Source organism: Psychrobacter sp. NZS113 (assembly GCF_015864825.1).
GTDB lineage: Bacteria > Pseudomonadota > Gammaproteobacteria > Pseudomonadales > Moraxellaceae > Psychrobacter.
The window spans coordinates 576,714-634,384 of record NZ_JADYWL010000001.1; the positions used below are offsets into that span (position 1 = coordinate 576,714).

At 42.4% G+C, this 57,671-nt stretch carries 42 protein-coding genes, 1 tRNA gene and 1 other RNA gene (1 of these 44 only partly in view); 29 read left to right on the top strand and 15 right to left on the bottom strand.

Annotated elements, in window-relative coordinates:
• Positions 1-49 precede the first annotated feature (49 nt).
• The 4 genes from I6E61_RS02440 (at position 50) to ligA (ending at position 8,859) form a co-directional block, all read left to right on the top strand.
• A complete protein-coding gene (locus tag I6E61_RS02440) occupies positions 50-991 on the top strand; it encodes a hypothetical protein (protein ID WP_197129166.1) in 942 nt (313 codons plus the stop codon).
• 66 nt (positions 992-1,057) lie between these two features.
• Complete coding sequence (locus tag I6E61_RS02445; protein ID WP_197129169.1) at positions 1,058-5,059, top strand: AAA family ATPase; 4,002 nt, start codon at positions 1,058-1,060, stop codon at positions 5,057-5,059.
• Between the two features lie 296 nt (positions 5,060-5,355).
• On the top strand, positions 5,356-6,396 hold the full coding sequence (locus I6E61_RS02450; RefSeq protein ID WP_197129172.1) for a cell division protein ZipA C-terminal FtsZ-binding domain-containing protein: 1,041 nt from the start codon (positions 5,356-5,358) through the stop codon (positions 6,394-6,396).
• A gap of 396 nt (positions 6,397-6,792) precedes the next feature.
• On the top strand, positions 6,793-8,859 hold the full coding sequence (gene ligA, locus I6E61_RS02455) for an NAD-dependent DNA ligase LigA (protein WP_197129175.1): 2,067 nt from the start codon (positions 6,793-6,795) through the stop codon (positions 8,857-8,859).
• Between the two features lie 411 nt (positions 8,860-9,270).
• Here ligA and I6E61_RS02460 read toward each other — a convergent pair whose 3' ends face one another.
• The 6 genes from I6E61_RS02460 to I6E61_RS02485 all read right to left on the bottom strand — a co-directional run bounded on the left by I6E61_RS02460 (position 9,271) and on the right by I6E61_RS02485 (position 15,079).
• The gene (locus tag I6E61_RS02460) at positions 9,271-9,762 is read right to left on the bottom strand and encodes a hypothetical protein (protein WP_197129178.1); all 492 of its coding nucleotides are present in this window, start codon (positions 9,760-9,762) and stop codon (positions 9,271-9,273) included.
• A 116-nt stretch (positions 9,763-9,878) separates the two neighbouring features.
• A complete protein-coding gene (locus tag I6E61_RS14385) occupies positions 9,879-9,989 on the bottom strand; it encodes a DUF2283 domain-containing protein (protein ID WP_197129181.1) in 111 nt (36 codons plus the stop codon).
• A 139-nt stretch (positions 9,990-10,128) separates the two neighbouring features.
• Positions 10,129-10,665: a hypothetical protein gene (locus I6E61_RS02470; RefSeq protein WP_197129184.1), complete on the bottom strand. Its 537-nt coding sequence runs from the start codon at positions 10,663-10,665 to the stop codon at positions 10,129-10,131.
• 246 nt (positions 10,666-10,911) lie between these two features.
• Positions 10,912-11,340 (bottom strand): hypothetical protein, encoded by a 429-nt coding sequence (locus tag I6E61_RS02475; protein ID WP_197129187.1) that lies wholly within the window; start codon positions 11,338-11,340, stop codon positions 10,912-10,914.
• 315 nt (positions 11,341-11,655) lie between these two features.
• Positions 11,656-14,151 (bottom strand): YgiQ family radical SAM protein, encoded by a 2,496-nt coding sequence (locus tag I6E61_RS02480; protein ID WP_197129190.1) that lies wholly within the window; start codon positions 14,149-14,151, stop codon positions 11,656-11,658.
• Between the two features lie 253 nt (positions 14,152-14,404).
• Positions 14,405-15,079: a hypothetical protein gene (locus I6E61_RS02485; RefSeq protein WP_197129487.1), complete on the bottom strand. Its 675-nt coding sequence runs from the start codon at positions 15,077-15,079 to the stop codon at positions 14,405-14,407.
• A 627-nt stretch (positions 15,080-15,706) separates the two neighbouring features.
• Between I6E61_RS02485 and I6E61_RS02490 the strand changes: the two genes are divergently transcribed.
• Positions 15,707-17,014, top strand: coding sequence for an ammonium transporter (locus tag I6E61_RS02490; RefSeq protein WP_197129193.1), 1,308 nt, complete (start codon positions 15,707-15,709; stop codon positions 17,012-17,014).
• Between the two features lie 10 nt (positions 17,015-17,024).
• Positions 17,025-17,648: a hypothetical protein gene (locus I6E61_RS02495; RefSeq protein ID WP_197129197.1), complete on the top strand. Its 624-nt coding sequence runs from the start codon at positions 17,025-17,027 to the stop codon at positions 17,646-17,648.
• A gap of 134 nt (positions 17,649-17,782) precedes the next feature.
• On the opposite strand, the gene I6E61_RS02500 is transcribed toward I6E61_RS02495, so the two are convergent.
• A complete protein-coding gene (locus I6E61_RS02500) occupies positions 17,783-18,250 on the bottom strand; it encodes an Lrp/AsnC family transcriptional regulator (protein ID WP_197129201.1) in 468 nt (155 codons plus the stop codon).
• Positions 18,251-18,521: 271 nt separating this feature from the next.
• On the opposite strand from I6E61_RS02500, the gene I6E61_RS02505 reads away from it, so the two are divergent.
• Complete coding sequence (locus I6E61_RS02505; protein ID WP_197129204.1) at positions 18,522-19,544, top strand: EamA family transporter; 1,023 nt, start codon at positions 18,522-18,524, stop codon at positions 19,542-19,544.
• A gap of 220 nt (positions 19,545-19,764) precedes the next feature.
• On the opposite strand, the gene smpB is transcribed toward I6E61_RS02505, so the two are convergent.
• Positions 19,765-20,241: an SsrA-binding protein SmpB gene (gene smpB / locus I6E61_RS02510; RefSeq protein ID WP_197099834.1), complete on the bottom strand. Its 477-nt coding sequence runs from the start codon at positions 20,239-20,241 to the stop codon at positions 19,765-19,767.
• A gap of 244 nt (positions 20,242-20,485) precedes the next feature.
• Here smpB and coaD point away from each other — a divergent pair, with 244 nt between their 5' ends.
• From coaD to I6E61_RS02600, 18 genes are all read left to right on the top strand, one after another.
• Positions 20,486-21,010, top strand: coding sequence for a pantetheine-phosphate adenylyltransferase (gene coaD / locus I6E61_RS02515; protein ID WP_110921753.1), 525 nt, complete (start codon positions 20,486-20,488; stop codon positions 21,008-21,010).
• A 60-nt stretch (positions 21,011-21,070) separates the two neighbouring features.
• Positions 21,071-21,319, top strand: a complete 249-nt coding sequence (locus I6E61_RS02520; protein ID WP_021814308.1) for a YfhL family 4Fe-4S dicluster ferredoxin — start codon at positions 21,071-21,073, stop codon at positions 21,317-21,319.
• A 55-nt stretch (positions 21,320-21,374) separates the two neighbouring features.
• Positions 21,375-22,703: an adenosylmethionine--8-amino-7-oxononanoate transaminase gene (bioA, locus tag I6E61_RS02525; RefSeq protein ID WP_197129208.1), complete on the top strand. Its 1,329-nt coding sequence runs from the start codon at positions 21,375-21,377 to the stop codon at positions 22,701-22,703.
• A gap of 48 nt (positions 22,704-22,751) precedes the next feature.
• Positions 22,752-23,522: a dethiobiotin synthase gene (gene bioD, locus I6E61_RS02530; protein WP_197129211.1), complete on the top strand. Its 771-nt coding sequence runs from the start codon at positions 22,752-22,754 to the stop codon at positions 23,520-23,522.
• 74 nt (positions 23,523-23,596) lie between these two features.
• Positions 23,597-23,979: RNase P RNA component class A (gene rnpB / locus I6E61_RS02535), an RNA gene on the top strand.
• Positions 23,980-24,122: 143 nt separating this feature from the next.
• Positions 24,123-24,199 (top strand) — tRNA-Met (locus tag I6E61_RS02540).
• Between the two features lie 239 nt (positions 24,200-24,438).
• Positions 24,439-25,251 (top strand): ABC transporter permease, encoded by an 813-nt coding sequence (locus I6E61_RS02545; protein WP_197129215.1) that lies wholly within the window; start codon positions 24,439-24,441, stop codon positions 25,249-25,251.
• Between the two features lie 40 nt (positions 25,252-25,291).
• On the top strand, positions 25,292-25,963 hold the full coding sequence (locus I6E61_RS02550; RefSeq protein WP_197129218.1) for an ABC transporter ATP-binding protein: 672 nt from the start codon (positions 25,292-25,294) through the stop codon (positions 25,961-25,963).
• Positions 25,941-27,047, top strand: a complete 1,107-nt coding sequence (locus I6E61_RS02555; protein ID WP_227685630.1) for a capsule biosynthesis protein — start codon at positions 25,941-25,943, stop codon at positions 27,045-27,047. Before I6E61_RS02550 ends, I6E61_RS02555 begins: the two co-directional genes overlap by 23 nt.
• 70 nt (positions 27,048-27,117) lie before the next feature.
• Entirely contained in the window at positions 27,118-28,857 is a 1,740-nt protein-coding gene (locus I6E61_RS02560) for a polysaccharide biosynthesis/export family protein (RefSeq protein ID WP_197129224.1), read from the top strand.
• A gap of 100 nt (positions 28,858-28,957) precedes the next feature.
• Positions 28,958-31,489, top strand: a complete 2,532-nt coding sequence (locus I6E61_RS02565; RefSeq protein ID WP_227685631.1) for a capsular polysaccharide biosynthesis protein — start codon at positions 28,958-28,960, stop codon at positions 31,487-31,489.
• A 145-nt stretch (positions 31,490-31,634) separates the two neighbouring features.
• Positions 31,635-32,879: a capsule biosynthesis protein gene (locus I6E61_RS02570; protein ID WP_197129227.1), complete on the top strand. Its 1,245-nt coding sequence runs from the start codon at positions 31,635-31,637 to the stop codon at positions 32,877-32,879.
• 357 nt (positions 32,880-33,236) lie between these two features.
• On the top strand, positions 33,237-35,033 hold the full coding sequence (gene lepA, locus I6E61_RS02575) for a translation elongation factor 4 (protein ID WP_194195917.1): 1,797 nt from the start codon (positions 33,237-33,239) through the stop codon (positions 35,031-35,033).
• Between the two features lie 101 nt (positions 35,034-35,134).
• The gene (lepB, locus tag I6E61_RS02580) at positions 35,135-36,037 is read left to right on the top strand and encodes a signal peptidase I (RefSeq protein ID WP_197129230.1); all 903 of its coding nucleotides are present in this window, start codon (positions 35,135-35,137) and stop codon (positions 36,035-36,037) included.
• A gap of 131 nt (positions 36,038-36,168) precedes the next feature.
• Positions 36,169-36,561 carry a DUF4845 domain-containing protein gene (locus I6E61_RS02585; RefSeq protein WP_227685632.1) on the top strand — a complete coding sequence of 131 codons (393 nt, stop codon included), beginning with the start codon at positions 36,169-36,171 and terminating at the stop codon, positions 36,559-36,561.
• 101 nt (positions 36,562-36,662) lie between these two features.
• A complete protein-coding gene (gene rnc / locus I6E61_RS02590) occupies positions 36,663-37,460 on the top strand; it encodes a ribonuclease III (RefSeq protein WP_197129233.1) in 798 nt (265 codons plus the stop codon).
• Between the two features lie 362 nt (positions 37,461-37,822).
• Positions 37,823-38,788: a GTPase Era gene (era, locus tag I6E61_RS02595; RefSeq protein WP_227685650.1), complete on the top strand. Its 966-nt coding sequence runs from the start codon at positions 37,823-37,825 to the stop codon at positions 38,786-38,788.
• 56 nt (positions 38,789-38,844) lie between these two features.
• The gene (locus I6E61_RS02600; protein ID WP_197129240.1) at positions 38,845-39,621 is read left to right on the top strand and encodes a DNA repair protein RecO; all 777 of its coding nucleotides are present in this window, start codon (positions 38,845-38,847) and stop codon (positions 39,619-39,621) included.
• 268 nt (positions 39,622-39,889) lie between these two features.
• Here I6E61_RS02600 and I6E61_RS02605 read toward each other — a convergent pair whose 3' ends face one another.
• Entirely contained in the window at positions 39,890-40,483 is a 594-nt protein-coding gene (locus tag I6E61_RS02605; RefSeq protein ID WP_197129243.1) for a GspH/FimT family pseudopilin, read from the bottom strand.
• 703 nt (positions 40,484-41,186) lie between these two features.
• Here I6E61_RS02605 and I6E61_RS02610 point away from each other — a divergent pair.
• The 3 genes from I6E61_RS02610 to mscL all read left to right on the top strand — a co-directional run bounded on the left by I6E61_RS02610 (position 41,187) and on the right by mscL (position 45,392).
• Complete coding sequence (locus I6E61_RS02610) at positions 41,187-42,452, top strand: OmpA family protein (protein WP_197129246.1); 1,266 nt, start codon at positions 41,187-41,189, stop codon at positions 42,450-42,452.
• Positions 42,453-42,808: 356 nt separating this feature from the next.
• Positions 42,809-44,659 carry a translational GTPase TypA gene (gene typA / locus I6E61_RS02615; protein WP_197129249.1) on the top strand — a complete coding sequence of 617 codons (1,851 nt, stop codon included), beginning with the start codon at positions 42,809-42,811 and terminating at the stop codon, positions 44,657-44,659.
• Between the two features lie 280 nt (positions 44,660-44,939).
• Complete coding sequence (gene mscL, locus I6E61_RS02620; protein ID WP_197129252.1) at positions 44,940-45,392, top strand: large conductance mechanosensitive channel protein MscL; 453 nt, start codon at positions 44,940-44,942, stop codon at positions 45,390-45,392.
• A 123-nt stretch (positions 45,393-45,515) separates the two neighbouring features.
• Here the strand turns inward: mscL and I6E61_RS02625 are convergent, their stop codons facing one another.
• From I6E61_RS02625 to cysM, 6 genes are all read right to left on the bottom strand, one after another.
• On the bottom strand, positions 45,516-45,956 hold the full coding sequence (locus tag I6E61_RS02625; protein WP_197129255.1) for a hypothetical protein: 441 nt from the start codon (positions 45,954-45,956) through the stop codon (positions 45,516-45,518).
• A 279-nt stretch (positions 45,957-46,235) separates the two neighbouring features.
• Positions 46,236-47,174, bottom strand: a complete 939-nt coding sequence (mutM, locus tag I6E61_RS02630; protein WP_197129258.1) for a bifunctional DNA-formamidopyrimidine glycosylase/DNA-(apurinic or apyrimidinic site) lyase — start codon at positions 47,172-47,174, stop codon at positions 46,236-46,238.
• A gap of 54 nt (positions 47,175-47,228) precedes the next feature.
• Positions 47,229-49,781, bottom strand: a complete 2,553-nt coding sequence (locus I6E61_RS02635) for a bifunctional (p)ppGpp synthetase/guanosine-3',5'-bis(diphosphate) 3'-pyrophosphohydrolase (protein ID WP_197129260.1) — start codon at positions 49,779-49,781, stop codon at positions 47,229-47,231.
• 299 nt (positions 49,782-50,080) lie between these two features.
• Complete coding sequence (gene rlmD, locus I6E61_RS02640) at positions 50,081-51,622, bottom strand: 23S rRNA (uracil(1939)-C(5))-methyltransferase RlmD (protein ID WP_197129277.1); 1,542 nt, start codon at positions 51,620-51,622, stop codon at positions 50,081-50,083.
• Positions 51,623-51,695: 73 nt separating this feature from the next.
• The gene (locus I6E61_RS02645) at positions 51,696-52,520 is read right to left on the bottom strand and encodes a 3'-5' exonuclease (protein ID WP_197129279.1); all 825 of its coding nucleotides are present in this window, start codon (positions 52,518-52,520) and stop codon (positions 51,696-51,698) included.
• Between the two features lie 107 nt (positions 52,521-52,627).
• On the bottom strand, positions 52,628-53,596 hold the full coding sequence (gene cysM, locus I6E61_RS02650; protein WP_197129495.1) for a cysteine synthase CysM: 969 nt from the start codon (positions 53,594-53,596) through the stop codon (positions 52,628-52,630).
• Positions 53,597-54,124: 528 nt separating this feature from the next.
• On the opposite strand from cysM, the gene I6E61_RS02655 reads away from it, so the two are divergent.
• A protein-coding gene (locus I6E61_RS02655; protein WP_197129281.1) for a hybrid sensor histidine kinase/response regulator crosses the window boundary here: on the top strand, positions 54,125-57,671 show its 5' portion. Its footprint extends 8 nt past the window's final position; 3,547 of the gene's 3,555 nt are visible here — the first part of the coding sequence; its start codon is at positions 54,125-54,127; its stop codon lies beyond the right edge, outside the window.

Here is a 57,671-nt window from a genome sequence, read left to right on the forward strand (position 1 = left end):
TGATGGCTCCTTATAAAAATACTATGCAAACCATGAGACATAATTAAGTATGAAAGCTGCAGAAAAATACCGCCGTGTTTTCGGCTCGATGAGTCATCTAAAAGAGCAGCTATCATGGACGAGCGGCCTCTCTAATATGGTAGAGTTTTTGGCATGGGAGCCGCAGCGTATTCTTGGGGTTAGTAAAAAGCAATATGTGCGCCAAATCATTGAGTGGGCTACCCATCCTGAGCTTGCAGGCAAAAATGTAGAGGAGATTGAGCAGTCAATCATTAAAAAGCTCAATCAAAAAATGACTGAGTCTGAGCAGCTAGAGACCTATTCAATGCAAACGATGGGTATTTGTAATGTTAGAGAGGCCGTTCGCCGAGTAAAATTCTTTTCTGAAGATTATCTGAATAAAGAGTTTGATATATTTTTGAGCTTGTGCAGTGATGTTTATCTCGATTTATTTTATCAGCAGTTTATTAGCTTTGAGCCCAATAGATCATGGTCGACACATGGTAACAGCGGCATGTTTGAAAACAGTACAGAGCTAAAAGCGATGTATATGGATAACTTAGCCTATAACCATCAAGCGAACGTGCTGGTAGCAAATGAGTTAAAGCTCGCTGGTCGGAAAAACCCAGACCAAATCCTAAAGTACTGCTTGATGTATGAGCATTTATTAGAGAAAGGCTTTATTGAGCAGGGTACAAAGTTTTTGCTACTGTTTATCGGTGGTGACGCGCTAAAGCAAAACAAGCAAACGCTCGTAGACCGAGAGCTGGCGTTATGTCATAAAAGACCGAGGAAGTATCAGCATCTACTAAGAACAGAGCTGTTAGAAATAGTCGAGCATTTAGAAGTAGCAAGTATCACATGGTCAGATCTTATCGAGTTTAACAATCGCTATTTAGCAGAAAATGACACCTGCCAAGTGGAACAAAAACTGCTGCAGGGGTTTCACCAGAGCCTTGAATCAAAATCGTTTATGCAGTTAGCTGTTTAACCCTAAAAACCCACCACAATTTCAGGTAGAATAGCCGCCTGTTTTTGCTAAGTTTACTGATTCTTCATGCGTCTAAAATCCCTAAAGCTGGCAGGCTTCAAATCCTTTGCCAATCCAACGACTTTTACCTTTCGCCATGGTATCACCGCCATTGTCGGACCGAACGGCTGTGGCAAATCCAACGTGATTGATGCCATTCGCTGGGTGCTGGGTGAGACCTCTGCCAAGCAGCTGCGTGGCGGCGCGATGAGCGATGTCATTTTTGCTGGTACGCAGGATAAAGCTGCCAAAAGTGTTGCTAGTGTCGAGCTGACGTTTGAGCATACGCAAGATGAGCATACCGGCATTCGCCATGAGTTTAATCTGTATCAAGAGCTGTCTGTTCGTCGTCAGGTCAATAAGGATGGGCGCTCAGATTACTTTATTAATGGCACACGATGTCGTCGCCGTGATGTGGTCGATGTGTTTTTGGGTACGGGACTTGGTGCGCGTAGTTATGCGGTGATTGAGCAAGGTATGATTGGGCGTATTGTCGAATCTAGCCCCATGCAGCTGCGTGAGTTTATTGAAGAAGCGGCAGGGGTGTCTCGTTATCAAGCGCGCCGCGAAGAAACGCAAAAGAAGCTAGAGAAAACACAAGAGAACCTAGCACGTCTGCATGATATGCAAAGCGAGCTGGTCAGCCAACAAAAACGCTTGTCGAAGCAAGCTGCCAGTGCACAGCGCTACGAAGAACTGGCGTTGACGCTTGCTGATATCAAGCAGCAACTGGCCATTCAGCAGCTGTACCAAGCCAAGCATACGCAGCAGCAGCAGAAAATCGCCCATGAGCGTAGCACTGCCGAAGTTGCTACATTGCAAGCCGACTATGAGACGCTAAAAGCCCAACAAGATAAGCTCGCCACGCACATTAACCAAGAGCAATGGCTTAAGGATGATGCTCAAAGCGCTCATTATCAGCAGCAGCTCGGCTATCAACAAGCTGAGCACGCGCTGAGCGATGCCAAATCACAATTGACTGTGATTGAGCAACAACTCGCAAGCTTGGATCAGCAGCGCGCGCAAGCAGTGGATGAGATTGATCGATTAAAAGCCGAGCAAGCCGAGCAGCAGAATATATTAGAGTCGTTACGCCCACAGCTCACTGAGTTGACGGGTAGACGTGACGCGCATAAACGTAATGAGCAACCGTTACAGCGTGCATGGCATGACGCGCAAAACCAGTTATCACGCTTGCAAGATAATGCGCGCATGCTTGAACAACAGCAAGCCATCAATAGCCAAGCTCAAAAACGCCATCAGCAGAACCATGACAAATGGCAGCGCCGCCAGCAAAACTGGCAAAATCTATGGCAGCAATTACAGCAGTCATTATCAACATCTAGCAATAATAAGGGCTTTGATAAGGGCTCTGATAAGCGCTCTGATGAGCAAGCGCCAACGGATGGACAAAACCTACAGCAGACGTTAGAGACGCAAGTTGCAGAGCTAAACAAACAATTGCAGCAGATAGAGCGCCAACAAGACAGCGTAGATGAGCGTCTGTCGGAACTACAACCGCAAGCGCATGATTTACAGCAGCGCTTGAATACGCAGCAGCGCGAGTTGAGTGAGTATGAGAAGCGTCACGCGGTATTGGCCAGTGAATATGATACCCTGCATCAGATATTGCATCCAAAACCTACACCGCAAAATCAACAGCAAGCCTCTGTCTCTACAGCGGATAATCTAGAAGATGGCTTGGAAAGTAATGTCGTTAATCGTTATAACGAGTTGGCTATTACCACCTTGCGCGAGCAGATTGAGCTGAGTGAAAAAGGACAGCAGCACGCGGCATTACTCGATAGTGTCTTGGCATTATGGCTAGATAGTCATGTACTGTTCTCTAACCAATCTAATCAGCAAAACGTTGATGATGTGAGCAGTGATATTGAGAAAGCGAACAGCTTATGGCAAGTACTTGAGCATGACCTATCGGATATCGTTACTTATCAAATAGCACAAAATGAGCAGGCTAATACGGAAGGAAAACCTTCAATAGAGAGTGGTCATAGCTTGTGGTTACCTGCCAAGAATGAGGGAGCTACCAAGCCATTTTCCAGTAGTTTGCCAGACAGTTTAATTGATAGAGTAATGCCATTATCACAGCTGATTAAGCAGCCAGTATTGGCGCTTTGGCAGCAGTGCTATGTATATATTGCGCAATCAGAAGCAACCAGTCAGCAGACGCTTGAAGACTTTGCTAGTATTTTAAAAGCATTACCATCGTCAGCCATTCTGCTAACAACTGACGGTTGGCTTATCAGTCGTCAGGGTACGATTAATCTGAGTAAGTTTACAGGTGAGCAAGATAGTCAAGGTGAGAGCAATAGCCAGTTTTTAACACAGCGTTTGCAGCAGCGTAGCCGCTTGCAAGCATTAGAAGACTTGCTAGATGAGTTTGAAACCAAAATACAAGCTACGCAAAAGACCATTGCAAAGAATCAACGCGACTATGATGCGTTAACGGTCAATCTAGAAGAAACGCGTGCACAAGCAGATCAGCTCACCCGTGATAAACATAAATATCAGCAGCAGCTAACGACTCAGCGTGCCAATGCTGAGCGCTTACAAGCGGATAGCCAGCGTCTTATGGCGGACAAATCTGCCCTTGAGCAAGAGCAACAAGAGTTAGAGCAAGAGGGACAAGCGCTCACTCATGAGCAGCAAGATATTCAAAGCCAGATAGTAGCGCTAACGCCGCAAATATCTGATGCCCGTGCGACCAGTCAGCAACTACAGGCTGAGCGCAGTGAGCTAAATCGCACGCGCCAAGCAGATGATGATGCATGGCAAGCATTGCAGCTGCGTATTCAACAGAGCGAGATGCGTTTGGAACATAGTGTCAGTAGCCTTGCACGAGCGACTGCGCAATATGACCAATCGCTACAGAGCGAGCAGCAGCTAAAAGCGAGTCATCAGAAGCAGCAGGATAAGCTACCAGATTTGCAAGCGGCATTACAGACGGCGCAAACAGCACGAGATAAGCAGCAGGTGCTATTGACCGAGCGTGATACGGCATTGGCTGCGCTTAAGCAAAACTATGCTCAGCAGCAGACGGCGTTAGATAGTGTGCAGAATACGCTACAAGTTCAGCAGGGTAAGCTTGCTAATCATGCTACTGAGTTGGCACTAAGCATGGCGCGTTTGGACGATGCGAGCACTCATACGCATAATGCTTTAGAAGCGTACTATAAGGTGAGCCATAAATATAAATCGGAGTCGCATTCAACACAGCACCCGCAGCATCAGCAACAAGTGATGAGCGTCTCAAACTTGCTCGCTGATTTTATCGCGCATGATCGCCGTGTGCGTCCAGATAAAATCGCAGAGTTGGAGGCTGAACGCGCCACCCTTGAGCAGCAGCTTAGCAAAATCGGCCCAGTTAATCTCGCTGCAGTGGCAGAGTTGGCTGAGGTCAATGAGCGCCTAGAGCCATTGGCGCAGCAGACAGCAGATATTGCAGCCAGTATGCAGACGTTGACGGCAGCGATTGAGTCTATTGATGAGACCACCAAGACTTTGTTTATGCAGACGCTAGATGCGGTCAATACCGAGCTTGCCAATTTATTTGCCAAAGTCTTCGGTGGTGGGCAAGCCAGTTTGACGTTGAACACAGAAGATATGCCAGCCAACATCCCTACTGACAAACACAAGTCAGAACAGTGGCGGGCAGGGCTTACCTTAATGGCACAACCAAAAGGTAAGCGTAATAGTCGCCTAGCTGTGCTGTCAGGCGGTGAAAAAACCCTCACCGCGTTGAGCTTGATTTTTGCGATATTTAAGCAGCATCCCGCACCATTCTGTGTACTCGATGAGGTCGATGCGCCGCTTGATGATGCCAACGTCGAACGCTTTACCAGTTTGATTCATGAGCTGGCAGATGATTTACAGTTTATTTTTATCAGTCATAACAAACTGACAATGCAGATTGCTGACGAGCTAAAAGGCATTACTATGCCAAGCGCAGGTGTTTCTACGCTAGTCAGTGTGTCGTTAGATGAAGCTGAGCGCTATATTACCGAGTAGCTCAAATAACTGATATAGTCGAATCTATATAAATCCGCTACATCGTTATCCTCGCTAAGCATACTAATGTGTAACTTGCACTCGGTTTCCTTGTATCGAAATTATTTAAATTCAACTATAACTGGCAGGGCACTGCTAGTGGTATAGTTGAAGTTGAGGTGGTAACGTTACGCAAGTATGTCGGGCTGACGGTAAACGATGACTATATGGTGACGAGCTTAATTAGCCATGCTAGACTATTGCCATTTGTCGCCTCTTGTGTATTCCCTTTTGTCATATATTAGGATGTATTTCTCATGACCGCTATTCAGTTTATATTGATCGCCATTGCCGCATTTATCATGCTTGCAGGGCTGTTTATGGTCATTCGTAGTTTTAAGCGCCGCAACAGCGCTGAAGCCATGGCGGTCAACTATGATAAAAACGGTATTCCCATCATACCGCGACATGAGCGTAACCTCGTGGATCAGCCAGATTTTGATGACACCGTCGCAGGCGAGACCAGTATTGCGCCTGATCGCAGCTATCTCAATGCAGTCGTTGAAGAAGAGACACTGACTCAACCGCATGCCCATTTCGATGTGAATGTCGATGCACAGCAGACGGCTGGACATAACGATATCATCAGTGAGTTAAATGACGACCACAGAGACATGGTTGAAGATGATAGCTATGCACGCTGGCAGGATGAGCAGCAGCGTAGCGAAAATACTGAATTTTCAGCAGCATCTGAGCAGATAAATGCCGAGCAAGAGCCTGATGCATTTTCCAGCTTGATGTCGGCGACAGACAGTCTGATGCCATCAATTGATACGGTAGAAGAACCGAGTTTTGATAACAATAGCCCGATTCTCGACCAGCATTTATCAGAGCCTGTTGACGAAGCGCAAAATGGTCCATTGATTAATGCTAAAGACAACATCAACATCACCATCTTGCCGCACCAATATCGTGATCGTCCAACCGCGATTATCCGTGGTCGTGATTTATTGAAATTGATTGATAAATACGGCCTACGCTATGGCGCGATGAATATGTTCCATCGTTATGAGAAAAAAGACGGCACTGGCATGCTGTGGTTCAGTATGATGGGCATCACCGATAGTGGTATCGCACCTTTTGATCCGCATAGTGTGGCGACCAATACGTATCATGGCGTGGTGGTATTCTTATCTTTACCGCATCCGCAAGCGCTGCGTAGCTTCGATAGTATGATGAGCATTGCCTATATGATGGCCAGTGATTTGGACGCGATTATGCTAGATGAAGAGAACGAACCAATCACCTCTGAATACAAGCAGCAGCTACGTAATCAAGTCCGCGACTATGAAGGTTAGAAGCTTGAAGGCTAAAGGTTACGTAAAGTAAGAGCTGGTTAATATTAGAAGTCATATAAAAGGCAAATAGCGATTGACGTTATTTGCCTTTTTTAATGCGCGTTCATTTCTGCAAAATGCTAGAGTCGGTTCAAGATATAGTTGATTCCAAATATTTTCGATACAAGGAAGCCGAGTGCAAGCTATACATTAGTATGGTTAGTGAGGATGACGATGTAGCGGATTTATATGGATTTGACTATAATTTAGATACAAGGAAGGTGAGTGAAAGTACTACACATAGTAGACTGAGCGAGCCTGACACAGTATCTGATTTATATGGGATTGACTATACCGAGTCTCTCACAAACTTGTTATCATATTGGCATCTTGAATTGCAAAGAAAAGACGCTGACTATGACTGATTCTATCGTACCGACCACTGCTCAAACTAAAACTACTCAAAATGTCACTGCGCAAATCGTTGCCCAAATGCGCACACTTATCGATGCCATTAAAACACACAACTATGCCTATTATGTACTCGATAATCCTATCTTAGAAGACAGCGAATACGATCAATTGCGTCGCTCCTTGGTCGCGTTAGAAGAGTCACATCCAGAGCTGATACAGCCGGACAGTCCCATCAATCAAGTCGGTGATATGCCGCTATCTGCCTTTACTCAAGTGACCCATGATATCCCTATGCTGTCACTGGGCAACGTCTTTGACTATGACGAATTGCATACGTTTATGCGCCGCGTCAACGACCGTCTAAATGACGCGCAAAAAAATCCTGAGTATGAGATGGAGCTAAAGCTCGATGGATTGGCCGTGTCGCTAAAATATGAGCATGGCAAGTTTGTACAAGCGGTCACGCGCGGTGATGGGCAAACGGGCGAGGATATTACCCAAAATACCAAGACTATTCGCAACTTGCCACTTTGGCTCGCGGATGCTGCTGACATCGAGTTGCTAGAAGTACGCGGTGAAGTACTGATGCCCAAGGCAGGTTTTGATCGTCTCAATCGCTTAGCAGAAGAGAGCGAAAATAAAACCTTTGCCAATCCACGTAACGCCGCTGCGGGTAGTCTGCGTCAGCTCGATCCCAGTGTGGCAGCCAGTCGTCCATTGGCATTCTATGCTTACTCAATTAATCAGGGATTGCCTGAAACCATCGAAACCCAATCAGCAGGCTTGGCATGGCTAAAAACTATTGGCTTTACTGTCAGTGCGGTAGAGGTGGTCGCAAACCCACGCGCGGCACAGACTTACTATGAGTCAGTGATAGAAGGGCGTAGCGCTCTGCCATTTGAAATCGATGGCATGGTGATAAAGGTAAATAACCTGTCATTGCAGCAGCAGCTAGGATTTCTATCGCGTGAACCGCGCTGGGCCACCGCTTATAAATTTCCTGCCGAGACCGTAATGACGCGTCTAAACGATATCGAATGGCAAGTCGGTCGTACGGGTCAAATCACACCAGTTGGTAAGCTCGAACCCGTCAAAGTCGGCGGTGTCACCGTTAGTAATGTCACTCTACATAACTTTGGTGAGATTCAGCGATTGGATGTGCGTGCAGGCGACATGGTCAGCGTTCATCGTGCTGGGGATGTCATCCCCAAAGTCACTCGCGTTTGGCATGACCAGCGCTCAGCAGATTCTACACCAGTGACACTGCCTTCTACTTGTCCTGTCTGCGACTCTTCTGTAGTGCTGCCTGAAGACGAAGCATTGGCACGCTGCACTGGTGGCCTATTTTGCCCCGCGCAGCAGCAAGAAGCGCTCATTCACTTTGTCTCGCGTCGCGCAATGGATATCGATGGGCTTGGTGCGAGTTGGCTGATTAGTTTCTTTGAGCATGGCTTGGTCAAGACGGTGGCAGACATTTATCAATTGCATAATCATACAGACGAGCTCGTCACGCTAGAAAAATTGGGTGAAAAATCGGTACAGAATATCATCAGTGCTATCGAAGCTAGTAAGCACACGACATTGGCTCGCTTCATTTATGCACTCGGTATTCGCGGTGTGGGTGAGGGCACGGCGCAAAACTTTGCACAGCAATTTGGCGACCTCGATAGCCTGATGGCAGCCAGTATCGAAACCCTGATTAAAACCCCTGATGTAGGCACTATCACTGCCGAGCTTGCTTACGAGTTTTTCCGTGCACCGCATAATATTGAAGTGATTAATTCATTGCTTGAAGCAGGTGTGTATTGGGATAAGGTCGAGCAAAAAGCTGCTGGAGACTTGCCACTTGATGGGCAGACGTGGGTGATTACGGGTGCGCTTGAAAAAATGGCACGTGATGAGGCCAAGGCCAAACTGCAAGCGCTGGGGGCAAAAGTATCGGGAAGCATCTCAGCAAAAACGACTGCGCTACTAGCAGGGGATAAGGCTGGCTCGAAGCTCACCAAAGCTGAAAAACTGGGGGTTAAAGTGGTGAGTGAGGAAGAGTTTTTGGCATTGGTTGAGGGCTGAATGTTGGCGATAGGGTGCGCCCAGCGCACCATTTGAAAGCTTAATTTGGTGAAGAACAAAAGTCAAAAGCATGGCCTCAGCATCACTTGCTTTAACAGTGGGCAACTATGCGGATCATGAGTTGTATATCTTTAATGATGCACTCGGCGCTCGTCCCTCGCGTACAGTTTTCGTCTTCAGCTTTAGCAAAGAGTTACGGTTGCTTCACTCATTCGCGCAAGAATAAGCATTTGGCACATTTTTGAGCTAAGGTAGGGTGCGCTCAGCGCACTTTTAAGAAACGGATGTCCGAGCTTAAAGTATTGTGTGATGAGTAATCGAACGTTAGATAATTTATGTAGATAATTACATTTGAGCCACTTTTTCATATTCATGCATTGGTGCGCTGGGCGCACCCTACCACTTTATTAATTAATTTAAATCTTGTATTTTGTCACCACAATTTTCATCTGTATTCAATGTGTCTTTATCATAGTAGAAGAAAATATTATCAATTCTTTTAAATATGCTACTTATATCAATCTCTGGATTCAAGTATACATGTAAAAAAAAGGCATCCATTGCACTTTTAATATACGACATTGATAAAACATCTATCAACCATATGCTACACATTCCTCTACACTGACACCTATAAACAAACTCTTTGTCAGAATCAGATATGAAACTAAAATTATAGCTACTTACTTCTTTAAGCTTTTCATAATCACCGTTTAATCTATAGAAATTATAGTTAGAATCGTATTCATAAATTTCAATTTTAGCAGCCAGTGAATCGAAATATTTATCTTTTGAAAAATAGTCTCCAAAGGATTTAATACTAGAGATAAAATTAGTCTCTATATCAAAGTACTCGTCCATGTGTTCAATACTATTACTTTCTATAAAATCTTCAATATCCATCCAGTTGCTTTTAGTGTTATTAGATTCGTAATCATGAATAGTAATAAGAAAGTTGTTATTCATTATTTATTTATCTTTTTGAATTAATATCATAACTGTTAATTATGTATTAATCCTCATATTAGTATTTCAATACCAATGACAAAGCCATCACTATCAAAATCTAAATTGATATCTAGCTCTTTTTTGAGATCTAGAATATTGGAAATGCGTACCGTTTTTGACACCTTTTTGTGTGTGCTATCTTCTATTTCATCTTAGCTTGGTAGATAAATGTAGAAGTTTTTATCCAAATTCATTGTTATGTTCATAAGAATCCCTTGTCTAGTTATCTTAGGGTGCGCTAGGCGCACCCTACAAATTAAATTACTCCACTATCTCACCATGCGCCTTCACATCACCTTTCTTACCATCTGGCACAATCACGATAGGTAGCACCAGCCCTTTCGCAAAATCATCAGAAAACACATAATCATAGCTACTGGCAGCGATGTCGGGCGTGGTATGAATGATAAGTGTCATGTCTTTACTATCGGTTAGCTCATGCGAGACATAGGTCTCACTCAGCTGATCCAAGGCTTTTGATAGTGCCTCATTACTTGCCATGCTCACCGTCAGATTATGCTGCGCCGTGGCATTATCCACTTTGAAGTAATCCGCATAGTCCTGCACATTTTGGCTATCGAGCGCAAACGGATACTGATAATTGCTGATATCAGCAGGCGCTTCACCGCTCGCGACTAGAGACCAGTCGACAGTGTTTTCAGCTACTTCTGAACTTTCTGCGGTCGTGACGGCAGCTTCAGAGGTTTGGTCAGTCGTCTCAGTATTGTTGCCACAACCTGTTAACGCCCACATACTGGCCGTCGTAATTATCAATGTACTCATTAAGCGCTTAACCATCGACGTATCCTCTTGATTGATCATCATCGTATTGTATATATGCGCTATTTTGACAGCTTTTGTTATGGTTCTCTAGAGAAATGCAGTAAACAAACGATTGTTATACCAACATCCATAAGACAGGCAGGTTATATAAATAGCCAGGTTATATAAATAGCCAGGTTGTATAAAAATGCGCACAAAAAAACAGCCACCTTATGATGACTGTTTAATGTGTACTATCGCTTTCTACTTATGATTATTTTACTAGATTTGGCAGCTGACGTTATACTCTGTACCATCTGCCCATTTGATAGCGAAGATACCTTTGTCTTCTTTCATGTGCCATGCATAGACCGCGTCTGGGCTTGAATCATTGACATAACTTGCGACATGATCTTGCGCATCACCATTTAGGATAACTGGCTGTGATGCCCATTTTACTTTAGGTAACGTCACGTTTAGCATGACTTGTTTCTTATTAATAGATTGTTTTGCCGTGATGATACTGTCATCAGTACAAGTATAAGGCGCTGGTGCCATACGATCGTAAGCAGCACTAGGCATGGTCTCTGATGCCGGTGTGTCTGACTCAGGCACGTCTGATGTATTTGGAGTAGTCGGAGCAGTAGTTGCACAAGCGCTTAATAGGGCGAGGGCAGGTAGAGCTGCGATAATTTTAGTAAGGGTATTCATGGTCTTCTCCAAAGATATAGACGGTATCATGTAATTATATTTAAGTATTCGTTAAGCTTATAGCCATATAGTACCCAAAACAAACCCAGGGAAATGTTAGAAATTGTTTGTTACATGTTTGCTTTGTCACACAATCGCTGACTAATGTAATGTCTCATTTTGAGTGTGTCGGAAGACAATTAAAGCAATAGATGATACGGGTTAAAAATGATCTCACACACATAAAAAAGCGTCTATCGATATATGAATCGATAGACGCTTTTTTGTTTTACTTAACATGCTCTGAATTGAGCATGCATTTCTATATCATGAACGCTATTTGGTTTTGCGCGGTGGCAGACCCGTATGCTGGGTTTGAAAGTTACCCTTGCTGACACGCTTTTTGGTATTTTTGCTGGCTGTGTTTTTACCCGCTGCACCCTGAGCTGATGAACCATTGCTAGAGGCGTTACTATTTGACGAGTTAGTGCTGCGCTTGACCGAATCATTACCAAGTCGACTGTTCTTTTTACGCGCTGATTGATAGCTGTCTTGCGCGGCATCGCGGCCTTCTAAACTGGCGTTAAATGGTGGAATCAAGCAACCACGATTTTTACCAATCAAGTCACTACGTCCCATGTCTTGTAGTGCTTTACGCAACATTACCCAGTTTTTTGGATCGTGATAGCGCAAGAACGCTTTATGCAGTTTACGCTGCTTGCCAGATTTGACGATATCCATGTCACCTTCATCACGACTGATCTTATGTAGCGGATCTTTATGCGTGTGATACATGGTGGTCGCCGTCGCCATCGGGCTAGGATAAAATGCCTGTACTTGGTCAGCACGGTAGCCATGACTTTTGAGCCAAATAGCAAGATTCATCATGTCTTCATCTTTGGTGCCTGGATGAGCCGCGATGAAATAAGGAATCAGATATTGCTCTTTGCCTGCTTCTTGGCTGTACTGTTCAAACATGGCTTTGAATTTATCGTAGCTGCCCATGCCAGGCTTCATCATCTTCGATAGCACGCCTTCTTCAGAATGCTCTGGCGCAATTTTTAGATAACCACCGACGTGATGACTGACCAATTCTTTGACGTATTCAGGGTCTTTAACAGCCAAGTCATAACGTAAACCAGATGCGATCAGAATCTTTTTCACGCCTTTGATGTCACGCGCTTTGCGATATAGCTTGGTTAAGTTACTGTGATCGGTAATCAGGTTTTCGCAGACGTCAGGGTATACACAAGAAGGCTTACGGCAGTTCTTCTCAATCGTCTCATCTTTACAGCTCAGACGGTACATGTTTGCCGTTGGACCACCAAGATCCGATATCACACCCGTAAAGTTAGGAGCGGTATCACGAATGGCTTCTACTTCGCGCAAGATAGAGTCTTCTGAGCGGCTTTGAATAATGCGACCTTCGTGCTCAGTGATCGAGCAGAACGTACAACCACCGAAACAACCACGCATGATATTGACCGAAAACTTAATCATGTCATAAGCAGGGATACGCGCATCGCCATAGCTTGGGTGTGGCAGACGTGCATACGGCAAGTCAAAGACGTAATCCATCTCTTCGGTTGATAGTGGCACTGGTGGCGGATTCAACCACACGTCAATTGAGGTGTGTGAGTTGCCTGCACCGCTGCTGTGACGCTGTACGAGCGCACGGGCATTACCTGGGTTGGTCTCAAGATGCAAGATACGGCTAGCATGGGCATAAAGCACTGGGTCAGATTTGACGTGCTCATAATCCGGGAGACGAATGACGGTTTTTTCACGTGGCGGCATTTTTAGCTTATGCTTGCGCGCCGTCATCGGCTTATTGTTTCTTCCCTCGGCAGTATCAAAGCCACGCATTTGTACCACTTGCGTCTCTTCATCTACTTGGTCAGCATTGATGATTTTATTGGTGACAGGCTCAGCCACAAACCCTTTGTATTGCGATGACATTGAAGACATAGCTTGGCCAACAGGCGAGTCGCTCGGTTTTTCTTGCTCAATTGAGCAGCTATCAATGTCTTCAGTCATCACATACGGATTGATAATCGGATCAACACGACCGACGGTATCGACATCGTTACTGGCGACTTCGGTCATATCGTCTTGCCAATGGCGGCGTGTTGGCGTCAATAGATATGACGTACCACGCAGCTTGCTCATTTGCTCAAAACTATAGCCTTTTGACAAACCATGCACCACATCGACGATGGCGCGCTCAGCATTACCATACAATAAAACATCGGCACGGGCATCCATCAAGATACTACGACGGACTTTATCCGACCAGTAATCATAATGAGCGATACGGCGTAGACTACCTTCGATACCGCCCAAGATGATTGGCACATCAGGATACGCTTCGCGGCAGCGCTGGCTATAGACGATAGCGGCACGGTCGGGGCGTTTATTGGCCACGTTGCCTGGTGAGTAAGCGTCATCGCTACGAATCTTGCGATCAGCGGTATAGCGATTGATCATGCTATCCATGTTGCCTGCAGTCACGCCATAAGCATAGACAGGTTTGCCCAGTTCCATAAAGGCGTCTTTGCTCTTCCAATCGGGCTGAGCAATGATACCCACGCGAAACCCTTGCGACTCTAGTAGACGACCGATGATCGCCATACCAAAGCTTGGGTGATCGACATAAGCGTCACCTGAAATGATGATGACATCACAGGCATCCCAGCCCAAATCATCCATCTCTTTGCGACTCATAGGCAGATAGGGCGCAGGCTCGTAGCAGCTCGCCCAGTGTTTGTCGTAATCGAAAAGAGGTTTTGTGCCTTGTTTAAAGGCGGTGCGGGCGATGGTATCGGCAGACATGGGCGGACCTGTTGAATAGAAAAATGGCACTAAAAAAAGCCGTTATTCATTAAAAATATTAACGGCTCATTTAAAAACGCTCATTTTAACATGAATCCAACTCACTATGCGACCTATTCTATGATGGGCGATTAATGATAAGTTATTGATAGTGTGGAATAATCTATAAGTAAAAAGGTTCCTAAATTGTTAGAAACCTTTTTGATTTGACCCGTTATTCTTGATTTACCCTGTCATAAGTACAGAAAACTGACTACTCTAATAGCTGAAACGGAAAGGTAACCACGTCGAATGCTAGGGCAAAAGGTAGCAATACAAGCTTCTGCGCCGTATTTGCACCATTACTAGATACGTGGCTCTGCGTGGTTTTTGAGTAAAAACTCACCATATAAGGCTTAGATAAAGGGCGGTAATTCGACTGGATCATGCTTAGATTACTGACCTGCGGATAGATAGCACCTTTGACAGGAACGCTGAAGCAAAAGCGTTGGGCATTGATGCGCTGATCACTGGCTGAAGTACATTCTTTACCACTGTTTTGCAAAAAGAACTGATAGTCAGAGCGTTTAAATTCGTCTTTTAACTTGGCATAAGAAAGCTTCATCTCTCCCTGAAAATACCCATCATTATTTGGCACATAAAAATTCATGTCGTTATCGACTTGGATATTTTTGGGCGTCAAGTTACCTAGTAAGCTGATCATCTCTGTCCCACCTTGGGTCAGTACATAGCTGTTCTTTTCACCGACGATAACCATGGACGCGTTTGGCATTTTTGGCAACGCTTGAGCAGGACGTCCAAAAGCAATGATTTGATCTTCAGATAACACATTCTTGGTGGTACTCGTGCTGGTATGACTGTCATTGTCTAGTAATGAGCTGGTAGCACAGCCTGAGGTCGCTAGCAACGCCGCCAATGAGGCACCCATAATCACTGCTTTTGAGTTAAATTTGATTGGTAATATAGTGTGACGCTTATCGATTTTACTGGTGCTTTCTAGTTTGTCTGCAGGTGTGCCTTTATGCTGAGTCATGCTCTATTTCCTTGTCTATGATAATTGACTATCGACTATTAATATTGGCTCTTTTTTTGATGATTATTATTAAACTTTCGTTGATATGGTACATGGTTTGGACATGCCTTATCTACTAATAATTCATATTCTATTGAACAAAATACTTGAGCCACTGTGTGTAAAGCAGAACAGAACCTAAGTATGAATAGAAGACTTAGCGTCTTACTTTTATTAGTCATTATCACAGCGTCTATCTGATAACAGATGGATAGCAGATGTATAGTTAAAGGTTTGTTTCGATTACAGATTGTACTTTTTCTACAGTGGCTACTTTATTTTTCTGATACCCAAAAGATATTGTGGCACACGCTTTGCTTTCTCTTTAGTCGGGTCTATTGATAGAGATAGGCTTATAAAAACAATATATATATAAATATTATAAAACCGATAATTGTTTGGAGAAATAAAGTGAAAGCATCCTATTTGAGTTTGGAGAAGGTATCTGTTTTATGTAAATCCTTTTGCTCTAAAGTACTGTTGATGAGCGCGGTACTGTTTGGGATTATGTCTAGCGCAACGGCTGCTGAAGAAGCGACTCTGACAGTAGCACAGTTACTTGAGTACCAGAATATTGCATGGATTATTTGGGGCGGAGTGCTAGTGTTCTTTATGCAGGCAGGATTTGCATTGTTAGAGAGCGGATCGGTACGTGCGAAGAACACTGTAAATGTCATGATGAAAAACTATACCGATATGTGTATCGGTGGTTTGGCCTTTTATCTCGTTGGTTTTGGGTTGATGATGGGCACCAATGACTCAGGATTCTTCGGTACAGATCACTTTATGCCAGTGAATTTGTCTAATATGGATTGGGCATTGATGTTTTTCCAAATGATGTTTGCTGCCACAGCCGTTACGGTAGCGAGTGGGGCAATGGCGGAGCGAGTATCCTTTGTGGGCTACGCGGTAGCTGCATGTATTATTTGCTTGTTCATTTATCCTGTCTTCGCCAGTTGGGTATGGGGTGGGTATTTTGGTGGTACGGGTTGGCTATCTGAGCTTGGTTTCATTGATTTTGCTGGCTCTACGGTGGTTCATTCTATCGGTGGTTGGTTGGCACTGGCAGGCATATTGGTCATTGGCCCAAGGTTAGGTCGTTTCGCACCTGATGGTACGCCGCGATTGATAGCAGGTCACAATATGACATTAGTTGCACTTGGTGGTTTTATATTGTGGTTTGGTTGGTTTGGGTTCAATGCGGGTTCCACACTATCTATCACTGGCAATATCGGCCTAATTGCAGTCAATACATTCGTAGCAGCGATCAGTGCGGTAGTGAGTTATATGCTCATCTCAAAAGCATTGAACAAAGCCATTTTACTCAGTGATAGTGTCAACGCCAGTTTGATTGGTTTGGTGTCCATTACTGCAGGTTGTGCGACAACGACGCCGATCTTCGCTGTTATCATCGGTGCAGTTTCCTCCGCTATTTATATCTTATCGACACAAGCATTATTGAAACTAAAAATCGATGATGTGGTGTCAGCCGTTGCAGTGCATGGTTTTGGTGGTGCATGGGGCACGCTCGCGGCTGGACTGTTTTATTCAGAGGACTTATTTAATTTATCACGTGTGGGCGTGCAAGCGCTTGGTGTGGGTGTGGCGCTAGTCTGGGGCTTGGGACTGGGACTCATCATGTATAAGTTGATTGATGTCAGCTTTGGGTTAAAAGCCAGTCGCTTGCATGAGCAGCGCGGCCTAGATTATACCGAGCACGCAGAGATTGGCTATCCAGAGTTTCAAAAGCAAATGTTTGATGCCAAAAACTTAACAGAGCGACATCTATAGGAGAAAACTGATGAATATCGACACTCAATCAGTAAATCAAACCGTGTCCGCGATGGCAGTTGTACTGGCAAGGTATCTACACCCCGAAGAGGTAAAATTACTGACAACTCAGTGGCAACAGTACTCGACGGTATCTGTAAAGATGATGCAGCAGTGCGTTTTAGATGCGACGCGACGCTATCCTGAGCTACAAGAATACAAGTCTGATATTCGTAAAGGGTTTTGGAATACGATGCAGACAGACCATCAGCAGGTGGCCAAAGAAACGAATAACGGTAACGATATTAATGAACAAAAATCTGTTTCTGAGTTGCTTCAAGCATTTTATACGGTGATGGAAGCAATTGGCCATCAGTTAGCCGAGTCAGACAAGCGCAGTTTTTTCCATATCATGCACCAAACTGTCTCGAAAGAACGCACCTTTAAAGGGCATTCTATCGACATTAATCAGTTCTTGGAAGGTGCACAGCCAGTCGTACCTGACAATGAGCATATTTTGAATAATCTGGTTCAGCTTGCTTATATTTGTTTGTGCGATATTGCTGGTCCTGTAGAAGCAGATGAAATACTATTTCAGGTCGCAGAAACTGCCAAACAAAGTCATCCAAGAGCAGTGGTCGAAAAGCTTTTTTAATGTCTTTTTGAATGAGAGCTTTGATATGAGATTGGGGCGTGTCTTTAGTCGCTTGATTCGATCTACAATCATGACATCTATTTATTAATTATGACTGATTAACCATAATTAATAAGTCATGACACGCCTTGAAATTAATCTAACGTAATCTTCGTGCCACTCTTAGTGAAGTTCATCACAAACTGACTTTTAAAGTGGCGCACGTTATTTTCATAAGTTAGCAAGCCTGTGGTGAAACGATGGTATTCGCTCATGTTTTTGGCATTGACCATCAACATAAAATCCGCATCACCTGATACCTCATAGCAGCTCATGACCTGTGGCTGCGAATGCATTAAGCGCTCAAACCGATGCTGCATCGACGTGTTTGAGCGAGCCATTTCTATCATTACGACCGCCGTCAGTCCATAGCCGACCTTATTAGGATCGACAATAGCGACCTGCTTGGTAATAACACCAGTGTTTGTTAACGCTTGGATACGGCGCTGCGCTGTAGCGATAGATACATGGACACGTTCTGCGACTGTTTTTAAAGGTAACGTGGCATCCTCTTGTAGCAAATTCAAAATAGCTTTATCAATATCATCTAAAACGTGGCTCACGGTATTTTTCTCCAAGGATTCTACAAAGAACACTGCAAAGAACGCTGCTAAAAATTCTGTTATTAAACCTATTATCACTATAATTCAAAAACCGATAAATAATTGAATTATTAATAATTTTTTAGATAATTTTACTCATATAAAGATAATTATAGAAATAATATCTCGTGAGGCATAAGTAAAATAGAACCTATCAACCAGTAGTTAGCCACGGACCATCACTGTGCTGACCATTGATTTGTTTAACGACTACTATTTTACGGTGCTGCTCATGTCTATTTCTATATTATCCAATACGTTCGCCAGTACATTGGCATCCACAGTGTCGCGCATACCTTTACCTGCGATTTGGACAGCGGGCAGCACTCAGCAACGTACGTTAATATTGGGTGTGGTGTTGGCCGTATTGTCCAATGTGTTATTCGGTATTCTTTACGCATATAGTAGCTTTTTAGCGCCGTTATCAGGTACGCAAGTTTTCATCTGGCGTATGTTAGCGATGTGGGCAGCACTGGTTGGTTATTTAGTTATTAGTGGTCGTTTAGGGTTACACATTGATAAGCTAAAGGCATTACGTACGGCAAAGCAGTGGGCTTGGCTGTTATTACCGACGCCTATATTTCTCAGTCAATTTTGGCTATTTATGTGGGCACCGGTTAATTGTCAAGGTGTGCAAACGGCCATGGGTTACTTTTTATTTCCGCTCACCATGGTGTTGTTTGGTTGCTTATTATTTGGCGAAAAGTTAAGTCGTCTACAGTGGTTAGCAGTTGGCTTTGCGGCATTAGGAGTCGGTAGCGAGATTGTACGTACGCAGAGCATATCGTGGGCGACGCTTTGGGTTTGCGGGACTTATCCTGTGTATTATATTTTGCGTCGTCTACAGGGTATCGGTGCGGTAACTGGATTATTGGTAGATTTAAGCATTTGTGCGCCATTTGCACTGGCTTACTTATTGCTTTTTGCACCGAGTAGTTTGGGGTTGGTGAGTGGTTCCGCGTTCTTTATCATGATGATTGCTGGGCTGGGTGTACTGAGTGTGTGGGCGATGAAAACCAACGTTGATGCCAGTCAAATGCTACCTGTAAATGTCTATGGCATGATGAGTTATCTGGAGCCTGCGTTATTATTTGTCTTAGCGATTACCGTATTGGGCAACCCATTTGAGTCAGCGATGATTTACAGCTATGGTTTAATTTGGGTCGGCATTGCTTGTTTGATTGCTCATGGCATTCGTCAATTACGCCAAGCTCGTAGAAATATACAATCTTTGGCAAAAGAGCCGATTACGTAAGAAAGCGAGTCATTTACTAATTAAATAGTAGATAAATAAAAAATGGACGATTCAACATAATATTGAATCGTCCATTTTTGTATTAGATTAAACTGGCTTCGTTTAAGAGAGCTATCGTTAATTCAATTAAGAGGTGGTACAAGGCAACTGAGCGCAAATGTATATAACATAATTCAAACGATGATAACGCTGTAACACCTCTATAGTGGATTTGACTGTATTAATCTAAATGTTGTTTGAAACCACGCTGCTTATCACGTTCCCAGTCACGATCTTTTAACGTTTTACGTTTGTCATGTTGTTTCTTACCGATGGCAAGACCAATCTGGCATTTCACTAGTGAGTTTTTCCAGTAGCAAGACAACGGTACGCAAGCATAACCTTTTTGGTTGATTGCCCCAGCTAGTTTTTCGATTTCACGACGATTCAGTAGCAGCTTACGAGTACGAATGCTGTCTGGGCTAACGTGCGTTGAGCTTGATAGTAGTGGTTGAATGTGCGCACCAAACAGGAAAGCTTCGTTATTGCGAAATATCACATACGCTTCGGTAATGGTCATTTTGCCAGCACGGATGGCTTTCACTTCCCATCCTTGTAGGGCAAGACCCGCTTCAAACGATTCTTCAATAAAGTATTCATGGCGTGCCTTTTTATTGGCACAAATCTGATTCTCAGGTTTTTTTGATTTCTTTGACATGGTTTCCTCGTAAGGATTTCTAAGAACAACATGGTTGTTCTCACCTATAATTCCTCATCCTAATCCGCTTGTTTGGCGTGTTTTTTATTTAAAAAATAAGCAGGATGAGTCGAACCAACCATTGTAGCAAAGCCTCTGATAAAAATGTAAGTCAGCTGTTAGGACAAATGTAGCAGATAAGTATTAAGTTTGAGCAAAATTTGCTAGCATATAGTCCAATATTACCGACTATGTTAGCCATGTTATGAGCCTTTCTGATTCCCCCAATTCCTCAAAGTTACACACCAAAATTTTATATCCAGGTACTTTTGATCCTATTACTAATGGCCATGTGGACTTAGTCACACGTGCTACCAAACTGTTTGATGAGGTCGTTATTGCAGTTGCCTCAGGACATCATAAAAAGCCATTGTTCAACTTTGAAGAACGTGTCGCTTTAGTTGAGACCGTATTCGCTGATTTACCACAAGTATCAGTGGTTGGCTTTGAAGGTTTGCTCGTCGACTTTATGCGTGTTCAAGGAGCTGCTGCTGTCTTGCGCGGTTTGCGAGCCATGTCAGATTTTGAATACGAATTCCAGTTAGCCAATATGAACCGTGAGCTTGATGAAAATTTTGAAGCGGTATTTTTGACGCCAGCACCGAATTATTCATTCATTTCATCGACCATGATTCGTGAAATTGCCAAACTTGGTGGCGACGTCACTAAATTTGTACCCACTTGTGTGTCTGATGCCTTTACAAAAAAACTGGTGATTCAAGACAGCTAGCCTTTTAATAGGCCGACAGCTGCAGCATATAGGCTAAAAACCAACCGTAAGGAGCCGTTCATGGCGCTACTGATTACTGATGAGTGCATCAACTGTGATGTGTGCGAGCCTGCGTGCCCCAATGAGGCGATATCAGAAGGGGATGATATTTATGTTATTGACCCTGACTTATGTACTGAGTGCGTCGGGCATTTTGATGAGCCGCAGTGTGTGGTTATTTGTCCGGTTGACTGCATCCCCCATGATCCCAATCATGTCGAGACAGAAAGCGATTTGTTGTCTAAATACAAACGCATTACTGGTCAATAAATAACCCATACATTATTGATGGTATTTGGGTTCGAAGCGCTTTAGGGACAATATAATGACGATAAATTCAAACCAGATAACGAGCGACTTTGATCAACAACACCTCTGGCACCCATATGCCAGTCTGCCACCTACTTATCCAAATATCGTTATTGATCGTGCCGAAGGTATTTATATCATTACCGAAGACGGCACGCGCCTTATCGATGGCATGTCGTCATGGTGGGCAAGCGTTCATGGTTATAACCATCCAAAATTGAACGCCGCTATTATCGAGCAATTGGGTAAAATGGCGCATGTGATGTTTGGTGGTTTAACCCACCAGCCTGCCATCGATTTGGGTCAGAAATTACTCGACATTGTACCTGCAGGCTTAGATGCTATTTTCTATGCTGACAGTGGCAGTATTGCGGTAGAAGTGGCGTTGAAAATGGCGCTGCAATATCAAGTGGCTGCCAAGTGCCCAGCCAAGCAGCAATTTGCCTCTACACATTCCGGTTATTATGGTGACACGTGGCATGCCATGAGTATTTGTGATCCTATTAACGGTATGCATAGCCTATATGGGAAGCAATTACCAACGCAGCATTTTGTCGCAGCACCACCGTTGGGTTTTGAGCGGGCTTTAACAGAATCTGATCGCGTTGCCCTCACAGCATTTTTTGATGAGCACAGCGATAAGCTGGCAGGCTTTATTATCGAACCGATTATTCAGGGCGCAGGCGGCATGCGTTTTTATAGTCCTGAGTATCTACAACTGCTGCGTCAGCTGTGCGATGAGCACGATGTACTATTGATTGCTGACGAAATTGCCACTGGTTTTGGTCGTAGTGGTAAGTTATTTGCGTGTGAACATGCGGCTATTAGCCCTGATATCATGACCGTTGGCAAGGCGCTGACGGGTGGCTATATGACTTTTGCCGCAACGTTATGTACCCGAAAAATTGCCAATACCATTCATAATAGCGACTATCCCGCATTGATGCATGGCCCTACGTTCATGGGCAATCCGCTGGCCTGTGCGGTTGCGTGTGCCTCGATTGATTTGATTATGTCTTATGATATTGAAGCGCGTACTGCAAACATGCAACGTACGATGGAACAGCAGCTAGCACCAGCCGCGTTATTAGAAGGTGTTGCTGAAGTACGTTGCTTGGGTGCAGTCGCCGTCATTGAGTTACATGACGCTGTGGAGATGCCCATTTTTCAGGCTTTGTTGATTGAGAATGGTATCTGGGTCAGACCATTTGGTAAATTGGTGTATATCATGCCCCCTTATGTGATTACTGATGATGAGCTTGTGACCTTATGTCAGTCGTTACTACATGTAGTGACAATTTATTTGGCGCAAGTTTCGAGTTCAGCTTTAGATATTGAAATTTAATAATAAAACTCTGTTTTATATGCCAGTCAATTTTTTATAAGGTGAGCTATGAGTGTTCTATTTGTCTCAGGTATCGATACCGATATCGGTAAAACTTATGCCACTGGCATTATTGCCAAATCGTTAATGCAGCAAAGCGTCAATGTAATCACTCAAAAGCTAGTGCAGACTGGCGTGACGATGAATACCAATACTGGCGAAATGGGCATTGCTGACGACATCATTACGCATCGTCAACTAATGGATATTCCTCTACAGCCATGTGACCTTGATTTTACCACTTGCGCTTATCGCTATAAAAAGCCAGCATCACCACACTTAGCGACTCGATTATCAGGGGAAGTACTAGATCCTGAACTGATTACTAATGCCACCAAACGATTGCAAGCTGAGTATGACTTGGTATTACTAGAAGGTGCTGGTGGCTTGCTGGTACCAATAACGGAGCAGTTATTAGTTTTGGATTATATTGCTGATCAAGGTTATCCCATTATTTTAGTCACTTCTGGTCGTTTGGGTAGTATCAATCATACGTTGCTGAGTTTAGAAGCCATAAAAGCACGTGGGTTGTCTGTACATAGCGTTGTTTATAATCATATTCATGATAATGCTGACAATACGGATGCTGAGATTGCGAATAGTACTGTGGATTTTCTACAAAATTATTTAGCTGCGAATTATCCCAAGGCTCATTGGGTACAGATACCGTCTCTAAAAAACCAAATATCTGTTAATACAGAGATGCTTAATACTGAAATGCTTAATGCCGAAACGCTGTCAGAAAATGATTATTTATCTTTGCCCAAAGGTTTTATTTAACCTATTTGTATCGATGCTAAAAATAAATCCAAAAGACGTTCGCACTCTGTCAGAAGTTTGCTATACTAGCGCGCTTGGTAGACTAGGCAATCGCCGCTGCACACTGGCAACAGACATGCAGGGGAGGAAAGTCCGGGCTACATAGGGCAGCGTGCCAGCTAACGGCTGGGCAGGGTAACTTGACGACCAGTGCAGCAGAGAGTAGACCGCCTTTGGCTTATATGAGTATCGCAAGATGTTCATGTCATCGGTAAGGGTGAAAGGGTGCGGTAAGAGCGCACCGCGTGGCTGGCAACAGTTCACGGCATGGTAAACTCCACGCGTAGCAAGACCAAATAGGCATCGGCATGGCGCGGCCCGCGTTCGATGCGGGTAGGTTGCTTGAGCGTACGAGCGATTGTACGCCTAGAGGAATGATTGTCCACGACAGAACCCGGCTTATCGGTTTACCAAACCTTTTTTAATGGCCTAAATAGTATTGAAAAGCTCACTATTGATTGTTAATGACGGTTTCTCAATATTAGGTCAAGTTTTTTGGAAAAAATGCTTATTAGGGGTTGACGACTGTCATCTGCTTAGGCATAATAGCCAACCTAAAATGGCGATGTAGCTCAGCTGGTTAGAGCGCATGACTCATAATCGTGAGGTCAAGAGTTCAAGTCTCTTCATCGCCACCATTTATAGATACTTTAATTAGTATCAACTAAAAAACCAATCTTTCAAGATTGGTTTTTTTTTGCCTAAAATAAGTGATAGATTTATCTGTCGATAGTTAGGTAAGTTGAGTTTTGACTTTCATTACTTGCTGATTTCTTACTAAATCATAGCCTTATCTGTTTAGACACAGATTAATTGTTGTAACTTATGTCGCGCTTACTTATCATAGGGGCTGTTTTCGGTAAAGTCCTGTAACGCTATGTCTGTACAATTGCCCCCTTATCGTCCCATTAAGCACCGTAGTGGCCTCAAAGTCATGGGTGCTGCATTTCATGCGTTGCTCATGCGTGAACTACAAACGCGCTTTGGTGGTTATCGCTTGGGCTATCTTTGGGCGCCATTAGAAATAATTTTTCAAATGCTTATATTCCTAGTGATGTTTGGCGTAGTTATTGAGCGTGCTTTACCAGGAATGAGCTTTCCATTATTTTTGGTTGCAGGAATGGTTCCTTTTCGCATGTTTCAGACTATTGCACTCAGATCATTAGGAGCTGTTGAGGCTAATCAAGGGCTTTTGATGTATCGTTCAATACGGCACATTGACGTTATTTTCGCCAGATCAGCTTTGGAATTGGTTATTTACTTTGTAACCTTTTTTATATTGTTGATTGGGTTAGCTTTTTTTAATGATTATGCCAGTTTAGAAAATTTACATATCGTACTGTTCTGCTGGATCACTCTTTTTATGTTCAGCTTCGGTGTGGCTTTAATTATGATGATTATCGGTTATTATGGTGGTGAAATCACTAAGGTCATTACGATTCTCTTTACCATACTATATTTTGCTTCAGGTATCGTCTATCCCATTCATATTATTCCTGAACCATACTTTAGTTATTTACTCTACAACCCATTTATACATAATATTGAGTTGGTAAGACATGCTTTAGCACCTAATTATCCAGCTTATCATATTGATATAACGTATTTTTTGAAGTGGACAATTGCAGTGAATTTTTTAGGCCTTCTTATGTATAAAGCGGTAGAAAGAGATTTAGTACGCTCAAAATAAATCATGAAGTGTGACTCCAGTTTTAGTATAGGGCAAGCAAATGATTGAAATTAAAAATGTTTCTAAGTCATTTATGACGAAGAAAGGCCGTCATTATTTATTTAAAAACTTGAACTTGACGATTGGTAATAAGCAAAGTGTTGGTCTGCTAGGGCGCAATGGTGCGGGAAAGTCAACGCTACTGCGCATTATATGTGGCCTTGATGAGCCAGACTCAGGTGAAATTATTACTGACTCGACAATTTCTTGGCCAGTAGGTGTGGCTGGAGGCTTTCAAGGAAGTTTGACTGGTCGTCAAAACGTACGCTTCGTTTGTCGTTTATACTCAAGCGGTCCTTATATTGACGAAAAAATAAGGTTTGTTGAGGAGTTCGCAGATATTGGCAATTATTTTGATATGCCCGTTAAAAGCTATTCGTCAGGTATGAGATCACGTTTAACGTTTGGGTTAAGCTTAGCCTTTGATTTTGATTATTATATGCTCGATGAAGCAGGTGCGGTCGGTGATGCCGCTTTTCGAAAACGTAGTGAAGAGATATTAGCTGCACGTCGTGCGCAAGCAGGATTTTTAATAGTATCGCATAATATCGGTGACATTAAACGTAACTGCGATATTGGTATTGTGTTAATGGATCAAACAGCACACGTCTTTGACGATACAACAGAAGCGATTGAAGTTTATGAAAAGCATGTCCACAAAGCAAAAAAATAACATCATTAGCTTCTCGCTGTTTATAGGCTTGGTGATTATCCCTTGGGTGTTGGTGACTTTTTATGTCATGACGGTTGCCCATCCACGATTCACCTCGACAGCTAATGTTGTTGTCAAACAGGTCAGCGAGTCGAGTGTATCTTCTACTGGAGGGATCTCAGCCTTGTTGGGTGTGAATAGCACTAGCAAAGAGGATGCGACTTATCTAACAGAATACATTCTGTCTAATGATATGGTGAAGCGTCTTGACAAAAAGTTCAAGTTCCGTGAGGCTTATCATGTTGATGGTTCAGACCCGATCAATGAGCTTAAACCTGATGCCACGCAAGAAGAGTTGCTTAAATATTTTAAAAAACGGGTTCATATCAATCTAGACGAACAAAGTTATATCCTTTCAGTATCGACAGAAGCATTTGATGCAAAGTACGCTTTTGAGCTCAACAAAACGATCTTGAGTGAATCTGAGCAGTTTGTAAACCGTATTTCACAAGAAGTGGCTCGTGATCAACTGGTGTTTGCAGAAACACAATTAGATGAGTCACAAGATCGTTTAAATGAAACGAAAGAGCAGTTATTAAACTATCAAAATGATAATGAAATTTACGACCCACAAGCCAATGCACAAATTGTTAATCAGCTGATTGGTAGTTTACAAGGGCAGCTGAGTTCATTGCGTACGGAAGAGCGTCAATTGCTCAGCTATTTGAACCCAGATGCACCGCAGGTTGTGTCATTAAGAAGTCAGATAAAAGCTGTGACAGAGCAGATTACGCAAGAGCAAACCAAATTAACATCACCAAATACAACCAAGTTGAACCGTCAAGCCATACAGTTTGAAACCATCAAGGCTGATGTTGAGTTTGCGACGGAGCTGTACAAGTTGTCGTTATCATCACTTGAAAAAGCGCGTTTAGAAGCCTTCAAAAAGATGAAGAATCTCATCGTGATTTCAACGCCATATGAAGCTGAAGAAGCATTGTATCCACGCCGTGGCTATATTATTTGGACATCGCTAGCATTGCTATTAATATTCTATGGTTTTGTGCGCTTAGTAATGGCAGTTGTCCGTGACCATCGCAGCTAAATTTGCTTAAGGCAATTTTGACAAACCAGATATCAGTAATGATCGATAGATCAGCAAAGGAATACAACGCATGAATACGAAACCACGTTTTATCGTGATGATGACTAGTTTGGCGATGGCCGCGACGAGCCTGCCAGCAATAGCGGCAGATAGCGCTGCTAATCAGATAGCTGGATCTAGCTTTGGTACGAGTAATAACACTAGCAACGCCTCAACACAAGCATTTTCTGGCAGTGTGCCTGCTCAGGCAACGATGCAAGAGGCAGTGAATGCAGCGAGCTTGCCAAGTCAGTCAGTTATCAATACCACGCGTCCTTATCAAGATATTAATACTCAAGATATGATGTTTGGTGAGCAGTTGTTTCGTGGGGCATTCTCGACCACTTCTGGCTCTACTTTTAATGACAGCTATGTGATAAACCCTGGTGACAACGTCCAAGTAAGGATGTGGGGTGCCTATCAATATGCAGCGACCACCACGGTTGATCCACAAGGTAATATCTTTTTGCCCAATGTCGGTCCAGTACGTATCTCTGGTGTGCAAAATGGTAATTTGCAAAACGTGGTCAAAAGCGCTGTCAGTCGTATTTACCGCTCGAACGTCGGTGTCTATGCGTCACTAGAGCAAGCACAGCCAGTGAAAGTATTCGTTACCGGTTTTGTCAAACAACCTGGTTATTATGGCGGTTTAGCAGCAGATTCAGTGTTGTCTTATCTAGATAGAGCAGGCGGTGTTGATCCAACTCGTGGTAGCTACATTGATATTCAAATCAAACGTAATGGTCAGATGCTACAGCAAGTCAATTTATATGATTTCCTATTAGCCGGTAAGCTGCAGTCATTCTCGTTTCGTGATGGTGATGTGATAACCGTTTCTCCGCAAAAGAAAACTTTTGTCGTTAGTGGACAAGTTCAGAACGAATACACTTTTGAATTTGATGTAAATGATCTTACCGTTGGTGATGTACTCCAAGTGGCCAGTCCAGCAGCGAACGCCACCAATGTCAGTATTACCCGTAGTGCAGGCCGTGCGCAGACGGCCGAATACTACTCATTGACTGAGGCTCAAAACGTTCCTGTCTATAACGGAGACCAGATGGTCGTCACTTCAGATCGCTATGCAGGTACGATTGCGGTTCAAGTTAAAGGGGCGCATACGGGTAATGGTGCGATGATTGTACCTTATGGGGCTCGCTTAAAAGATATTGTCCCGCAATTACAACCCAGCCCGCTTGCAAAGCTAACCAACTTGACCATTTATCGTGAATCGGTTGCTATACAGCAAAAGGCGATGATCAATGAGTCGCTTGATCGCTTAGAAGAGATGACGCTGTCGACTCAATCAACCACTCGAGAAGAAGCAGCACTGCGTCAAGATGATGCTACTTTAGTCAAAGAGTTTGTGGCCAAAGCTCGTAAAGTAGAGACAAACGGTCGGATTGTTGTTGTACCAAATTCTTGGCAAGATATCATTTTGCAGCAAGGCGATATCATTGAGATACCTGCACAAACTTCTATCATTACGGTAAATGGTCAAGTACGTGCTCAAGGGGCACTTACGTTTAATGCTGATTATACGGTTGGTGACTATATCGCTAGCTCTGGTGGTTTTGGTGACAATGCTGATACGAAAGAGATTCTTGTGATTCATCAAAATGGCACAAACGAGGTGGTCAATACTGCTTATCGTATTCAGCAAGGTGATGCGATCATGGTATTGCCAAAAGTCAAAACCAAGCGCGTCGAAATCGCTCGTGGCATAACGCAAATTCTTTATCAATTGGCTGTCGCAGCAAATGCTGTATTCTAATCATGACTTGACGAGTTAACGTGTTTTAAGCCAAATATTTTTTAATTGAGTGTAATTAGTTACGCTCAACTACTAACGATCCATTAGTAAGGTATAACAAATGACAGAAAGACTGGAAAATGATACGAATACCAAATCCCAGTCTTTAATGTCTGAGCCTGTCATTGCGGCACAGTCGCCATTGTTATTTAACCAATTGGCTGTTGTGGGTAAGGGTATACGTCATAACAATGTATTGTTGCCGCACCTGCTACAAGCAGATATTCAGCGATGGTATCCTTGGTCGGGCGTGAAATATGTATTAAATGCTCAGCTACTCAAATGGTTGCCTGCTCAAAAAAATCAGTTGTTATCGCCGTTACCGCAAGCATTTGTGGGCTGGGGCCATAAGAAAAGTTATCAGCGGGCCGACAAAGCTGCGAAAAAGCAGCAGCTTTCAACCCTCAGTATTGAAGATGGCTTTTTACGCTCATTAGATTCGGGTACTAGTAGCCGTCATGGTTTGAGTGTGGTCGTTGATGACATTGGTATCTACTTTGATCTAACACAGAGTTCACGCCTCGAGCAGCTGATTATTGAGCGTACTAAAAACGCTACTATCGATAATAGCGGAGCAGATGAGGAGCGAGCTCAGCAATTGATGGCACGTATTTGTAATGAAAAAATCAGCAAGTATAATGCAGTCATTGATTGCCCTCTATTAAACGAATTGGTTGGTCAAGAACATCCGTACACGCTCAAAACACCGCTAAAGTCGCATATCTTATTGATTGACCAAGTGGCTGGTGATGCTTCTGTTAGAGGGGCTGGTGCTAACAAACGTCAATTTAAGCGAATGTTGAAAGCCGCTTGCCGCAATCATCCTGATTCTCATATCTGGATAAAGGCTCACCCCGCATCGAAAACAGGATACCTGACCAGTTTCAAATTACCCAAAAACGTTCGTCTATTAACGCAATCACTTAATCCAATTGCACTGATGGCCCAAGTAGAGCATGTCTATACCGTCAGCTCACACATGGGTTTTGAGGCATTGATGTTGGGTAAAAAAGTGCATTGTTTTGGGGTCAACTGGTACAGTGGTTGGGGTCTGACCGACGATAGCGGAGCCCCCAAGCATTTGCTTAAAGAAGTTGAGCGACGCCGTGGAATGCTTGCCAAAGCATCAGTGAATACTAAGAAAAAACCAGGCTTATTATTATTTTCTACAGCGTCTAGTAAGAGGTTTAATACAACGTTAGAAATGCTTTTTCATAGTGCTTATATTGATTATAGCCACTATGTAGATCCAGCGACAAAACAGGCTTGTGCCATCGATGCAGCGATTGATTGGTTGGTGACCAATCGTCATTGGCAATTACGTCTGGAAGGTGATTTGACAATATATGAGTTTAGCCGCTGGAAATTACCTTTTGTTAAAGATTTTATTAATCTGCCACGTACAACATTATTCATCAAACCAAAGCCACGACTGAAGAATCTACTGCATCCAGATCATTTTCGTGTCAATTATCAACGACCTTCACTGGTATGGGGCTTAGCCAAACGCCAGCAAGTACAACAGAAGCGACAGAAAAAGTTAGCAGTGCAACCTTCTGAAATGCCTTCTATTTACTGTATGGAGGATGGGTTTATTCGCTCAAATGGTTTAGGTGCCACACTACTCGCGCCATTGTCGGTAGTCATAGATAAGCAGGGTATCTATTATGATGCGACTCAGCCATCAGATTTAGAAACATTATTATGTAACTGCGAAACGCTAAATCCATACCAAAATACACGAGTAAAACTGCTGCAAGAGAAGCTACTTACTCAGCGCGTGAGTAAGTACAATGTTGGCGCTGATGCTAACAACTCTGATAGCCAGCATAGCTTATGGATGCAGAAAGCAAAGTTATCGGGCAAACACCGAATTCTCATTATTGGTCAAGTAGAGGATGATTTATCGGTTCAATATTGTGGTTCAACAATCAAGACTAATAGTGGTTTGATAGATCGAGTATGCCAAGACAATCCTGATGCTTATCTGATTTATAAGCCGCATCCTGACGTTGAAGCAGGGCTGCGAGCAGGCAAAGTAGCAGAAGCAGGTTTACGTCAAGTAAATGCGGTCGCCTATGATACGGCCATGCCTGACTGCTTAGAATGTATCGATGAAGTGCACACTATCAGCTCGTTGACGGGTTTTGAGGCATTGCTGCGTGGTTTACAGGTTACCTGTTATGGTTTGCCGTTTTATGCAGGATGGGGTTTGACGACGGATATTGATGCCAAGTTATCACCCAAGTCTGAATACTTAGAAAGGCGTAAAAGAGACACAGTACTGACGCTTGAGCAATTGCTGCATTGCGTGCTCATCTGTTATCCATTATATCGTCTGCCGAACGGCTATGGGCTTGCGCAAGTAGAGCAGGTTATTGACTACCTGTATCCACTTAAAAACGAGCATCGGCCAGAAGATAGTTGTAGTCAAGGTTCTCAGACTACAACGCCTAGCAATATAGATCGTTCAATTCAGACCTCTAACTCAGTGGTATCGACTTTGACCACACAAATCAAACGTCATGCAGCCATACGATTTATGCAGCAGCGTCATCGATTTCAGCAGCTCGTGCGTAAAGTATCCCGTTAATTGGCTTTGGCATAGTGGCATAATTCCACTGCGACAAGCAGATTGTTTTTCGGTATAATCTCTTATTGCGCACGTGCCTTCACACAGTTTAACGATCACTCTCGTTTTTGTTTCTTACTCTTTCACTTAATGGTAGCCCAATACTATGGCAGCTTCGATGTCTCACTTGCTTACTCATAGACATGTATTGCTGTTACAAGGAAAAATGGGCGGATTTTTCAATCGCTTTTCGAAATTTCTACAAACCCAAGATATTAAAGTTAGCAAAATTAACTTTAACGCAGGTGATGCCTTCTTCTATCATCATGATAATACCTATGAATATACTGGAACATTAGCGCATTTCTCTTCTTGGTTGCAGCAATTTATTAAAGAAAATGCTATTGATGCGATTGTTTGTTTTGGTGATTGTCGCCCACATCATACGCAGGCCGCCCGTATTAGTGAGCAGTTAGAGACCTCATTTTTCGTATTTGAAGAAGGGTATCTGCGTCCTGACTATATCACCTTGCAAGAACATGGGATCAATGGCTATTCACGCTTAAATATAGAAGATATCAAAGCCCTAAAAAAGGCCAATGATCAGCCGCTATACACACACAATCGTTTTTATCGGTTGAGCATCGCTGCTATTGTTTATTATATTATTGCTTGGATGTACAAAAGCCGCTATCCACACTATTCGCACTACCGTGGCATGACAGCATGGCAAGAAGCGATTGCTTGGCTGAGAGCACCATGGCGTAAGTTGCGAGATTACGTACCTGATAAAAAATTGCAACATAGACTGACTAAGAATGAAAGCAATAATTACTTTTTGATTAGTTTGCAAGTGCATAATGACTCACAGATTACGCATCATAGTGATTATCGAGATGTGGTACAGTTCATTGATGAGTCTATTGCAAGTTTTTCAACTTATGCTGATAAGCAACAACTACTTGTACTGAAACATCACCCATTAGATCGTGGTCATCGAGACTATCGTGAGTTAGTATTTAGCTTGGCAGTGCGCTATCAAGTGGCTGACCGTGTTTTTTATGGTTGTGATATGCACTTGCCAACTTTGATGAAACATAGTATTGGTATGTTGACTATCAACAGTACTACGGGTTTGCAATCGGTATATCATAAAAAACCAACCAAGATCATGGGTCGTGCGATTTATAATACGCCTAAGCTGACTGATCAAAAACCACTTAGCGATTTTTGGCAACGGCCCAAAAGCCCAGACAACGAATTTTATCTAAGATTTCGTGAATATTTGATAGAACAAACTCAGATAAACGGGGCTTTTTACGGTAAGTCACCATGGATGTATAAATATTTGGGCCAAGCGGAAATTCAACTTGTAGAGAAGAGCCACCCTAAATCCAATATATCTCAATAGTCTTTACTTTCGATTGATCGTGAGTCGTTTTGGTAGATTGCTATCACCACAGAGGACAATATAGTCCTAATAAGTACCATACTTTCTCTCTGTATGGTTATCAGCTCGTAACTTCACTTGTAAATCATCTCTCTACTCACAAAATCGCCTTACTTTGTAGTGGAAAACTGCTAGAATACTCTTTTACATCTGCACGTAAGTAATAGCCTATTCGGCTATTGATTTGAGATAGCAGTTTTAGTGTATAAGCTGATTTGAGCTATTTTCAGCAATACGCAATCATTATATCGCTTGCGTTCAACAGCATTTATTCTTTTGGTTTCATTATTCTATCACCCTTAATTTAGTAGGCGCTTTGTGACTGCATTAGCCAATATTCGTAACTTTTCAATCATTGCCCACATTGATCATGGCAAGTCGACACTTGCTGATCGTTTTATTCAGATGTGCGGTGCCTTGCAAGATCGCGAGATGCAGGCGCAAGTACTTGACTCCATGGATATTGAGCGTGAGCGCGGTATCACTATCAAAGCGCAGTCGGTAACGTTGTTCTACGACCATCCTAATGGTGAGCGTTATCAGCTCAACTTCATCGATACACCAGGACACGTCGACTTTTCTTATGAAGTGTCGCGTTCATTAGCCGCTTGTGAAGGTGCGCTTTTGGTCGTTGATGCCGCGCAAGGCGTAGAAGCGCAATCAGTAGCCAACTGCTATACGGCAGTTGATCAAGGCCTAGAAGTCATGGCTGTACTGAATAAAATTGATTTGCCACAAGTTGAGCCTGAACGTGTTATTCAAGAGATTGAAGACATTATTGGTATTGATGCGGTTGATGCACCTCGAGTATCAGCCAAGTCAGGTTTAGGCGTCGATAAGCTGCTCGAAGCATTGGTTGCGTTTATTCCAGCACCGACTGGTGACCGTGAAGCGCCATTGCAAGCGCTGATTATTGATTCATGGTTTGATAACTATTTGGGTGTGGTGTCATTGGTTCGTGTACGCGAAGGAACTATACGCAAAGGTGATAAGCTCTATATTAAATCAACTCAAGAAGCGCATTTAGTGGGTTCTATTGGTGTATTTACGCCAAAGCCTGTAGATACGGGTATTTTAGAAGCGGGTGAAGTAGGCTTTATTATTGCGGGTATCAAGGATATTGCCGGAGCACCAGTAGGCGATACCATCACTCATGCTAAGACCCCTGATGTGGATCGTATTCCAGGCTTTAAACAAGTCACCCCGCAAGTTTATGCTGGCATGTTCCCTGTAGAGTCTACAGACTTCGAAAAATTCCGTGAAGCCTTACAAAAACTGCAGATCAATGATGCATCGCTATTTTTTGAGCCAGATACTTCAGATGCGCTTGGTTTTGGTTTCCGCTGTGGTTTCTTGGGTATGCTACACATGGAGATTATCCAAGAGCGTCTAGAGCGTGAATACGACTTGGATTTGATCACTACAGCGCCTTCAGTAATCTATGAAATTGAGAAAAAGAACGGCGATGTTATCTATGTAGATAACCCCTCACATCTACCCGAGCCAAACAACATCGAAGAGTTTCGTGAGCCAATTGCTCGCTGTCAGATCTTAGTGCCGCAAGAGTACTTGGGTAATGTGATGACTTTGTGTATTGAGCGTCGTGGCGTTCAGGTCGATATGCGCTTTATGGGTAGACAGGTACAGCTGATATTTGATATTCCAATGGGCGAAGTCGTCATGGATTTCTTTGATCGCCTAAAGTCGGTCTCACGTGGTTTTGCCTCGCTTGATTATAACTTTGAGCGTTATCAAGTCGACAAGCTGGTGAGAGTCGATGTTCTAATCAACGGTGATAAAGTTGATGCTTTAGCGATGATCGTGCACGAAACTCAGTCACGTTATCGTGGTAACGCATTGGTTACTAAGATGAAAGAGCTGATTCCACGTCAGATGTTTGATGTGGCCATTCAAGCGGCTATTGGTAGTCAAATCATCGGTCGTAGTACAGTGAAAGCTATGCGTAAAGATGTACTAGCTAAATGTTATGGTGGCGATGTCTCACGTAAGAAAAAGCTACTATCTAAACAGAAAGCTGGTAAAAAACGCATGAAGCAAGTGGGTAATGTGGAAATTCCACAAGAAGCTTTCTTGGCTGTATTGCAAGTAGAGTAAGTAGTGAGTATTCACTACTAGTATAGAACTGGCAATTATCAATACAATTAACTGATAAATAGCAACCGTTAAAGCAGCAGCTCGTTAATAGGCAAACTAGTATGGATTTTGATTTCAATTTAATTTTAGTGCCGTTAACCGTAGTCTTGGGTATAGTTTGGCTATTAGACAAATTGGCACTCAAACAACGCAAAACTCGTGGGCGTGGTCAAGAAGGTTTGCTAGTACGCTGGGCTTATGACTTTTTCCCCGTATTAGCAGTGGTGTTAATTGTGCGCTCATTTTTGATTGAGCCTTTTAATATTCCATCATCTTCTATGGTGCCGACGCTATATACGGGTGATTTTATCGCTGTGAACAAGTACTCGTATGGTGTGAGATTACCGCTAACTTATAATAAAATATTGGATACAGGCTCGCCTGAGCATGGTGATGTCGCTGTATTTCGCTACCCTGAAAATCCTAGTATTTATTATATTAAGCGTGTGATTGGATTGCCTGGTGATACTGTCAGCTACGATCAAGGTGTACTTGCGATTAATGATGTTCCGATTGACACTCAGCTAGTAGATTTTGCGGCAAATGCTGAATTGACTTCACAGCTTTATTTGCCGGGACAAATTGCTCCAGGACAAGAGCTGACAGAGGAAAGTGCAGCTGCAATGGGTCAGCAAGAAGAAAATGAGGCGCAGTACTTTCAAGAAACACCGGGTGAGAACAAGCATCTTGTTCGCTACTTGACTGGTATGAACAGTGCTCAGTACGCACCATTTTTACAGCAGCAATCTCCAGAAGTGGTTAGCTCAGAAGGGACAGAATGGCGTATCAATGTCCCAGAAGGCCATTATTTTGTCATGGGTGATAATCGTGACCGTAGTGCCGATGGTCGATTTTGGGGGTTTGTACCTGATGAGAACCTAGCTGGTAAAGCGGTTTATATTTGGATGCATAAGCCACCAGGGCTTAACTTACCAACCTTCCAACGTAATGGTGCTATTAATTAAGATTATGAGAATCTCTATTGGTTGATTTTTCGATAATAGTTTTGTGCTAATATTGTTGCTATCTAATAAACGGATACCTAATATTTGGGTATTCACTAAAAATAGTAACTTATCAGTAGAGGAATACAATAATGCAGCAATTATCTGGATTGGCCACGCAGCGCGGTGCTAGTGTGACAAGCATCGTATTTATCATCATGGTATTGGGCATTGCTGCTAAATTGACAGTTGCTATTGTGCCAGCTCAGATTGGTGACTATCAATTGACCAAGCTCTTGGGTACGGAGCTTCTAGAGTCAAATAATAATAACGAAACGGCTAAACAGTTTGTTGAACGCGTTAATAGACAGTTATCTATTAATGCGGACTATAACACTACAGCAGAAGATGTTTTTACTTTTACAGATAAAAAAACAGGTCAGTTGGCCATCTACAAGCAATATGCAATAACCAATAATTTCTTTAGCAATATTGATATCGTCAATCGTTTTGAAGGTGATATTGATATGGCAGCAGCAGAGTAATTGAAAGAGGTGTTAATACCCTCTGAAATTTTCCTTATAACCTTAGTCGATAAATATTATGACTAAATCCGTAAAACAGAAGGGATAACCACAAGCCACGCATGAAACCAACTTCGCAGCACTCCCAAGCGGTTCCTACTCCTCAACAAAATAGCACGTCTGTCGACACGCTTGTTGTTAGCTCAGAATTTATTCAGCGGCTAGCGGTATTAACGCGTAAGTTGGGCTATGTGTTCAACGACTTGAGCCTTCCGAAACTTGCATTGACGCATCGCTCATTTGATAGCAAGAAAAACTATGAGCGTTTAGAGTTTTTAGGCGATGCCTTACTGGGTATGATTGTCGGTGAGGCTTTGTATCATCGCTATCCTAGCCAAAATGAAGGTCGATTAACTCGTATGCGTGCAACGTTGGTACGCCAAGAGTCACTGGTCATCATTGCGCAAAACTTAGAACTCTCTAACCATCTCATATTAGGAGTGGGCGAGAGGAAGGGTGGTGGTCGTAATCGTGCTTCTATATTGGCTGATGCGGTAGAGTCCCTAATAGGTGCTATATATTTAGACAGTAAAGATATGGACATTACACGAGATTGCGTGCTTTCTTGGTACGGAGATTTGATTGATAATGTCAATGATCGAAAAGCATTGAAAGATGCAAAAAGCCGTTTGCAAGAGTGGCTTCAATCTAAGCAGTTCGACTTGCCCCATTATGAACTAATGGAAACACGTGGTAATGCACCGTATCAGATCTTTGTTGTACGTTGCCATGTTAATATCAATAACTGTCCTGACATTACTGAATCTGGTGAGAGCCGCCGTATCGCTGAACAAAAAGCAGCAGAACTTATGATTAATCAGCTGCACAAACTTCCAGGCTCAGCTAAAAAGCGTACATAACTAATATTTAGCTATTTGTTACCAACGTAATTTTAAACTGACGACACATATTCAGTGACGTTTTAAAAACTGCTTATTTGTTTTCTTTTAAACGTCACATATTTTCAAACCTCAAATATTTTCCAACCGATAACGGTATTAATTTTTTAGTGCTGATAAAACCAATTCATCAGTATGTACTGTTTGACTGGTTATAAAACCTACAGGATTACCCTATGAGCAATCATACTGATTTGCCATCAAATAACGAAGATAACGCCAAAAATATGACTGAGAAAAAAGACATTACCCTAAGCCAAAGTAATACTGATATAACGAATGATGATATCGACCACTCAAAAGATATTACGTCAGAAAACGATATGGCAATTGAGGAATTCTTTTCGCCTAGTCGTCATGAAGGTATAGCTGATAACTTTAAGACAGGTTATGTTGCTATTGTTGGACGTCCAAATGTCGGTAAATCGACACTAATGAATCACTTGTTGGGTCAAAAGCTGTCTATCACATCACGTAAACCGCAAACAACTCGTCATCGTATTCACGGTATTTTATCAAATCATGAGATGCAGGCTGTATTCGTGGATACACCAGGTATTCATCGTAATGAAGTGCGTGCTATCAATGAGCGTATGAACAAAGCTGCCGTATCTGCGTTAGTTGATGTTGATTTGGTGCTATTCGTTGTTGATTCAGACCAGTGGCGTGATGATGATTTATTAACATTGCAAAAGCTTGGTGATACAAACTTAACGGTAGTATTGGTTATTAATAAGTCAGATACCTTAAAAGACAAAGGCAGTGTATTGCCACTTATCGAGACTTTTAATGCTAGTTTTGATTTTGCTGATATCGTGCCTGTATCTGCTTTAAAAAATCAAAATCTAGATCGTTTAGAAGAAGTAATTGCGTCACACCTACCAGTTGCGGCACCTATTTATGATACTGAACAAATCACTGATCGCTCAGAGCGTTTTTTAGCCAGTGAGATTATCCGTGAAAAAATCATGCGTAGTTCAGGTGACGAAGTACCATATGATTTAACAGTACAAATTGATGCATTTAAAGACGAACCTGCACATACTGATCCAAAAACAGGTCGCCCACGTAAAGCTTGCACTTTTATCGATGCGACTATTTATGTCGAGCGTAGTGGTCAAAAAGCGATTGTCATTGGTGACAAAGGACAACGTATCAAGCAAGTGGGTATGGACGCTCGCAAAGATATGGAACAGCTTTTTGATAAGAAAATTATGCTCACACTATGGGTGAAAGTGAAGCGTGGTTGGTCTGATGATGAACGCGCATTGACCAGTTTGGGATATTGATTAGATATTAGCATTTTGAAGATTTCTCTATGTGCTAGATGCTGAGGTAATAAAAAATGCGTAACGAAGCGCTAGTCGGTTACTTATTACATCAGCGTCCCTATCAAGAAAAGCGCGCTTTATACTATTTATTTTCTCAACAGCATGGTGTGATACATGGTATTGGAAAAAAAGGCGCGCCATTGTTTATGCCTTTACAACTCTTTGCTACCGGCAAACGTGATTTAAAGACCTTCAGTCAAATCAATATCACGTCACAAATCTCTACTTCAACAATTAGCGCAGAAGAAACTGATATTGTTGTTACCTTAGAGTCATTACCTTATGGCAACATCACTGGCCAGCAGCAATACTCTGCACTATACCTAAATGAAATATTGTGGCGGTTGTTACCTACTGAAGATCCCATGCCTGTATTGTGGCAGCACTATCAAAACAGTTTGCATCAACTTCGACAGCCTTTAGATACCGATGAATTAAGACTGTGTCTGCGCCAATTTGAGTTTTACTTATTTGAAGAGTTGGGCTTTACCTTAACTTTAACCCACGATAGTGTCCAAGATGTTATCGAACCAGATTGTTCTTATTGCTTTTTACCTGATGTGGGATTTATGCCCGTTTTACAGAATAAACTACAATCTGAACATTTAGAAAGCACCACTATGAAAACGGTATTCATGGGTGCTGAATTGATAAACATGGCAGAGTTAGGTATTACCAAAATGACTCTGAATCATTGGTCGAAGTTATATCGACACCTCATAGATCATTTGCTTGATTATCAGCCGTTACAAAGTCGTTTACTATGGCAGCAGCAGCGACGTTATCAATAGTGAAGGTGATTGTATGCTTTGTACTATCTATAAAGGTTACCTTCCTTCAAAGCACATGCTATTTAACCTATTATTTTAGATATGTGTTTCGATAGTGAGTTAGATATTGATATGAGAAATATTTCTTGTGCGCATATCTTCATTATTGATAATTCAATTCACCTTTTTTACAAAAACCTTTATCCAAATAAGTTATTCAATATAAATCTATTGTAGACGAGCTATAAGTTAAAACTACTAAAGGTATCGTTATCGTATACTGATCTGGTTAACTCTCACATTTGGTAGGGTGGTTCTCATTAAACTTCTGTGTAATACGGCCTGCTTGGCTAAATGATATGAGGTACATCGCTTCATTATAGTCAACAATCGGACAGTATTTGATATGACCAAAATGCCCTCGAGGCTTGCCAGTGTCACCCCAAAACTTAGTGTAATGGCGTCTGGCGCCAACCCGTAAACTTAGCTTGCTGTATTTAGGGTTTAAAGGCTGCTGAGAGAGTAGGGAATCTATTTGATCATCAAAGTGCTTATTATCGTTTTTATCTATAAAGAGCAAAAGTGTCATGTCGCTATCTCTATGGCAGCGACCTCCGTTATCAGACAAACAAACAATCACATTTTGTCTTCTAATATAACTTTCAGCTTTCGCTAGGGTCAGCGAGCTTTTTAACTGACTTTTGATACGTTTGGCTTCCATGTGTGCCAAGTGCGTTTGTATGAATGGCATTGCAATCGCTACTATAATTGCTAAAACTGAAATGGTGACAATAAGCTCGACTAGGGTAAAGCCTTGTTTATATTTAAATATGCTTTTATTTACTATGACTCTATCGAACGGAGATATGTTAGAAAACGACATATGAAGTCGCGTTATAGAAAAGGCAGATCTCTTACGAAGGTGCTTATAGGCAATTGATCTCAATAAACGTAATAAAAACGCAGATAGCTTTCCATAGCTTGATAACATTCTATAAAGCAGTGTCATAAGAGCTTATTACCTATAATGAATGAGTTATTTCAATAAAACGATCTCGCTTTTTATCATTGGCTGTTCAAGTGTTCCTAAAAGCCCTTTAATAGCATATGGCTTGAGTATTTTGATGAGGTAAATACTTGAAAATAGGGCGGAATTTCACATATATGAAACAATGTTGGCTATCCTAATATATACAGAATATATATCTACTGTCAAAATTTGTTTCAATTAGTGAATGAAAGGTTTTAACAATAGAGAAAAATTGCTTGTCGTATTAAAATATGCTCAGGCAATAGGTGCTATTAGGTTTGTTACCTATGGGAAACTGACATACAAAAGATAAAAAGCGTAAGGCGCGTTAGTTATAGGTAACTACAGCAGGCTATTGTGTTTTAGTTACAACATTATCGTGTAATAATGTGTAGCTCCTTAACGAAAAAAGTTGTAAACTGAATCGATAATCGCTAAGCTACTCCTTAATTGGTTTTGCTTTGTCACTTGAAATTCGTAAAAGATGTCTATTTGAAGCGTCTTGAAGAACGGTTTTGCTTAATGCATCACTAAACTTATCCTTTGGAGGAAGTCCATGAAATTGAATAAAATAGCTCTAGCTTTGTTTGCTGTAGCCGCTGCACCTATGGCTGCTAACGCTGGTGTTACCATTAGCCCGTTGTTACTTGGTTATCACATGACTGAAGAATTCAGTGATACTTCTGACAAACAGCGTGAAGTATTGACTACTGGTAAACAACTTAATGATGGTAGTACTTTGAATGGTGGTGTTGCTAAAGAAAGCAGCCTATATACTGGTGCTGCTCTAGGTATCGAACTTACTCCTTCTACTCAGTTCCAAGTTGAGTATGGTGTATCAAACGCGAATGGCGAAGCTTCTGAAGATTCAGCTGAATCTGGCGCTAACCGTTTTGATGTAGAACAAACCATGTTAACTGGTAACTTCTTAATCGGTACTGAAGAATTCACTGGTTACACTGATAGTGCATTGAAGCCATATGTATTGGTTGGTGCTGGTCAATCTAAGATCAAAGTAGAAAACCAAGAAACTTATGTTTCTGATGTAACTGGCGAAACAGTTACTGCTGGTACTAAAGTATCAAGCTCTAAAGATACTATCGGTAACCTAGGTCTAGGTGCTATGTATCGTATCAACGACGCTATAAGCCTACGTGGTGAAGCTCGTGCGATTCATAACTTTGATAACAACTGGTGGGAAGGCATGGCTTTGGCCGGTCTAGAAGTTGTACTTGGTGGCCATTTAGCACCTACAGTAGCAGTACCGCCAATGCAAGAGCCAATGGTTGACAACACTCCAGTAGTAGTTGTTGAATCTGATCTTGATTCTGACGGTGATGGCGTACCTGATAGCATCGATGCATGCCCAGGCACTCCAATGAACGTTGTAGTAGATGAGCGCGGTTGCCCAGTACCAGTAGACATTACTGATGAACTGAAAATGGAACTACGTGTATTCTTTGATAACGATAAATCAGCTATCAAAACTCAGTATCAGCCAGAAATCGCTAAAGTAGCAGAGAAGATGCGTGAGTATCCTAACTCTACAGCACGTGTAGAAGGTCATGCTTCTAAAACTGGTCCTTCAGCACGTTATAACCAACGTCTGTCTGAAGCTCGTGCCGTTGCAGTTAAATCTATGCTAACTAACGAATTCGGTATCGCTCCAAACCGTCTATCAACTGTTGGTTATGGTTATGATAACCCAATCGCTCCAAACGACACTGAAGAAGGTCGTGCTATGAACCGTCGTGTTTATGCCATCATCACTGGTGACAAAACAATGACTGTTGAACAAACTAAAGACATGGTTGTTCAATAAGTAATAGCCAATTGGTTATGTGATTAAATATATAGTTACAAAAAAAGCTGCCCATTGGGTGGCTTTTTTTTATTTATGTATTGAGAAAAGTGAGTTATTACATAAATTTATGAATCAATAATGTTATACTAGCTGCCCAAACATTCTGTAAATTGACAGAATGTACATTAGCATAGCTATCTGTATGATGAATTTATCAGTGTAGATTCTTGATTATATTGAAATTATTTGATTAACAGCACTTATTGTGCAGTCGTCTAAAAGTAAGTATTCAATATCTATCTGGTTGATGATAAATGTTTATCCGGTGGCGCTTATTGCTACTGCATTTTTTTAAGACGAAACGAGCATTTTATATGGCGAACGATATCAAACACCTGCGTAACATTGCAATTATTGCCCACGTTGACCACGGTAAAACAACTTTGGTTGATAAGTTATTACATCAGTCTGGTACTTTTGGCGACCGTGCAAACATTGCTGAACGTGCAATGGATTCAGGCGATATTGAGCAAGAACGTGGTATTACTATTTTGGCTAAAAACACAGCTATTCGCTGGACAGATCAAACTGTAGATACAGAATATCGTATCAACATCGTTGATACTCCAGGTCACGCCGATTTCGGTGGTGAAGTTGAGCGTGTTATGTCAATGGTTGACTGCGTATTGCTAGTTGTTGACGCTGTTGATGGTCCAATGCCTCAGACTCGTTTTGTAACGCAAAAAGCATTCGAACAAGGGCTAAAGCCTATTGTTGTTATCAATAAAATTGACCGTCCTGGTTCGCGTCCTGATTGGGTCATGGATCAAATCTTTGATTTGTTTGATAACCTAGGTGCAACTGACGAGCAGCTTGATTTCCCAGTTGTTTATGCATCAGCATTGAACGGTGTTGCAGGTTTAGAAGCTGATAATTTAGCTGATGATATGACGCCACTGTTTAAGACTATCGTTGATGTTGTACAGGCTCCACAGGTTGATGCAGATGCACCATTCCGCATGCAAATCTCAAGCCTTGACTTCAATAGCTTTGTTGGTGTTATCGGTATTGGTCGTATCCAGCGTGGTAAAGTTAAACTTAACACGCAAGTAACTGTCATTGACAAGCATGGCAACACGCGTAATGGTCGTATTCTAAAAATCATGGGCTATCATGGTCTTGATCGTATTGATGTTGAAGATGCACAGGCTGGTGATATCGTTTGCATCACTGGTATTGATGCACTTAATATCTCAGATACGATTTGTGATCCAGCTAATGTTGAAGCATTACCAGCACTAACTGTAGATGAACCTACCGTATCAATGAACTTTCAAGTAAACAACTCACCGTTCGCTGGTCGTGATGGTAAGTTTGTGACGTCACGTAATATTCGTGAGCGTCTTGAGCGTGAATTGATTCATAACGTAGCACTACGTGTAGAAGACACAGAGTCTCCTGATAAATTTAAAGTATCAGGTCGCGGTGAGCTTCACTTATCCGTACTTATCGAAAACATGCGCCGTGAAGGTTTTGAGATGGGTGTTTCAGGCCCAGAAGTTATCGTTAAAGAAGTTGATGGTAAACTACAAGAGCCGTATGAAAACGTTGTGTTCGATATTGAAGACGAACATCAAGGTTCTATCATGGAGCAAGTTGGTCTACGCAAAGGCGAGATGACTAACATGGAACTTGATGGTAAAGGTCGTATGCGTATTGAAGCGACTATGCCTGCTCGTGGTTTGATTGGTTTCCGTTCTGAGTTCTTAACACTGACTTCAGGTAGCGGTATCATGACTTCTAGCTTCTCACATTATGGTCCGCAAAAGATCGGTGATGTTGGTGGTCGCTCTAACGGTGTATTGGTTTCTATGACCAAAGGTGTTTGCCTAGGCTTCGCACTATTTAACCTTCAAAAACGTGGTAAGTTATTTGCTGAGCCACAGCTTGAAGTATATGAAGGTATGATTGTCGGTCTGAACTCTCGTAACGATGATATGACAGTTAACCCAACAACTGGTAAACAGCTAACCAACGTACGTGCTAGTGGTACTGATGAAGCATTGACGTTGACACCAGCGGTTAAGTTTACGCTTGAGCAAGCACTTGAATTCATTCAAGATGATGAATTGGTTGAAGTGACACCTAAAGCGATTCGTATCCGTAAGCGCTATCTGACTGAAAGTGAGCGTAAGCGTCACGGTCGTGGTAAAAAAGGTGCTTAATATCAATAAGTGAGTTATTCAGTAATTCATATCATTGATGTTTGACACTGAAACTCAATGTTAGTAAAAATTTTCTGGCATTGAAGCAGTTAAAAGATTAGCAGTATAAGGTGAGCGATTAGTGCTTCACTTTATACTGCTTTTTTTTGTGTTGTAATTTTGCAAAAATAGAGACAGAATAACAAACAGTAGCAAAGTATTCATTTTTTGTTATAAAAGCTAAAGTTGAAGTAATTTTTAGACAGTGGTCTATTGGTAAATAAATTTTTAGGAGAAAACAATGAGTATGGTATCGGAGTTTAAAGAGTTTGCGTTAAAAGGTAATGTGATGGACCTAGCAGTTGGCGTCATCATTGGTGGTGCTTTCGCAACCATCACAACTTCTCTCGTGGCAGACATTATCATGCCTATCGTCGCCTTTATATTCGGTGGCGAAATTGACTTCAAAAACATGTTCTTAGTATTAGGGGACGCACCTGAAGGTATTGCGATGACCTATGATGCACTCAAAGAAGCGGGTGTTCCAGTATTAGCATACGGTAACTTCATTACGGTGCTTATTAACTTCCTAATTTTAGCGTTTATTATCTTTATGATGGTTAGAACGGTAAATAAAATGCGCCGTGCTCAAGAAGTAGAGGAGGTGATAGAAGAGATTGTAGAGCCTTCAGAAGAAGTGCTATTACTTCGTGAAATTAGTGCCAAGTTAAGTAATGCCGATATCTCAAAATAAAGTCATTAATAGGGTAGTTAAAACAAAAAAAGGCTAACGTTGCGTTAGCCTTTTTTATTGTCCATTTACAAACACATTATCTGTAGCGTCTATATATGGTTAAAAATGTTTGAGAATAACTGTTTATGGATTAACAATTACATAGTCGTTTGTATTAATCAAAATCTCTGATGGTTGGTCGACGACGATACGTACGAGGTTGTTATCATTTGCTTGTGACTTGTAATAGTTGTCTTCAGCAACAGAGCAACCTAAGCAACGACCCATTGCGTCCCAAGGCTCTACAAATAGCTTCTGCTGCGCCTGATCTGCGTTGCCACCGATTAGTGAGAAAGGTAGGCTAACCAGGTAGAGTGCAGTACCAGCAACGGCACCTATCAGTTGTAGAGGCTTACCTACAGTAACATCGGCCACCATAGTTCCGTAGGAAGGTCCAAAGTCATTCTCATCAATCTCTATTGCGGCCAAGGCTGGCTGCATGCTAGCGACCAACAGACTTAAGCTGGTAGCAACAGTAAAAGCTTTTTGCTTAACTGTGCGTTGTTTCTTGGCTTTAACAGTCATAACGATATCCTAAAATTCACAATTGGTATGATTAGTGGCTACTGATATTTCTAAAAAAAATATCTTGGCAGCGATAGGTAAGCTAAATATTACAGATAAATAAACCGTATGCACTATTTATGTAAGTGTTATTACTATTAAAGCAAGATGTGGGCTAATAAGCAACAAAAATGCGCATGATATACCGGTTTGAATGAAAAAATATAAACCATTAAGATGAAATTACTACGCTGTTGATTATAGATCGAAAGGGGTAAGTAAAAATACTGAAAATTATGGTTAGCCTATTGGTTGACAACTAGGGCAAAATACACTGGCTCGGCCATTAAGCTTGATATTCTCAAGCGTTGTCTGACAATGTGGACACGCTTCACCTTGTCTGCCATAAACGTTTAATGTCTGCTGAAAGTAACCTGTTTGACCACTAGCAACGGTAAAATCTCGTAGTGTCGAACCACCTAGTGCTATTGCCTTTTTTAGAATAACTTTAATATGATCAACTAAAATGACAATTTGATCGTACGATAATTTATGAGAAGGTGTGGCCGGATGAATGCCTGATAAATACAAGCTTTCTGCGGCATAGATGTTCCCTACACCTACCACTACCTGCTGTTCCATAATAACTGACTTGATAGGGCGAGAGATAGGTTGCTTTTTTGATTTAGCTTTATTTGCGACAGTTGCCTCAGAATTTTCACCAGATACGCTTGTACGTTGAATCAAGTGGTATAGATAGTCCGCAGTAAATACATCTGAAAGCGGTTCAGGACCTAGGTGGTCCAATAGCTTGGCACTATAATCTTGATACCACAATACCGAGCCAAATCGTCTTGGGTCATAATAGTGTAGCTGGGATTTGGTATTATCAGCATTATTGAAGACTATTACTAAATGGTCGTGCTTGCGTTTATCCGTGCCATAACTGTGCTGCTGTAAGCTACCTGACATGCCTAAATGAATCAATAGCTGCTGAGGTGCTAACTTATCAGATTGCGCCATAGCGTTACTATCATTAGATGACGCAGGTAAAAAGTTCAGTATTAAATACTTTGCTCGGCGCTCGACACTAGCTAATGTGAAATCAACCAAGATATCTAAGTCATCTGGCATCGCCCAGCGTAGCTTCGGCTGGAATATTTTTACATCGATAACCTGTTGACCTAGTAATGGCGCTAGGCTAGTTTTGGTTGTTTCTACTTCAGGTAATTCAGGCATGATATTTCTATAACAACTTTATGATTAAGTGAATATTTATAGCCAGGCTTGTATTTAAACAACGGCGCGACGAGCATGCAAGATACCATGCTGTTGCTCTAACTTAGCTAGCAATTTAGACAAATGAGCCAGTCCCGAAACTTCGATATGAAACTTCAAAAAGGCAATATTATCGTCATTGCTAAGCGTTTGAACCTGACGGATATTGACATTTTCTTTATCAATAATTTGTGTCAAGTCACGCAATAGCCCTCGTCTATCATAAGCCTCTACATGGATATCAACGGGTTGATAACGACCAGACTGTACTCGCCAAGCAGCTTCTATCGCACGCTCAGGGTCTCGCTCGATTAGACGCGAATACTCAGGGCAGCCACGATTATGAACACTAACACCGCGTGACAAAGTGATGTAGCCCGCAATTGGCTCACCATGTACAGGGTGACAGCAACCTGCTAAATTGACCTCAATATTATCCAAACCATCAATATGAATTTTATAGGCATCAATTTTGCCAGTATCTCTATTATCTACGCTAGGTATAAAATCTTCAGGAGGTCTTTCAGGCTCTAGATGTAGCTGTCGAGAGATGTGACTGGTTAACTGATTTAAACCGATATCACCAGTGACCAGTCCAACGATAATATCGTCGGTAGTATTGGCATTGAAATGCTGAAGGTAATCGTTTAAATCAATACTGTTTGGATGTACCGATAGTCGTTCAAGCTCTTTGCTGAGCATTTGACGACCAATCTCAATATTTTTATCACGGTCTTGTTTGTTAAACCACTGTCTTAATTTTGAGCGGGCGCGGTTGGTGTGAATATAACCAAGTGAGGCAACTAGCCAATCGCGATTAGGTTCACGTGATGCCTTAGTGATAATTTCAACTTGCTCACCCGTTTTGAGCTGATAGGTGAGCGGCACATAGCGTTGATTGACTCGAGCAGCTTGCGCACGATTGCCAACTTGAGTATGCACGTAGTAAGCAAAATCAAGAACGGTCGCACCTTTTGGTAATTCAGTAATATCACCATCACGGCTAAAGATATAAATACGTTCGAGCTCATCAAAATCAACGAGTTGCTCTTCTTCATCTAGCTCTATCTCATCGAGCTCTTCACCTGTTAATGAGGGTGACCGTAGCTGATTACGCGTTTCATTATTAATAGATAAGAGCTGACGCAGAGAGCTGATTCTTTGATTAAGGTAATTATCCTTTTTATTCTTCAGACCTTCTTTGTAGTTGACGTGCGCACACATGCCAAGCTCTGCTTCAAAATGCATCTCATGTGTACGAATTTGTACTTCGAGAGATTTATTCTTAGCAATCACAGCAGTGTGTAGCGAGCGATACCCGTTAGATTTTGGATTGGTGATATAGTCATCAAACTGTTCAGGAATATAACGCCATAAGCCATGTACCAATCCTAGGACGTGGTAACAATCTGAAGGGTTGGTGACCAATACCCGCAATGCACGAATATCATAAAGCTGATCAAATGATAAGCCTTTGAGCTTCATTTTTCGGTAAATCGAATAGATATGTTTGACACGTCCAGAAACCTCACCTTCAATATTGGCTTCTGCTAATGCTTCATTAAGTTTGTTTTGCACGCGCTGAATATAGGATTCACGTTCGCTGCGCTTTTCGGATAGTAGCTTAGCAATTTCTTTGTAGCGATCAGGCGCAAGATAACGAAAAGCTAAATCCTCAAGTTCCCATTTTAGTTGTGCGATACCCAGTCGATGCGCCAATGGAGCATAGATGGTCATAACTTCACGTGCCACACGACTTTGTCTATCTACACTAGAAAAAGTCAGCTCACGCATGGCAAATGTACGCTCAGACAGCTTAATCAGTACGACGCGTACATCATTGGTGACAGAGATGAGCATGCTATAAATATTGGATAGTTGATCACGCTGGTTATTGACGAAGTGATCTTCTAAGCGTTTATTGCTCTCGATAATTTCAGATAGCTTACCCATTGCCAAGGCATCTTTGACTAAGGTAGATATATCAGAGCCAAAGTTTTTTTCTATCTCAGCGAGGCTAATGATAGATTTACGCGCACTACGATAGAGCATTGCAGCCACAAGAGCATCTTCATCCTGATAGAGGTAGGTCAATATATCCGTCATACCAATACCAGTGACATAAGCGCCCGAGCGTTCAGACTCGCTAGTATTCATATGATTGCGAATAAATTCACAAGCGGCGTGCAGGTTAGGGACAGAGTCTTGACCAATACGTTTGGCTACATTGTCCAGCCAAGTGGGAACGTCGATATTCACCTGATCTAAGTCAATAGCTTCAAGCTCTTCTTCAGAGAGCGTATTGTTTTCATCTAACAGCGGGTTATCAGAATACTCGTTCTCAAGCTTTGGATCATGGCTGTGAAAAGCATGTAAGGCCGAGCGATCAAAAGTGGTGTGTAGCTTATGAGTTGCTAGCTGGTATTTGATATCGAGCGGGATTTGGGCATAGCTATTGGCAGACTGATGAGAGCGTTGGCTCGCAACCAGTTGGGCTGCAAGCGTTGCACTATCGGCTTGTGTGGTCTGTCCATCCACTAGCGGTAATCCTTCACGAATTTTTACCATAGCCGGCTCCTCTTAGCTATTTTGAATTGAGTATAACCTCGTCTACTATACACACACTTCAAATTCGTATTTCATAAAGTGGCAGATATAAACCAATGTAGCTGCTAAAAAGCGATTTTTAGCAGCTAGAAAATGCGTGTAAAATATATAAAGCTATGAGTATTGACGTTCACTAAGTTCTGATTTTCTAGACATAGAAAAGTTGTTTACTATTATCCCATTTTAAGATGACAAATCAAGCAAGGCTATGTAATGTCTGTTGTTAATCAAGGTAAATAGCTCGATTAACAAAGAGAAGATTAAATGGCTACTTTTTCAAAGCGAGCGATTGATTCAACATGACCAGTATGGCAGAACATATCCATCACGCCAGCATGTGTCAGACGATAGCCTTGTTCTAACAGCGCTTTGGTATCACGGGCAAGGGTCGCAGGATTACAAGAAACGTAAACGATTCGCTCAGCATTAAATTTAGGCAAATACTGCATAATCTCCCAAGCACCAGAGCGCGGTGGATCAATTAGTAGCGCATCAAACCCTTGGTTGGCCCAAGGTTTATCAGTGCAATCATGTGTCAAATCTTGGCTATAAAACTCAGTATTATTGATGCCATTGCGACGTGCGTTATCTGCTGCGCGTGCGGTCATGGCTTCGCTTCCTTCCACGCCAACCACTGAACCTGTCTCGCCGACGAGTCGCGCTAGCGGTAAGCTAAAGTTACCCAAGCCACTAAATAAATCCAGTACGCGTTCACCTGCTTTTAGGTCTAATAAATCGCAAGCGAGCTTGGTCATTTGACGATTCACAGATAAGTTAACTTGAGTAAAATCAGTCGGGATAAATTCAAACGTCAGATCATACTCTGGCAGTTGGTAATACAGACGGCCAAACTGTTGGCTCATGTCATCAGCATCTGTTAATGCAATGCGTTGGATACTATCAGCCCCTTTAGACTGAAGGTATAGTTGCCAATTACGTGCCGCAAAAAATACTTTTAATTTATCTACATCACCGTCTGATAATGGCTCTAAGTTTCGCACGATAAGGGCAACTGGCTGATTACCATCTGGTAACTCAGGTATCTGCTCACCCATGGCCAATTCAAGCTGAGCAATTTTGTTACGACTCTCTAACGTGCTGATCAATGCTTTTAAGTTTTCAATCTCAAACCCAATTCGTGGGTCTAAAATATGACACTCATTTAACTCCGCTAAAAAGTTACTTGAGCGCTCACGGAAGCCAACCAAAGCTGTTTCTTTTTTGGTGACATAACGCACACCTAGACGTGCTTTGGTACGATAGCCGAGTCGATCACCAACGATTGGTGCAAGCCAGTTATCAGGCTCTACATTGGCTTGGTGCATGAGCATTTCAGCCAGTACAGATTGCTTAAAGTTGATTTGTTTTTCTGGCTGCCAATGCTGCAAGTTACAGCCACCACAGACGCCAAAATGTGGACACGGTGGTACGGCACGTTCAGGATTTGGGTTGGCAGTGATGCTGATTGCATCGCCTTCCTCAAAACTGGCACGGCTATTGGTTATTTTGACCAATGCGCTTTCACCTGGTAGCGCAAAACTAACAAAGGTTGTTTTGCCATGCTTGTCTTCAGCATGACCATCATCAACCCCAAAACCATTGCCATAGATGGCAACACCGCGACCATCATGCGACAATCTATCGATGGTAAAAGGAATCGGTTCTGCATCTTTTAGGCGACGACGTGTTTTTGATGATGGCTTAGATTTTTTCTTATTTGGTGGGACGACGATGGTTTGTCTATCGTTAGTTTGTGGCGCTGCGTCAGATGCTATAGACGTTTTTGAATCGGTGGGTTGCATAAACCTGCCTTAATAATAAATGATAAATAACAAAGAAATAATAGTAAAAGCGACTGCTTAGAATGCGGTATTTTTATGATATGGGTGCAGATGACCAATTTGATATGAAAGCTTGATGACGTATGATGCCATCTGCTGGGGCATATTGTACTAAATAATCATAGCTCTGCTGCTGCCAAGTATCAAAGTCTTGTGAGGATAATTGCCCTGTTAAACGCAACCAGCGCAGATAGATGAGCCACGTATTCATGACGTCAGACTCGCAATAGGTAGATAGCGCTTGCCAATCCCCATTAGTGACCAGGTCACCAACCATGCTGCCATCAATATCAGTTTTGCCGGGTAGGCCATAAAGGCTTGCGACGATATCCATGGCTTCGCGATGGCTAGCACCGTACTGACTGAACCTATCCATCAAATCAAGATGACGAGTGTGAAAGCGGTTAGTGTAATTATCAAAGCGCATGTTTTTGATACGATCGCCTTCTTCAAATAACCATGGTGCTGACAAGTCATACTGCATGGCACGATATATCAGTACAGGGATATCAAAACCTGAACCGTTCCAACTGATCAGTTGCGGCAGTTTTTTAAGATCACTAAATGCTCGAAAGAATTTAGTGAGAATCTCTTCTTCGCTGAATTTATCTGCGGTCAACGAAAATAAGGAGAAATTGCCATCTTTAATATATAAAGCAGAAATACAGACAATACGCTGTAGTGGCAGGCGCATAAAGTCGTGACCAGCTTCTTGCATACGAAGAGCTGTCAAAGCACTTAGCGTATCTGCATCATTGAGCTCAGCCAACTGCGGATAGATACGGCGAGCCGCATCCGTATCGGCGACAGTCTCGATATTAAAAACCAGTATAGGGTCGGAAGGTCGGGCTTGTGACATAGATAATCCTGACTATTTATCAACGTGTCGTTAATCCACTATAGAAGAGGGATAGTATTAATCTCTCTTAAATTGAACCAACTATATTGAGCAGTGTTGTCTGCTCGTTACTTAACTTCTAGGCTGTTATCGACATTGCTATCATCCACATCGCTGTCAACAACATTGTACAAACCCGTCGATAAGTAACGATCACCACGATCGCATACGATAAAGGCAATAACAGCATCAGGATTTTCTTTAGCGACCTGTACGGCTGCCCATGCTGCTGCCCCTGAAGAAACACCTGCGAAGATGCCTTCGGTTTTGGCCAGTTTGCGCATATAGACCTCTGCGACACGCTGATTAATATCCATGACTTCGTCGACTAAGTCCGCATCGAAGATACCAGGCATGTAAGCGGCAGGCCAACGACGGATACCTGCAATCGCAGCTTCTTCATCAGGTTGCAAGCCGATGATTCTGATATCAGGATTTTGTTCTTTCAGATATCGTGAGACACCTGTGATAGTACCAGTGGTGCCCATTGAGCTAATAAAATGCGTGATTTTACCCTCAGTTTGCGCCCACAGTTCAGGTCCTGTAGTGAGGTAATGCGCCTGACTATTATCAGGGTTATTGAACTGATCTAATACAATGCCTTCACCTGCTGTTTGCATTTGCAGTGCCAAATCACGCGCCGCTTCTATCCCTTCATCAACCTCGATTAACGTTGCGCCATAGGCAATCATTGCATCTTTACGTTCTTGGGTTGAGTTGGTTGGCATCAGTAGTGTTATTGGATAGCCACGCATCGCCGCGACCATAGCCAATGCAATGCCAGTATTACCGCTAGTCGCTTCAATCAGCATGTCACCAGGCTTGATATCACCACGCTGTTCTGCTTGATAAATCATGTTAAAAGCAGGACGGTCTTTGACAGAGCCAGCAGGGTTATTACCCTCAAGCTTGGCCAATAACGTAGCGCCATTGGTTAGTTGCTCTGTCTCAGGTAGGCGCTGCAACTTAACTAACGGCGTTTGACCGACGCAATCAGCAAGTGTCGTCACTTGAGTAATATAGTTAGCCTTTAACATAGCCGGAGCGGACATAGAGTATCCTTATTAATTTTAAAATTGATTTTTGAATAATAATGTATTTCTTAAATATAATTTTAGTTTTTGAGTCAAGATGTTAATACGGTTCCTATCAAGGTAAGCTAATGATTTCGTGGTTGATTGTATTGTGACAATCACAAAAAAATGGCAACCAGTAGAAAGTTGCGTCATTATATCATTTTGTTTTTGGCTACGCTGATGGCATCAACAGATTTTGGTAAATGAGTGGTGTCTAAAAATGACTAGACAGCTAAAAGACGGTTGCGGCATCAATCATTAGCCATATCATCGATGATAAGATTGGCACCTATAAATGCTGTTAAAATAGCTGAGATATTTATAAAATTTATTCTTAGGCAAAATAGCTTGCCGCTGCTATTGATATAGTCGGTTCAATATAATTTAGATGCCAGAAAGTCGAGTAAAAGTACTATAAGTAGTAGACTAAGCAAGACCGACACCGTATTCATATACATAGCAAAATTCCCAATAGAGAGTGACGACAGCATGGCATACAAAAAACGTTTTGATACTAGCAGTGCGTATGACCAATTGATCATATTGGTGTTTTTGCCAATTTGTGTGTTGGCAGCCGTCGGCGGTATTTTGGTGTTTTATGAAACCATGCGCGCCAGTAATTCAGAGCAAGGCGTCTTGGCTGAGGCCGTGCTGATTCGCTATACACCAGTGATTGCAGACCTCATTCCTGAGCTATTAGAGCAAGAGCGCAATCAAGATATTAGCGAAATTTACGTAGGCAACACGCCGCAAACCGTCATCACAAAGCTTGAGGATATCCAAGATAAATTGGGTCGTATGCAGTCCGAGCAGCACGTACAGCGTATCGCTATTATTGATGAAAACAATCAAGTACTCGCAGCAGTCGGCTATGGATTAAATGAAGCATGGCCTGCAATAGATACCAAAGCAAAGTTTTTATCGCAAGAGCTAACGCCTATTGGTACGGCTTATGGCAGTGTGCTGGGTGAGTTCGAAGGGCAAAGACTGTGGTTACTCGTCGATATGGACAATGAGCCGCTGTATATTGCGCGTTATCGTATTGCCATGGCGCTAGTGATTACAGGTTTGTTCACTATTTTAATTCTGTTGCTCAGCTTAAATATTTATTCAAAGCGCTGGATAGCACCTATCTACGAGCTGCGATTACAGCTACAGCGCACCCATGTCGACAATCTGTATTATCCTATTCCGGTTGAGTCAGATGGTGAGCTGAATCTGTTACAGCAAGATTTGGTCAGGACGTTACGCCGCTTGCATATGAGCTTTCAGGAGCTTAAAGACCATGCTGAACAAACCGAAGACGATTTGCGTCTAGCATTTGATGAGATGGAGATGCAAAACATCTCTATTCGTAATGCGCGTGACGCGGCCATCTCAACCAGTCAAGCCAAGTCAGCATTTCTAGCCAATATCAGCCATGAGTTGCGTACACCTCTTAATAGTATCGATGGTTTTATCAATCTACTGGCACGTCATGGTGAGCTGAACCCTGAGCAAGATCTATATGTGCAAACCATACGTAAGTCTTCTGCGCATTTGCTTGCATTGGTAAATGATGTCTTGGATTTCTCCAAAATTGAAGCGGGTAAACTGGTCCTCGATCGTCATGAGTTCGATCTCTATGACACCATCTATGATGTAGTTGATATGCTCTCGCCAGTCTCAGCAGAGAAAGGCTTACGCATGGCCGTGCTCTTTTATAATGATGTGCCAATGCGTATCAACGGCGATGCCTTACGTCTCAAGCAAGTATTGACCAATATCGTGGGTAATGCGATTAAGTTCACCGATAGTGGTGATGTGGTCGTACGCGTCAGCTTGGACGATCACCGCGACAACTACTTAATGATTAGCGTACAAGACAGTGGCAAAGGCATTTCTTTAGAAGATCAAAAAATGCTGTTCCAGAGCTTTAGCCAAGGCGATCCATCCATCACTCGTCAATATGGCGGTACAGGATTGGGTCTAGTCATATCTAAGCAGTTGACACGATTGATGGGCGGCGATATTGGTTTTCATGACAATGCGCAAGAAAACATTGCTAATCAAGGCGCAACGTTTTGGTTTCGTATGCCAGCACATGTTGATGTGTTAGAAGCCGCTACTGGTCAGACGATTGAACTACCAGTGTTGGCGCCGTTGGCAAGTGAGACCGATGAGTTTAATGTGTTGGTGTGGATCAATCATACGGCGTCTATCCAAGTGCTCAAAGCCAGCTTACAGTATTTACCGATTACGCTTACTCAAGCGAATTCATTACCGGGCGTGCTTGAATCATTAAAAGAACGCGGCAATTATTGGGATTGGGTCATCGTAGATGATGATACACAAGACGATATGATGGCGCTGCTAAAACAAATTCGCCTACATTATCAGGGCAAGCTTGCCGTGTTTGGTTATCAAGTGGCGGCTGACCAAGCATTATTAAATCGCTATCATGCCAATATACTTTATGAGCCGTTAGATAAAAGACAGCTCTATGCCATGCTAGATACGCAGAAACGCAGTGTTCCAAAAAACCTGCAAGAGCCACGTTGGAAAGGAGTGACGGTACTGGCAGTCGACGATCATCTACCTAACTTACTGGTGCTAGATGCTTTGTTGAGCGAGCTTGGTATTCAGGTGGTGACAGCGAGTAGTGGTTTTGATGCCATAGAAATTATCAGTAAGCAACAAACCAAACATACCAAATCATCGAAAAATGGTAAGCAAAGCTTGTCAAATAAAACGCAGATATCTAAAGCAGAAGCTCGCGATGAGGTGAACAAAAAATCAAACAGTGCGCTTTATGAAGAAGCAAATACTGAAGATAAAGGGGCTACTCAAGATAAAGACAGTATTGATTTAATCTTTATGGATATTCAAATGCCGCGCATGTCAGGGCATGAGGCGGCCCGCCAAATTCGTAATATTGAGAGTGATGATAACCGTATTCCTATCATTGCTCTGACGGCACATGGACTAGCTGACGAGCGTGACAAGCTCATCGCCAGCGGCATCAATGATTATGTTGGCAAGCCCATTAGCCAACCGCAGTTACTGCAAGTGCTACAGAAATGGCTTGGACGTACAACAACATCAGAATCGATGCTGCTGCCTGACACTGATTTACAAGGTATTGGTTTGAATGAAAACGATTTGGGCGTTACCGATCCGGTAATCGCTCACTCGATAAGCAATAACTCTCAATCTAGTGATTGGCAAAATAGGGAGATTGAAAACCAGTCAACTTGGCCTGCTGATTCGACCGTTATGACTGGTCCCATGTCAAAAAGTCATGAGATTACTAGAGATGGCGTATCTGATAGCATAAATCCGCAAAAGATTACGCGTCCTTTATCATTGAAGAAAATTCGTGATGACTACCTGCGTGATAGTCAGCCTCGTGAGGACTATAGACGAGAGCCACAGCGTGAAACTCAGCCACGTTATGAGGGTTTACATCTAAATAAACATGGACAAATGCCGCTATTATCAGCACCAAACAAACCGACAGGTAGCGCACATGAAAAAGCAATCGCTCGTACAGATTCGGTAGCATATGAACAAAGCAGAAAGGATCTAGACGTCAGTAATTATCTCGGTAACCATAGCCTACGTGATGGTCATGTAGGAGCTAACGATATTGATACTTCAGACATTTTAGATTGGCAAGATGCGCTCAATCGCTCAGCGAATAAACCTGATTTGGCCGCCAAGCTCATTATTATGATGCTTGACACCATAAATGATGAAAGGCAGGCATTAACTCAGGCATGGGAAACTGGGGATCGTAACATGCTGGCGCAAATTTCCCATCGCATACTAGGTGGCAGTCGTTATACAGGGGTACCGCAGTTACGTCAGGCCAGTCAAGACCTAGAAGATAAATGCTTATTAAATGTACAGCATACGACTCCTGCCCAGTTTGCTATGCTTGAGCCATATTATGAGGCGTTAATAACAGCGTTAAATAATTTGCAGATGTTAGATTTATCTGGTTATCCTCAGCTTAATTATCATCGTTTAAGTGAAAATGATATGACGTGGAAAA

Coding starts and splice junctions, on each gene's coding strand:
- I6E61_RS02440 (WP_197129166.1), top strand. CDS start 50: ATGAAAGCTGCAGAAAAATACCGCCGTGTTTTCGGCTCGATGAGTCAT.
- I6E61_RS02445 (WP_197129169.1), top strand. CDS start 1,058: ATGCGTCTAAAATCCCTAAAGCTGGCAGGCTTCAAATCCTTTGCCAAT.
- I6E61_RS02450 (WP_197129172.1), top strand. CDS start 5,356: ATGACCGCTATTCAGTTTATATTGATCGCCATTGCCGCATTTATCATG.
- ligA (WP_197129175.1), top strand. CDS start 6,793: ATGACTGATTCTATCGTACCGACCACTGCTCAAACTAAAACTACTCAA.
- I6E61_RS02460 (WP_197129178.1), bottom strand. CDS start 9,762: ATGGATATTGAAGATTTTATAGAAAGTAATAGTATTGAACACATGGAC.
- I6E61_RS02470 (WP_197129184.1), bottom strand. CDS start 10,665: ATGGTTAAGCGCTTAATGAGTACATTGATAATTACGACGGCCAGTATG.
- I6E61_RS02475 (WP_197129187.1), bottom strand. CDS start 11,340: ATGAATACCCTTACTAAAATTATCGCAGCTCTACCTGCCCTCGCCCTA.
- I6E61_RS02480 (WP_197129190.1), bottom strand. CDS start 14,151: ATGTCTGCCGATACCATCGCCCGCACCGCCTTTAAACAAGGCACAAAA.
- I6E61_RS02485 (WP_197129487.1), bottom strand. CDS start 15,079: ATGGGTGCCTCATTGGCGGCGTTGCTAGCGACCTCAGGCTGTGCTACC.
- I6E61_RS02490 (WP_197129193.1), top strand. CDS start 15,707: ATGAGCGCGGTACTGTTTGGGATTATGTCTAGCGCAACGGCTGCTGAA.
- I6E61_RS02495 (WP_197129197.1), top strand. CDS start 17,025: ATGAATATCGACACTCAATCAGTAAATCAAACCGTGTCCGCGATGGCA.
- I6E61_RS02505 (WP_197129204.1), top strand. CDS start 18,522: ATGTCTATTTCTATATTATCCAATACGTTCGCCAGTACATTGGCATCC.
- smpB (WP_197099834.1), bottom strand. CDS start 20,241: ATGTCAAAGAAATCAAAAAAACCTGAGAATCAGATTTGTGCCAATAAA.
- coaD (WP_110921753.1), top strand. CDS start 20,486: ATGAGCCTTTCTGATTCCCCCAATTCCTCAAAGTTACACACCAAAATT.
- I6E61_RS02520 (WP_021814308.1), top strand. CDS start 21,071: ATGGCGCTACTGATTACTGATGAGTGCATCAACTGTGATGTGTGCGAG.
- bioA (WP_197129208.1), top strand. CDS start 21,375: ATGACGATAAATTCAAACCAGATAACGAGCGACTTTGATCAACAACAC.
- bioD (WP_197129211.1), top strand. CDS start 22,752: ATGAGTGTTCTATTTGTCTCAGGTATCGATACCGATATCGGTAAAACT.
- I6E61_RS02545 (WP_197129215.1), top strand. CDS start 24,439: ATGTCTGTACAATTGCCCCCTTATCGTCCCATTAAGCACCGTAGTGGC.
- I6E61_RS02550 (WP_197129218.1), top strand. CDS start 25,292: ATGATTGAAATTAAAAATGTTTCTAAGTCATTTATGACGAAGAAAGGC.
- I6E61_RS02555 (WP_227685630.1), top strand. CDS start 25,941: ATGTCCACAAAGCAAAAAAATAACATCATTAGCTTCTCGCTGTTTATA.
- I6E61_RS02560 (WP_197129224.1), top strand. CDS start 27,118: ATGAATACGAAACCACGTTTTATCGTGATGATGACTAGTTTGGCGATG.
- I6E61_RS02565 (WP_227685631.1), top strand. CDS start 28,958: ATGACAGAAAGACTGGAAAATGATACGAATACCAAATCCCAGTCTTTA.
- I6E61_RS02570 (WP_197129227.1), top strand. CDS start 31,635: ATGGCAGCTTCGATGTCTCACTTGCTTACTCATAGACATGTATTGCTG.
- lepB (WP_197129230.1), top strand. CDS start 35,135: ATGGATTTTGATTTCAATTTAATTTTAGTGCCGTTAACCGTAGTCTTG.
- I6E61_RS02585 (WP_227685632.1), top strand. CDS start 36,169: ATGCAGCAATTATCTGGATTGGCCACGCAGCGCGGTGCTAGTGTGACA.
- rnc (WP_197129233.1), top strand. CDS start 36,663: ATGAAACCAACTTCGCAGCACTCCCAAGCGGTTCCTACTCCTCAACAA.
- era (WP_227685650.1), top strand. CDS start 37,823: ATGGCAATTGAGGAATTCTTTTCGCCTAGTCGTCATGAAGGTATAGCT.
- I6E61_RS02600 (WP_197129240.1), top strand. CDS start 38,845: ATGCGTAACGAAGCGCTAGTCGGTTACTTATTACATCAGCGTCCCTAT.
- I6E61_RS02605 (WP_197129243.1), bottom strand. CDS start 40,483: ATGTCGTTTTCTAACATATCTCCGTTCGATAGAGTCATAGTAAATAAA.
- I6E61_RS02610 (WP_197129246.1), top strand. CDS start 41,187: ATGAAATTGAATAAAATAGCTCTAGCTTTGTTTGCTGTAGCCGCTGCA.
- typA (WP_197129249.1), top strand. CDS start 42,809: ATGGCGAACGATATCAAACACCTGCGTAACATTGCAATTATTGCCCAC.
- mscL (WP_197129252.1), top strand. CDS start 44,940: ATGAGTATGGTATCGGAGTTTAAAGAGTTTGCGTTAAAAGGTAATGTG.
- I6E61_RS02625 (WP_197129255.1), bottom strand. CDS start 45,956: ATGACTGTTAAAGCCAAGAAACAACGCACAGTTAAGCAAAAAGCTTTT.
- mutM (WP_197129258.1), bottom strand. CDS start 47,174: ATGCCTGAATTACCTGAAGTAGAAACAACCAAAACTAGCCTAGCGCCA.
- I6E61_RS02635 (WP_197129260.1), bottom strand. CDS start 49,781: ATGGTAAAAATTCGTGAAGGATTACCGCTAGTGGATGGACAGACCACA.
- rlmD (WP_197129277.1), bottom strand. CDS start 51,622: ATGCAACCCACCGATTCAAAAACGTCTATAGCATCTGACGCAGCGCCA.
- I6E61_RS02645 (WP_197129279.1), bottom strand. CDS start 52,520: ATGTCACAAGCCCGACCTTCCGACCCTATACTGGTTTTTAATATCGAG.
- cysM (WP_197129495.1), bottom strand. CDS start 53,596: ATGTTAAAGGCTAACTATATTACTCAAGTGACGACACTTGCTGATTGC.